The 49,481-nt window shown below is 47.5% G+C and carries 38 protein-coding genes; 17 read left to right on the plus strand and 21 right to left on the minus strand.

Translation table 11 applies throughout. From position 1 onward, the window contains the following. The first annotated feature begins 399 nt into the window (after positions 1-399). The 5 genes from B5F78_RS05210 (at position 400) to B5F78_RS05230 (ending at position 8,854) form a co-directional block, all read left to right on the plus strand. The gene (locus B5F78_RS05210) at positions 400-1,209 is read left to right on the plus strand and encodes a TrmH family RNA methyltransferase (RefSeq protein WP_087406206.1); all 810 of its coding nucleotides are present in this window, start codon (positions 400-402) and stop codon (positions 1,207-1,209) included. A gap of 225 nt (positions 1,210-1,434) precedes the next feature. Further along, complete coding sequence (locus tag B5F78_RS05215; RefSeq protein WP_022038935.1) at positions 1,435-2,664, plus strand: LL-diaminopimelate aminotransferase; 1,230 nt, start codon at positions 1,435-1,437, stop codon at positions 2,662-2,664. 51 nt (positions 2,665-2,715) lie between these two features. Next, positions 2,716-4,905, plus strand: coding sequence for a glutamine synthetase III family protein (locus tag B5F78_RS05220; protein ID WP_022038936.1), 2,190 nt, complete (start codon positions 2,716-2,718; stop codon positions 4,903-4,905). A gap of 160 nt (positions 4,906-5,065) precedes the next feature. Then, a complete protein-coding gene (locus tag B5F78_RS05225; RefSeq protein WP_087213095.1) occupies positions 5,066-6,727 on the plus strand; it encodes a putative transporter in 1,662 nt (553 codons plus the stop codon). Between the two features lie 129 nt (positions 6,728-6,856). Next, positions 6,857-8,854 carry a fructose-1,6-bisphosphatase gene (locus B5F78_RS05230; protein WP_087211328.1) on the plus strand — a complete coding sequence of 666 codons (1,998 nt, stop codon included), beginning with the start codon at positions 6,857-6,859 and terminating at the stop codon, positions 8,852-8,854. A gap of 79 nt (positions 8,855-8,933) precedes the next feature. On the opposite strand, the gene panD is transcribed toward B5F78_RS05230, so the two are convergent. Continuing rightward, positions 8,934-9,284 carry an aspartate 1-decarboxylase gene (gene panD, locus B5F78_RS05235; RefSeq protein WP_022038939.1) on the minus strand — a complete coding sequence of 117 codons (351 nt, stop codon included), beginning with the start codon at positions 9,282-9,284 and terminating at the stop codon, positions 8,934-8,936. 7 nt (positions 9,285-9,291) lie between these two features. Then, entirely contained in the window at positions 9,292-10,137 is an 846-nt protein-coding gene (gene panC / locus B5F78_RS05240) for a pantoate--beta-alanine ligase (RefSeq protein WP_022038940.1), read from the minus strand. Between the two features lie 201 nt (positions 10,138-10,338). On the opposite strand from panC, the gene B5F78_RS05245 reads away from it, so the two are divergent. The 3 genes from B5F78_RS05245 to B5F78_RS05255 all read left to right on the plus strand — a co-directional run bounded on the left by B5F78_RS05245 (position 10,339) and on the right by B5F78_RS05255 (position 13,542). Then, positions 10,339-11,160 (plus strand): glycogen/starch synthase, encoded by an 822-nt coding sequence (locus tag B5F78_RS05245; RefSeq protein WP_087406207.1) that lies wholly within the window; start codon positions 10,339-10,341, stop codon positions 11,158-11,160. A gap of 30 nt (positions 11,161-11,190) precedes the next feature. Then, positions 11,191-12,648: a DUF4270 domain-containing protein gene (locus B5F78_RS05250; protein ID WP_087211325.1), complete on the plus strand. Its 1,458-nt coding sequence runs from the start codon at positions 11,191-11,193 to the stop codon at positions 12,646-12,648. Positions 12,649-12,762: 114 nt separating this feature from the next. After that, positions 12,763-13,542 carry a DnaJ domain-containing protein gene (locus B5F78_RS05255; RefSeq protein WP_087211322.1) on the plus strand — a complete coding sequence of 260 codons (780 nt, stop codon included), beginning with the start codon at positions 12,763-12,765 and terminating at the stop codon, positions 13,540-13,542. 46 nt (positions 13,543-13,588) lie between these two features. Here the strand turns inward: B5F78_RS05255 and B5F78_RS05260 are convergent, their stop codons facing one another. The 5 genes from B5F78_RS05260 to pulA form a co-directional block, all read right to left on the minus strand. Beyond that, complete coding sequence (locus tag B5F78_RS05260; RefSeq protein WP_087211319.1) at positions 13,589-14,719, minus strand: glutathionylspermidine synthase family protein; 1,131 nt, start codon at positions 14,717-14,719, stop codon at positions 13,589-13,591. Between the two features lie 12 nt (positions 14,720-14,731). Continuing rightward, a complete protein-coding gene (locus B5F78_RS05265; protein ID WP_022038945.1) occupies positions 14,732-15,085 on the minus strand; it encodes a hypothetical protein in 354 nt (117 codons plus the stop codon). Between the two features lie 46 nt (positions 15,086-15,131). Next, the gene (locus B5F78_RS05270; protein WP_087406208.1) at positions 15,132-16,169 is read right to left on the minus strand and encodes a DHH family phosphoesterase; all 1,038 of its coding nucleotides are present in this window, start codon (positions 16,167-16,169) and stop codon (positions 15,132-15,134) included. Positions 16,170-16,243: 74 nt separating this feature from the next. Next, a complete protein-coding gene (locus B5F78_RS05275) occupies positions 16,244-16,627 on the minus strand; it encodes a VOC family protein (protein ID WP_087247486.1) in 384 nt (127 codons plus the stop codon). A gap of 121 nt (positions 16,628-16,748) precedes the next feature. Then, positions 16,749-18,743, minus strand: a complete 1,995-nt coding sequence (pulA, locus tag B5F78_RS05280; protein WP_087406209.1) for a type I pullulanase — start codon at positions 18,741-18,743, stop codon at positions 16,749-16,751. A 409-nt stretch (positions 18,744-19,152) separates the two neighbouring features. On the opposite strand from pulA, the gene B5F78_RS05285 reads away from it, so the two are divergent. After that, positions 19,153-21,825 (plus strand): 4-alpha-glucanotransferase, encoded by a 2,673-nt coding sequence (locus B5F78_RS05285; RefSeq protein ID WP_087406210.1) that lies wholly within the window; start codon positions 19,153-19,155, stop codon positions 21,823-21,825. 91 nt (positions 21,826-21,916) lie between these two features. Beyond that, entirely contained in the window at positions 21,917-23,278 is a 1,362-nt protein-coding gene (locus B5F78_RS05290; RefSeq protein ID WP_087211308.1) for an MFS transporter, read from the plus strand. Positions 23,279-23,444: 166 nt separating this feature from the next. On the opposite strand, the gene B5F78_RS05295 is transcribed toward B5F78_RS05290, so the two are convergent. The 4 genes from B5F78_RS05295 to B5F78_RS05310 all read right to left on the minus strand — a co-directional run bounded on the left by B5F78_RS05295 (position 23,445) and on the right by B5F78_RS05310 (position 28,019). Then, positions 23,445-25,397 carry a ComEC/Rec2 family competence protein gene (locus tag B5F78_RS05295; RefSeq protein WP_087406211.1) on the minus strand — a complete coding sequence of 651 codons (1,953 nt, stop codon included), beginning with the start codon at positions 25,395-25,397 and terminating at the stop codon, positions 23,445-23,447. Position 25,398: 1 nt separating this feature from the next. Next, the gene (rpe, locus tag B5F78_RS05300) at positions 25,399-26,061 is read right to left on the minus strand and encodes a ribulose-phosphate 3-epimerase (RefSeq protein WP_087211302.1); all 663 of its coding nucleotides are present in this window, start codon (positions 26,059-26,061) and stop codon (positions 25,399-25,401) included. Between the two features lie 120 nt (positions 26,062-26,181). Next, the gene (locus tag B5F78_RS05305; protein WP_087406212.1) at positions 26,182-27,468 is read right to left on the minus strand and encodes an outer membrane beta-barrel protein; all 1,287 of its coding nucleotides are present in this window, start codon (positions 27,466-27,468) and stop codon (positions 26,182-26,184) included. Next, positions 27,465-28,019, minus strand: a complete 555-nt coding sequence (locus B5F78_RS05310; protein ID WP_087212366.1) for an RNA polymerase sigma factor — start codon at positions 28,017-28,019, stop codon at positions 27,465-27,467. Before B5F78_RS05310 ends, B5F78_RS05305 begins: the two co-directional genes overlap by 4 nt. 157 nt (positions 28,020-28,176) lie before the next feature. Between B5F78_RS05310 and B5F78_RS05315 the strand changes: the two genes are divergently transcribed. Then, complete coding sequence (locus tag B5F78_RS05315; RefSeq protein WP_158100100.1) at positions 28,177-28,893, plus strand: NigD1/NigD2 family lipoprotein; 717 nt, start codon at positions 28,177-28,179, stop codon at positions 28,891-28,893. A gap of 34 nt (positions 28,894-28,927) precedes the next feature. Here the strand turns inward: B5F78_RS05315 and fmt are convergent, their stop codons facing one another. The 3 genes from fmt to B5F78_RS05330 form a co-directional block, all read right to left on the minus strand. Further along, positions 28,928-29,899 (minus strand): methionyl-tRNA formyltransferase, encoded by a 972-nt coding sequence (gene fmt / locus B5F78_RS05320; protein ID WP_087406214.1) that lies wholly within the window; start codon positions 29,897-29,899, stop codon positions 28,928-28,930. 24 nt (positions 29,900-29,923) lie between these two features. Beyond that, complete coding sequence (locus B5F78_RS05325) at positions 29,924-31,723, minus strand: chloride channel protein (protein WP_022038957.1); 1,800 nt, start codon at positions 31,721-31,723, stop codon at positions 29,924-29,926. A 128-nt stretch (positions 31,724-31,851) separates the two neighbouring features. Beyond that, entirely contained in the window at positions 31,852-32,415 is a 564-nt protein-coding gene (locus tag B5F78_RS05330; protein ID WP_164470539.1) for an L-threonylcarbamoyladenylate synthase, read from the minus strand. A 166-nt stretch (positions 32,416-32,581) separates the two neighbouring features. Here B5F78_RS05330 and dinB point away from each other — a divergent pair, with 166 nt between their 5' ends. Beyond that, the gene (gene dinB / locus B5F78_RS05335; RefSeq protein ID WP_022038959.1) at positions 32,582-33,682 is read left to right on the plus strand and encodes a DNA polymerase IV; all 1,101 of its coding nucleotides are present in this window, start codon (positions 32,582-32,584) and stop codon (positions 33,680-33,682) included. A 14-nt stretch (positions 33,683-33,696) separates the two neighbouring features. Here dinB and B5F78_RS05340 read toward each other — a convergent pair whose 3' ends face one another. The 5 genes from B5F78_RS05340 to ileS form a co-directional block, all read right to left on the minus strand. Beyond that, complete coding sequence (locus B5F78_RS05340) at positions 33,697-34,032, minus strand: hypothetical protein (RefSeq protein ID WP_022038960.1); 336 nt, start codon at positions 34,030-34,032, stop codon at positions 33,697-33,699. Then, a complete protein-coding gene (locus B5F78_RS05345) occupies positions 34,029-34,913 on the minus strand; it encodes a DUF4296 domain-containing protein (protein WP_022038961.1) in 885 nt (294 codons plus the stop codon). Before B5F78_RS05345 ends, B5F78_RS05340 begins: the two co-directional genes overlap by 4 nt. Next, entirely contained in the window at positions 34,910-35,563 is a 654-nt protein-coding gene (locus tag B5F78_RS05350) for a lipoprotein signal peptidase (RefSeq protein WP_022038962.1), read from the minus strand. The genes B5F78_RS05345 and B5F78_RS05350 overlap by 4 nt, the downstream gene beginning before the upstream one ends. Positions 35,564-35,688: 125 nt before the next feature. Then, positions 35,689-36,069 (minus strand): TraR/DksA family transcriptional regulator, encoded by a 381-nt coding sequence (locus B5F78_RS05355; protein ID WP_013619469.1) that lies wholly within the window; start codon positions 36,067-36,069, stop codon positions 35,689-35,691. Between the two features lie 25 nt (positions 36,070-36,094). Next, the gene (gene ileS, locus B5F78_RS05360; protein ID WP_087406215.1) at positions 36,095-39,580 is read right to left on the minus strand and encodes an isoleucine--tRNA ligase; all 3,486 of its coding nucleotides are present in this window, start codon (positions 39,578-39,580) and stop codon (positions 36,095-36,097) included. A gap of 325 nt (positions 39,581-39,905) precedes the next feature. On the opposite strand from ileS, the gene B5F78_RS05365 reads away from it, so the two are divergent. Then, the gene (locus B5F78_RS05365; protein WP_087406216.1) at positions 39,906-40,814 is read left to right on the plus strand and encodes an AEC family transporter; all 909 of its coding nucleotides are present in this window, start codon (positions 39,906-39,908) and stop codon (positions 40,812-40,814) included. Between the two features lie 110 nt (positions 40,815-40,924). Next, a complete protein-coding gene (locus tag B5F78_RS05370) occupies positions 40,925-42,589 on the plus strand; it encodes a tetratricopeptide repeat protein (RefSeq protein ID WP_140400042.1) in 1,665 nt (554 codons plus the stop codon). A 460-nt stretch (positions 42,590-43,049) separates the two neighbouring features. Here the strand turns inward: B5F78_RS05370 and B5F78_RS05375 are convergent, their stop codons facing one another. Further along, a complete protein-coding gene (locus B5F78_RS05375; RefSeq protein WP_087406218.1) occupies positions 43,050-43,718 on the minus strand; it encodes a bifunctional 4-hydroxy-2-oxoglutarate aldolase/2-dehydro-3-deoxy-phosphogluconate aldolase in 669 nt (222 codons plus the stop codon). Positions 43,719-43,819: 101 nt separating this feature from the next. Then, the gene (locus tag B5F78_RS05380; RefSeq protein ID WP_087211758.1) at positions 43,820-44,842 is read right to left on the minus strand and encodes a sugar kinase; all 1,023 of its coding nucleotides are present in this window, start codon (positions 44,840-44,842) and stop codon (positions 43,820-43,822) included. Positions 44,843-45,048: 206 nt separating this feature from the next. On the opposite strand from B5F78_RS05380, the gene B5F78_RS05385 reads away from it, so the two are divergent. The 3 genes from B5F78_RS05385 (at position 45,049) to B5F78_RS05395 (ending at position 49,307) form a co-directional block, all read left to right on the plus strand. Then, positions 45,049-46,131, plus strand: coding sequence for a LacI family DNA-binding transcriptional regulator (locus B5F78_RS05385; protein WP_087211761.1), 1,083 nt, complete (start codon positions 45,049-45,051; stop codon positions 46,129-46,131). 98 nt (positions 46,132-46,229) lie between these two features. Continuing rightward, a complete protein-coding gene (locus tag B5F78_RS05390; protein ID WP_022038974.1) occupies positions 46,230-47,720 on the plus strand; it encodes a UxaA family hydrolase in 1,491 nt (496 codons plus the stop codon). Between the two features lie 282 nt (positions 47,721-48,002). Further along, entirely contained in the window at positions 48,003-49,307 is a 1,305-nt protein-coding gene (locus B5F78_RS05395) for a Na+/H+ antiporter NhaC family protein (protein WP_087406219.1), read from the plus strand. Positions 49,308-49,481 lie beyond the last annotated feature (174 nt).

The following is a 49,481-nucleotide window of genomic DNA, read 5'->3' on the forward strand; positions in this document are numbered from 1 at the left end:
ATATATATATAATATAATTTAATTTACAATTCTCTTTTCTTCTTCGTGGTGCGTTACATCACTTTGTTAATTGTCATTTGTCATTTGTCATTGTCACGATAATACAAGCATAGAAATAACATTTTCACATCTTATATAATTCTCATTTTCAGCAATATAGATAGAAAAACGATAATCAGTTAACAGATTTTTACGCCCACCTGTTCCAAATCCATTGCCACATGGAAAAGATTTCTTATCTTTGCAGAGGAGAGAGGGAGGAACATTATAGGCAACAAGGCTTTTTATAGGTAACAAGGTACCAGTTGACAAGGTGACGAGGCTTTAGATACCATTAGCAAAACTATTTAAAACCTTGTCACCTTGTCAACTCGTCACCTTGTAACCTACAAAATATATATGGAAAAGGAACGAATCATCGAAATCACGTCGCTGGAGCAGCAGGGGGTGGAGCTGTTCGGCGCACTGACCGAGGCACAACTGCGCAACCGGCTGGAACCGGAGAAGGGCGTGTTCATCGCCGAAAGCCCGAAAGTAATCCGCGTGGCGCTGGACGCGGGCTACGAGCCGCTGGCGCTGCTGTGCGAGCGGAAGCACCTCGCGGGCGACGCCGCCGACATCCTTGCCCGATGCCCGGACATACCCGTCTACACCGGCGGACGCGAGCTGCTCGCCCGGCTTACGGGCTATACCCTGACACGCGGCGTGCTCTGCGCCATGCGCCGGCCGCCGGTGAAAAGCGTGGAAGAAGTATGCGGCGGGGCACGGCGCATCGTGGTGATTCACGGGGTGACCGACACGACCAACATCGGTGCCATCTTCCGCTCTGCCGCCGCATTGGGCATCGACGGGGTGCTGCTCACCCCCGACTCGTGCGACCCGCTGAACCGCCGTGCCGTGCGTGTCTCGATGGGCTCGGTGTTCCTCATTCCGTGGACGTGGGCCGACGCTCCCCTCGCCGCCCTGCACCGCCTGGGCTTCCGCACCGCCGCCCTGGCACTCTCGGACGACTCCGTCCCGCTCGACACGCCTGCCCTCAAGCAAGAGCCGCGGCTGGCACTGGTGATGGGCACCGAAGGCGACGGGCTTCCGCACGCCACCATCGCCGAAGCCGACTACACGGTGCGCATCCCGATGGCGCACGGGGTGGACTCGCTCAACGTGGCGGCAGCATCCGCCGTAGCGTTCTGGGAGCTGCGGACGATTTGAATTTACGATTTGGCGATTTACAATTTACGATTTACAATATACGATTTTGCGATTTTGAAACGCAGATTTTCGCAGCTCACACTTTAAATGACTTAGAAGCTGTTTTAAATGAAAGAGCCGTGCGGGATATAAAAAAAGAAGTCCTCTTTACCCTGCAATACCGGCAAATTTTCGTACCTTTGCACCGGAAACAGACTAACGCATAAACTTCAACACATATCGAATATGGCACTGGTAAACGAACATTTCCTGAAATTGCCGAACAACTACTTCTTCTCCGACCTGGAAAAGAAAGTCAACTTGTTCAAGGTGACCCATCCCAAAGCCGACCTTATCCGGCTGGGTACAGGAGATGTCACCCTGCCCCTTCCACAGGCGTGCACCGAGGCAATGCACCGCGCTGTCGACGAACTGGCACACGCCGCCACCTTCCGCGGCTACGGGCCCGAAGAAGGATACCCGTTCCTTATCGATGCCATCATCAAACACGATTATGCGCCACGCGGCGTGCACCTGGAACGCAGCGAAATCTTTGTGAGCGACGGGAGCAAAAGCGACACAGGACACATCGGCGACATCCTTCGCCACGACAACAGCATCGGAGTGACCGACCCTATCTATCCTGCCTACATCGACTCGAACGTATCGTGCGGACGCGCAGGCGAGCTTTTGGCGGGAGGGAAATGGAGCAATGTAATTTATATGCCCTGCCTGCCAGAAAACAATTTCATCCCTCCCATCCCCGACCATCGTGTCGATATTATTTACTTATGCTACCCGAACAACCCTACCGGTACCGTGCTGGACAAATCCGAACTGAAAAAATGGGTGAACTACGCCCTCGAAAACGATACCCTCATCATCTTCGACGGTGCCTACGAAGCCTATATCCAACACGCCGGCATCCCTCACTCCATCTATGAGATAAAGGGAGCACGCAAAGTAGCTATCGAGATGCGCAGCTTTTCGAAAACAGCCGGTTTTACAGGTGTGAGATGTGGCTACACGGTTATCCCGAAAGAAGTGACCGGAGGCACACTGGCAGGGAAACGCATCCCCCTGGGCCCCCTGTGGAAACGGCACCAGGAAACGGTATTCAACGGCACCTCCTACATCACCCAGCGTGGAGCGGAAGCCATCTATACCCCCGAAGGAAAAGAACAGGTAAAAGCCCATATCCAATATTACATGAACAACGCCCGCATCATGAAGCATGCACTTACCAGCATCGGGCTGAAAAACACCGGAGGCGAAGACGCGCCCTACCTGTGGGTCAAAGCTCCCGACGGAATGTCATCGTGGAAGTTCTTCGAAAAACTACTGTACGAAGCGCAGGTGGTGACCACTCCGGGGGTAGGTTTCGGCCCAAGCGGGGAAGGCTACCTGAGACTGACCGCCTTCGGCGAAAAAGAACGCATCCAAGAGGCGATGCAACGCCTGTGCAGATGCCTGTAACCGGAATTTCATCAAACAGAACATAAACAAGAAACAACAGAGGTAATTATTATGTCAAAACTAAGATTCAGAGTAGTAGAAAAAGCTTTTCATAAAAAGCCGGTCGAAGTGGTCCCTCCATCGGAACGCCCCAGCGAATATTTCGGCAAATACGTGTTCAACCGTGAAAAGATGTTCAAGTACCTGCCCAGCAAGGTGTATGCCAAACTGACAGACGTCATCGACAACGGTGCGGCGCTCGACCGCAGCATCGCCGACGAGGTGGCGGCAGGAATGAAGAAATGGGCCATCGAGCTGGGTGTCACCCACTACACGCACTGGTTCCAGCCCCTGACCGAAGGTACGGCGGAAAAGCACGACGCCTTCGTGGAACACGACGGCAAAGGCGGCATGCTGGAAGAATTTTCGGGCAAACTACTGGTACAGCAGGAAGCCGACGGCTCATCGTTCCCCAACGGAGGCGTGCGTAACACGTTCGAAGCCCGCGGATATAGCGCCTGGGACCCCTCGTCGCCAGTTTTCGTGGTAGGCGACACCTTGTGCATCCCCACCGTCTTCATCGCCTATACGGGCGAGTCGCTCGACTACAAGGCACCGCTTCTGAAATCTATACAGGCGGTCAACAAATCGGCACTGGATGTCATGCACTACTTCGACCCTTCGGTGAGAAAAATCATCACCTACCTGGGCTGGGAGCAAGAATACTTCCTGGTAGACGAAGGACTGTATGCCGCACGCCCTGACTTGCTGCTGACCGGCCGCACCCTGATGGGCCACGAGGCTTCGAAGAACCAGCAGCTGGAAGACCACTATTTCGGTGCCATCCCGCCCCGCGTGGCCGCTTTCATGAAAGACCTCGAAATCCAGGCACTGGAACTGGGCATCCCCGTCAAGACCCGCCACAACGAGGTGGCTCCCAACCAGTTCGAGCTGGCTCCCATCTATGAGGAATGCAACCTCGCCGTAGACCATAACATGCTCATTATGTCGCTGATGCGCAAAGTGGCACGCAACCATGGTTTCCGCGTGCTGCTCCACGAAAAACCCTTCAAGGGCATTAACGGCTCTGGCAAGCACAACAACTGGTCGCTGGGTGCCGACAACGGCACATTGCTGATGGCTCCGGGCAAAACTCCCGAAGAAAACCTGCGCTTCATCACCTTCATCGTCAATACGCTGATGGCGGTATATCACCACAACGGCTTGCTGAAAGCCTCTATCATGAGCGCTACCAACGCGCATCGCCTGGGAGCACACGAAGCACCTCCGGCAATCATCTCCTCCTTCCTCGGCACACAACTGAGCAAGGTGCTCGACCACCTGGAAGAAAGTACCAACAGCGACCTGATAGCCCTGGGCGACAAACAGAGCATGCGCCTGGATATCCCGCAAATCCCCGAACTGCTCATCGACAATACCGACCGTAACCGCACCTCGCCGTTTGCCTTCACCGGCAACCGCTTCGAATTCCGTGCACCGGGCTCGGAAGCCAACTGTGCCAGCGCAATGATTGCCCTGAACACCGCCGTGGCAGAGCAGCTCATCCAATTCAAAAAAGACGTAGACAAACTGATAGAAGACGGCGAACCGAAAATCTCCGCCATCATCGAGGTGGTGCGCCGCTACATCAAGGAGTGCAAGCCCATCCGTTTTGACGGCAACGGCTACAGCGAAGAATGGAAAGCCGAAGCGGCACGCCGCGGACTGGATTGCGAAACCAGCTGCCCGCTCATCTTCGATAATTACCTGAAACCGGAAACCATCCGGATGTTCGAATCGACCGGCGTGATGAACCGTAAGGAGCTGGCGGCACGCAACGAAGTGAAATGGGAAATGTACACCAAGAAAATACAGATTGAGGCACGCGTGTTGGGCGATCTGGTGATGAACCACGTGGTGCCCGTCGCCATCGAATACCAGACCAAACTGATAGACAATGCCTATAAGATGAAGTCGCTCTTCGATGCCGACGAAGCCACCCGCCTCTCATCCGAAAACATCGCCATCATCAAACAGATAGCCGAACACACCGGATACATCAAGGAGCACGTGGACGCAATGGTGGAAGCCCGCAAAGTAGCAAACAAAATCACCGGCGAACGCGAAAAGGCTATCGCCTATCACGATACCATCGCCCCCATGCTGGAGCAGATACGCTACCACATCGACAAGCTGGAACTGATTGTGGACGACCAGATGTGGACGCTCCCGAAATACCGTGAACTGCTATTCGTAAGATAATCTCTTTAAGGTGACTAGGTACTAGGTACTAGGTGACGAGGTACTAGGTGACGAGGTACTAGATACCATTAGCAAAACTATTCAGAACCTTGTCACCTAGTCAACTTGTCACCTAGTACCTAGTCGCCTAGTCACCTTGTCAACTATAAAACAGACCAAAATGGAATGGTTATACGATTTGTTTTTTGAGCAGACCGCCCTACAGGCGGTTATCATCATTTCCCTGATTATCTCCACAGGGCTTGCCTTGGGGAAAATACATGTTTGCGGCATCTCGTTAGGGGTGACATTCGTGTTTTTCACGGGTATCCTTGCCGGTCATTCAGGACTTGCCATCAATCCCCAGATGCTGAACTATGCCGAAAGTTTCGGACTGGTATTATTTGTTTATGCACTGGGGCTGCAGGTCGGACCGGGATTCTTCAGTTCCCTACGCCAGGGTGGATGCCAACTGAACCTGCTGGGACTGGGGGTCATCTTACTGGGCACGATAATGGCAATCGTGCTGACCTTGTTCACCCCCATCTCGATGTCGGACATGGTGGGAATCCTTTGCGGAGCCACCACAAACACACCGGCACTGGGAGCTGCACAACAAACATTGAAACAACTGGGCGAACCTACCAGCGGTGCCGCACTGAGCTGTGCCGTCACCTACCCGCTGGGAGTGGTAGGAGTGATTCTTGCCATCGTAGCGGTAAGGAAACTGTTCGTACGCCCTTCCGATATGGAAGAGCATCCGCACGACGACCCTAACCACACCTATATCGGTACCTATCAGGTACACAATCCTGCCATCTTCGGCAAAAGCATCCACGAACTGGTGCATATGGGTTATTCCAAGTTTGTCATCTCCCGCCTGTGGCGCGACGGACAGGTGTGCATTCCCACTTCCGACAAGGTGCTGCAAGAGAACGACCGCCTGCTGGTAGTGACCACCGAAAAAGACGTGGAAGCCCTGACCATCCTGTTCGGCGAACAAGAACAGAAGGACTGGAACAAGGAGGATATCGACTGGAATGCCATCGATAGCCAGCTTATCTCGAAACACATCGTTATTTCCCGTCCCGAAATAAACGGGAAAAAGCTGGGTTCGCTCCGCCTGCGCAACGTGTATGGCATCAATATCAGCCGTGTGCTGCGCAGCGGTGTACAACTGCTTGCCACCCCCGAACTGGTATTACAACTGGGCGACCGCCTGACCGTGGTGGGCGAAGCCGCAGCTATCAAGAATGTGGAAAAAGTATTGGGCAACACCGTAAAAACCCTGAAAGACCCCAATCTGGCTTCTATCTTCATCGGCATCGTGCTGGGACTGATAGTCGGCTCCATCCCCATCGCCATCCCGGGCATATCGACACCTGTCAAGCTGGGACTGGCAGGAGGACCAATCGTCGCCGGCATCCTCATCGGCTCGTATGGTCCACGCCTGCACATGCTGACCTACACCACCCGCAGCGCCAGCCTGATGCTACGTGGCATCGGACTTTCCCTGTATCTTGCCTGCCTTGGACTGGATGCCGGAGCACATTTTTTCGAAACCGTGATGCGTCCGGAGGGTGCTTTATGGGTTGGTATCGGATTTATTATTACCTTTGTACCCGTAGTGATTATGGCACTGGTGGCATTACGGTGTTTCCACCTCGACTTCGGAAACACCTGCGGCATGCTCTGTGGAAGTATGGCAAACCCAATGGCACTGAACTATGCCAATGACATCATCCCGAACGATAACCCTGCCGTGAGCTATGCCACGGTCTATCCGCTGGGGATGTTCACCCGTGTCATCATCGCCCAACTGATACTGATGTTGTTTTTATGAATATATATACAATTAATAATTAATAATTAACAATTAATAGTTAACAATTACGACCGCTTTACCCGTTCTCCTTTAATTGCCAATTATTAATTGTTAATTGCTGATTATCATTTTTAACCTGAAGAAGATATGAAATCCTACAACCAAATCACAACGGAGATGATACAACAAGACCTCCGATACCTGGAACTGCTTTCGCACAACTTCCCGACCATAGCCTCTGCCAGCACCGAAATCATCAACCTGGAGGCCATTCTGAACCTTCCCAAAGGTACGGAACACTTCCTTGCCGACTTGCACGGGGAATACGAAGCGTTCCAACACGTATTGCGGAATGCTTCGGGTGCCATCAAACGAAAAGTGAACGAAATCTTCGGCAATACGTTGCGCGAAATGGAAAAAAAAGAATTGTGCACACTTATCTATTATCCCGAACAGAAACTGCAACTGGTAAAGGAAGTGGAAACCGAACTGGAAGACTGGTACGTCATCACCCTGAACCAGCTGGTAAAGGTATGCCAGAATGTATCATCGAAATACACCCGCTCGAAAGTGCGCAAGGCCTTGCCCGAAGAATTTTCCTACATCATACAAGAATTGTTGCACGAAAGCAGCATGGACCCCAACAAGCAGGCATACATCAACGTCATCATCAGTACCATCATCGACACACACCGTGCCGATGACTTCATCGTGGCATTGAGCAACCTTATCCAACGGCTGACCATCGACTCGCTTCACATCCTGGGCGATATCTTCGACCGCGGACCAGGTCCGCACATCATCATGGATACCCTGTGCGACTATCACAACTTCGACATCCAATGGGGAAACCACGACATCTTGTGGATGGGCGCCGCATCGGGAAACGATTGCAACATCGCCAATGTACTCCGGCTCGCCATGCGTTATGGCAACCTCTCGGTGCTGGAAGACGGCTATGGCATCAACCTGTTGCCTCTCGCCACATTCGCCATGGATACTTATGCCGATGACCCTTGCTCGTTCTTCGAACCAAAGATTGACGATACCCTTAATACAGACAGTGCAAAAACCATCCGCCTGATAGCACAAATGCACAAGGCTATCAGCATCATCCAGTTCAAACTGGAAGCTGAAATCATCCGCCGCCGCCCGGAATTCAGGATGGAAGACCGCATGTTGCTGCACCACATCGACTTCGAGAAACACACCATCACACTTAACGGCAAAGAATATCTGCTACGCGATAGTTTCTTCCCTACCGTAGACCCATCAGACCCCTACCGGCTGACCGACGAGGAACGTGATGTGGTAGACAAGTTGCACAAATCATTTACAAGCAGCGAAAAACTACGCAAGCACATGAAATGCCTCTTCCGCTACGGATGCATGTACAACGTATGCAACTCGAACCTGCTGTTCCACGCTTCCATGCCGCTCAATGCCGACGGTACCTTGAAAGAAATCGACATTTTAGGTGAAAGCTACAAAGGACAGGCTCTCTTAAAACGTGTGGGACAACTGATACGTACCGCCTATTTCGATGAAAGCGAAAGCGAAGAAAAGGCATTCGCCCTGGATTACATCTGGTACCTGTGGTGCGGAAAAGACTCACCCGCCTTCGACAAAGACAAAATGGCCACCTTCGAACGATACTTTATCGAAGACAAGGAAACGCACGTGGAAACAAAAGGATATTATTACCAGTTACGCGACCGCGAAGATATCTGCGACATGATCCTGGACGAGTTCGGTGTGGAAGGCGAACACCGGCATATCATCAACGGACATGTACCGGTAAAAGCCGGAAAAGGTGAAAAACCCATCAAGGCGAACGGAAAACTGATGGTAATAGACGGAGGATTCTCGAAAGCCTACCAGCCTGAAACAGGTATTGCAGGCTATACCCTGGTGTACCACTCGCGCGGATTCCAACTGGTACAGCACGAACCGTTCACCTCCACCCAGCGAGCCATCGAAGAAGGACTTGACATCAAATCGACCACTCAAATCGTAGAAATGAGTGCCAAGCGGATGATGGTGAAAGACACCGACAAAGGAAAAGAATTAAGTATTCAGATAGAAGACCTTAAAAAGCTGCTGGTGGGATACCGCACCGGTATCATCAAAGAAAAGGCAGACTGAAACAAACAAGGGGATGCCGGAATAAAAACAAACACTATTCCGGCATCCCCCTTAATTATTAATTATTAATTGTTAATTGTCAAACAAGCTTGTTCGTCACCGTATCGGGGAAAATCACTGAGGGCTTGAAGTGTTTGGCTTCTTCAAAATCCATCAATGCATACGACATGATAATCACGGTATCGCCTACCTGGACTTTGCGGGCGGCTGCACCATTCAGACAAATGCACCCAGATCCGCGCTCACCTTTTATTATATAAGTCTCGAAACGCTCGCCGTTATTATTATCCACAATCTGCACCTTTTCGCCGGCTATCATATTGGCGGCATCCAGCAAATCCTCATCTACCGTAATACTGCCCATGTAATTCAGATTTGCCTCGGTAACACTTACACAGTGAATCTTCGACTTCAGTACTTGTATCATCATCACACGCTCACTCCTTATATTTAATGTTATCTATCAAACGTACATCCCCACAGAATACAGTAATACAACCTACAATGTAGCCGCTTTCGTCCCACGAACTTACAGGCTGCAAGGTATTCCCGTCTACAATTTCGAAATATTCCAGACGCAACCCTTCAGCATCTTCAATACCCTTTTCCACAAATGCTTTTGTTTCTGCCAGCGAATGCACCTTGGCATAATCTACACTGGCAAACAGGGTTTTCGATATCTGCAAAGCCTGCATACGCTGTTCTCCACTCAAACGGGCATTACGACTGCTCAATGCCAGCCCATCGGCCTCACGTACGATGGGACAACCCACAATCTGCAACGAAAAAGGATACTTACGTACCATTTCACGGATGATGGCAAGCTGCTGGAAATCTTTTTCACCAAAATAGGCACGCGTAGGCTCTACAATCAGGAAAAGCTTGCTCACAATCTGGCATACACCGTTAAAATGTCCCGGACGATATTTGCCCTCCATCACCGTATCCAGCGGAGCATAACTGAACGTACGTGTGTCCGGTTCGGGATAAATCTCTTCTACCGAAGGTGCGAATACGAACGTGACGCCACACGCTTCCAAAAGCCGGCAATCGGCATCCAGCGTACGCGGATACTTCGCCAAATCATTCTTATCATTAAACTGGGTGGGATTGACAAAATCGCTGACCACCACTACATCATTCTCGGCAACGGCGCGTTTCACCAATGAAGCGTGACCGGCATGCAAAGCTCCCATTGTGGGAACCAGACCAATGGTTTTCCCTTCGCCCCGAAGTACATCCAACTTCGCACGAAGCTCATGAATAGTTTGAATTAATTCCATTTTTCTGATAATTAAACCCAATGTTTTTCTAAAAACAGGTGCAAAGTAACCACATTTTTACCAAATAATAAAGCAGTTTTTACAAAAAAGCACCATCCACAGACAGATTAACAAACTATAAGGTAAATAACGTGCACAAATTAACAAAGTGGTCTGATTTTTTTGTACCTTTGCACAACCTTTATGAGCAATAGTAGAAACATGAGTGCAAAAAAAGTATTATTCATTACACAAGAAATTACTCCTTACGTACCCGAAAGTGAACTATCGTTAATCGGTCAGAATCTTCCCCAAGCTATTCAAGACAAAGGCTGGGAAATCCGGACATTCATGCCCAAATGGGGCAATGTCAACGAACGGCGTAACCAACTGCATGAAGTCATACGCCTGTCCGGCATGAACATTATCATCGATGATACAGACCATCCTTTAATCATCAAAGTAGCTTCTATACAAGCTGCACGCCGCCAGGTCTATTTCATCGACAATGACGACTATTTCCAACACCGGCTGATGACAACCGATGAAGAAGGAAAAGAATATGAAGACAATGGCGAACGAGCCATCTTCTATGCCCGGGGTGTATTGGAAACCGTAAAAAAATTACGCTGGTGTCCCGACATCATCCATTGTCACGGATGGATGAGCGCCGTGGTTCCGCTCTTCATCAAAAAAGCATACTACGACGAGCCTTCCTTTAGAGATTCAAAAGTGGTATTCTCGGTGTACGGCAACGGATTCCAGTCAAACCTGAACCCGGACTTCACCAAACAAGTAATCTACAGAGAAATCACTCCCGATGATGTTAAGATGGTACAAAATCCTGTCGATTATGAAGAGTTATGCAAACTTGCTATCACTTATTCGGACGGCGTAGTGCAAAACAGCGAAAAGGTAAACCCTGCCATCATGGATTACGCACGCAGCTTGAATCTTCCTACCATAGATTACCAAGCCGATGAAAATACGTATGCAGACGCCTGCGATGCACTCTATAAAAAGGTGCTTGGCGGCGCCGAATAAGACGAACTTATAACAATTAATCAGAAAACAATGAAACTTAAGTTCTGGGCGGCAATAGGACTACTGACAGCCGCTACACTCTACAGCTGTGATGATGAAACAACGGGAATCGGACAATTTGTCGCTGATGAAGACTTTATCCTTGCCAAATCCGATTCATATACAGTATCTACAGAATCGTATTTGCTGGACTCGGTCTATTCCCGTTCAAATACAGCCTATCTGGGCAAGTTTACCGATGAAGGATATGGCACATTTACGTCCGACTTCCTCGTACAGATAAACTGTCCCGAAAACTTCCAGCTTCCCGACCGCCTGCAAAGCATCGACGAAGCAACGCTGGGACTTTACTACACCAGCTATTTCGGTGATTCTCTGGCTACCTTACGTGTACAGGTCGACACCCTTACCACAGCCATTCAAGACAACGGACTGGACAAGAACCTCTATTATACCAACCTGGATCCCACACGTTTCTATAACCCGCAGAGTCTTCCGTTAGCTACGAAAGATTATACAGCATACGACAAAACCGTCAGTGACTCACTTTACAACACCAGCGACTATTACCCGCATGTGTCCATTGACTTGGGAAAAGCATTCTGTGACAATTTCAAAAGCAAATACGACTATAGCGTAGAAGAAAACGGCGTTACCGTACATCCTTATTTCAAAGATGCAGAATCTTTTATCAACAACGTCTTGAAAGGATTTTATGTACACGTAACAAACGGTGAAGGTTCCGTCCTTTATATTTCAGATATTTACCTGCACCTGACGGTTTCTTATCTAGGCAGGAACTCGGCCGATACCGCCGACTCTTTATATACGGGCGTTGTGCCGATGACGGCAACAAAGGAAGTCTTCATGTCTACCCGTTTCCAAAACTCAGGACTGCAAAATCTGGTGGAAGACCCTACACGCACGTATCTGAAGACACCTGCCGGGCTATGCACCAAAGTAACACTTCCTCTGGAAACAATCTACGAAGATCACAAGAGCGATACATTGAATTCTATTTCACTCTCGTTCGAGAAAATGAGAGACCAGAGCAGCAGTCCATATAAAATGGGAACCCCGACCACCCTGCTGATGATAAGGGCAAAAGACATGAAAAGCTTCTTCGAAAACAACGAAGTAAATGACAATCGTACATCGTTCCTTTCCACATATAGCAGTACAAACAATGCTTACTCTTTCTCACAACTGAACCGGTTGATAGCGAATATCTTCAGCGAAATCAGACCGGAAATAGAAAAAGGTGAAACCGAATGGGAACAGTGGAAAGCCGATAACCCGGACTGGGACAAAGTATTACTGATACCAGTAAGTACGGAAACCGATGCCAATAGCAATGTCATTGGTGTAGACAATGACTTGAGCGTCAATTCGGCCATGCTGATAGGAGGAAAAGACCTCAACGAATCGACCGATGAAGACCAGAAAATTCAAATGAACATTATCTATACACAACCCCAACAAAAGTAATTTCCCGAAAACACACAAAGACGCAAAAAACACGGAGATGCATACACAAACAAACAATAAATGACTCTCTGTGCTTTTTGCGTCTTTTGCTTTCGGCATAAAAACAACACGACTATGAAATTAGGAAAATGGATTGGCGGCATCATGGGATTCATCGCCATGGGAGGACCGCTCGGAGCTTTGGCTGGATACGTGCTGGGCTCCCTATTTGACAAGGCGACCGAGGCTCAAAACTCTTTTGACACGACAAACGGTGATACACAAACCAATACCGGACAACGGAACAGCTTCTTATTCTCTATGCTTGTCATGGCCTCGTACATCATCCGCGCAGACGGAAGAATCATGCATAGCGAAATGGAATTCGTACGCCGCTTCCTGCGTACCAATTTCGGTGAAGAAGCTGTAAACGAAGGACAACAAATCCTACTTAACCTCTTCGAGGAGCAAAAACGGATGGACGCTACAAACCCGTATGCCTTCCGCAATACAATACACGAATGTGGCGCACAAATCGCCGCCAATCTCTCCTATGGAGAACGCCTGCAACTGCTGGACTTTCTGGTGAAGATTTCACAGAGCGACGGTAAAGTATGTGAAAAAGAAATTGAAGCCCTGAAAGAAGTGGCACAAGCCATGCAACTCTCAGAAAAGGAAGTAGAATCGATGTTAAACCTGGGAGGTGACTCGCTGGCCGATGCCTACAAGGTATTGGAAATCGACCCCTCGGCAACTGATGACGAAGTGCGTACCGCCTACCGCCGTCTTGCCTTGAAGCATCATCCCGACCGTGTAGCTACCCTTGGCGAAGACATTCGTAAAGCTGCCGAAGAAAAATTCCAGAACATCAATAATGCCAAGGAACGCATCTACAAGGCAAGAGGGATGAAATAATAATTAAGGAACAGTTTTCTAATAAAGCCAACCAGGAGTTGGCCTATTAATTATTAACTATTACATGTGGCACGAACTCCGACAGGTTATCGGTTATCTCCATACGGTTTTCACGGATGCCGATACCTGCCGGCTCTCCACCCACAATCCACGAGCCGATTACCGGATAGCGCCCGCCATATACCGTAGGCCTTACATATCCCTGATAAACATACGCACCCTGATTATAATCACCCTCTGTCTCGCGAAGCAAAGGACGCTCCTCCCAGTTCCGTATCTCAACCACGCTTACATTATGCCCCTCGCGCGAAAAGACCGGCTTCTTACAATACACCCCCTCCTGGGGACGTGAAAGAAAACAAGGTAATACATAAGGCGAATCGGGAAACAACTCGAATATTTTTGTCAGAATGGCTTTGTTCGACATCACCAGTTTCCATATCGGCTCCAGCCATGTCAACGAAGCCAGACACCCGTCCGGACTTTCATCTGCCATCCACTCCCATGGGTATAACTTGAAGCAATGCTCAATGCGTTCCCCACTCGGGTCATAAAAACAACCGTCCTGCAAATCCATATCATTGATATCAAGCACACGGGTAGAATAGCCAGCCTCCATAGCCGTACTTGCCAAGTATTGCAGTGTCCCCGAATCTTCATGATTGTCGAGCACACCGGCAAAATGCAAGTTGCTTCCTGATGCGAAAATATCTTTCCACGACTGTACCAGACCTTCGTGAATGCCATTGTATTGGTCGCAATCCGGAAAAACATCTTCTTTCCATTGCCACTGGATCACGGAAGCCTCCAGCAACGAAGTAGGTGTATCAGCGTTGAATTCCAATATACGTGGTGTCCCCTTTTCATCCAGCATAAAGTCGAAACGTCCATATAAGCTCAGTTCATCCGCATTCCACGACTCCCGGATACGTTGACAAATCTCCGGCGGAAGCTGCAAGAAACGCTCCATCCATTCCGGTTCTTTTTCAATGATGTATCCTGCTGCCTCACAATACATACGATAAGCTTCTGCCGTAGCTTCCTCCAGCCGGCCGATTTCGTCCGATGTAAATTGGTAATAAGCCTCCTCACGCCAATAATCGCCGTGGAAATCAAATCCCAATGCCTCTATCTTTTCACGATAATCTGTTCGGGGGGTAACATATTTCCTTTCCATATAGCCTCATCTTTATGCATGAACACCCGAAGAACGGTGTGACGAACCGAACACACGGCCACTCGATTTCGACTTGCTTCCAGCAGGAGAGCTTACTTTCACTCCCGAAGGTGCATTGACCCGCGTACCATTAGCGTCTGTCCACGAACCCGTGTTCGGATAATAATAATGTGTCGTAGTCAACCCGTTCATCGCCGAAGGCATTAATGCCCAGCGCATCAGCATCGCGTTGTATATCCAACTGTTGCCTTGGCTGTCACGATATTCTTCCTTGTCTTTCGGGTCTTCGGGCAATTCAGTCTTTTGGGTACATGCAGCAAGCGTCATCAGACACATTGCCGCCATCAGGTAATGCCGTTTGTTCATATAGCTGCTCTTATTTAATGTTATACGGTACAAATATAACACAAATTCAATTCTTCAGCAACAAATCTTCATATTTCACCAATGCCTGCTTGAAAAGTTGGACAGCATCTGCCATCGTGCCATAAAACTCACCACCGGAAGCATTCAGGTGTCCCCCTCCATTGAAAAACTCGGCCGCCACCTTATTACAAGGGAAATTCCCTACCGAACGGAGCGAAATCTTAATCATATCTTTTTCAGTATCCTCACGGAGGAAAGCCGAAAAACAAATATTCTTTATCTGTAACGGAATATTGACGAATCCTTCCGTATCCCCCTTCACATAATAAAATTTGCCCTGCTCGCCCTTGGTCAGTGTTATCAGGGCAGAACGGAACTGAGGAAACACCTGCATCTTGTCATACAGCACATAACCCATCAGCCGCAAGCGGTCTTCAGAATAAGTGTTGAACACCTTGCGGTAGATTTCATCCTTATCAATGCCTTTCGAAAGCAACTCGCTGATGATAAAATAGATTTCCTGATTATTTGAATTGTATGTGAAACCGCCCGTGTCGGTCATCATCCCCGTGTAGATACATTCGGCACATTCCTTGGTAATGTCTTCAAAACAGCCCATCCGGCAAATCAGGCGGAACACCAGTTCAGAAGTAGAAGAGATTTCGGGATGTGAAATGACAATTTGGCAAAAGGTCTCCGGATTCAAATGATGGTCTATCAGAATTTTCTTCCCTTGCGCTGCCGCCACCGGACTTGCTAATGCATCAATACGCGAAAGAGCATTGAAATCCAGACAACAAACCACATCCGCTTCGGCAACCAACTTATCGGCAAATTCAGCATATTTATCATAACGGAGTACGTCCTTGGCTCCCGGCATCCATCTCAGAAAATCCGGAAATGCATTCGGCACAATGACCCGAACCTCCTTCCCTTGTGTCTCCAGAAAATGAAGCAATCCCAGTGAAGAACCGATAGCATCCCCATCGGGCGACACATGGGAAACAATCACTATTTTTTCAGCAGCCTCGAAACACTTGGCTACCTTATCGATATTGGCTTGAAGAATGATTTTAGATAACATACCTATATTATTTGAAATTGAGGGTACAAAGATAGGGATAAATTGAAAATATCAGGATTCCCCAAGCCAAAAATTCATTCGGTTATCTCAATCAGATTGCCTTCCGGGCCCTCAATACAACTCTCATAATAGCCGTCACCTGTAATACGCGGACCGCTTACCACCCGATAACCATTGTCATAAAGAAGTCCGGTCAACCGATCTACCTCCGATTGGCTACCCACAGCGAAAGACAAATGAATGTACCCGGTGCGGAACATATCTTTCGCCTCATCTTTCATATCGGGACGAGACATGATTTCCAGCCTTGCCCCATCACCAAACGACAAGATATACGTACGTAACCCTGTCCGCGGATTATGATACATCTCATTGGAAACCGCCCCGAAGAAGCGGACAAAAAACGTCTTCACTTCTTCCAATTCATTAACATACAAAGCAATATGGTCTATTTTCATCATACAAATCCTTATATAAAGAAATTCTGTTTTATCAAGCTGAAAATCCCCTCAGAGTGTCTTATTTTTAGAAAAGGCTGGCTCTTCTTTATGAGTCAGCCTTTCCCAAAATAAAACATTATCAACGATGCAGAATCAACGCCGAACGTGCGCCCACACTCACCTTTCCTCCTTGCAACGTGCCCAATCCGGCATCCGGAGCAATCCGTCCGTCACGGCATACTACCTGCCAAACACCTGCCGGCAATTCTACAGACGTAGCATGGTCGCGTGCATTCAGTATCATCGTTATATCCGTCCACGCATCTCCATTAGGCTGTCCTTTCAAGCGGAACGCAACCACATTGTCCTCGGTTGCAGGTAAGAATTCCAGATATTTACGTACCGAATCGGCATCTCCCATACGGAAAGCCGGATGAGCACGCCGCATCGCGATAAGCCCGCTTACATAATCGAACAAGTCCCGGTTTTGTTTTTTAAGTTCCCAATGAATGGCATTGATTTCATCCGGACTATTGAATGAATTATGAACACCCTGCTTGTTGCGCATCACTTCATCGCCCGCAAAGATAAACGGCACGCCTTGAGAAGTCAATACAGCTGTCAATGCCAACTTATGCAAATCTTTACGCACATTTACCGAAGCCTGTGGCATAGTAGCCTTCAGCCTGTCTGCCAAGCACATATCATCGTGACAACTTACATAACTGATAAATTGTGTAGGCTGTAATGCCCAGAATTTAGGCACTTTATGAGCCCCTTCGCCATTGACTTGCGGATGCTCGATGCCGCCTGCAATACCGAAACGAATACCAGCCTCATGCCCTTTCAATCCGGCAAGGAAAGCACCTTGGGCATCATTGCCGAAAGGACCACGCAAGCTATCGCGGAACTCATCGCTAAATGCGGCGATGCGGGACAAGCGGTCAATATTGTTTTTCATCGCCAACGAATCCATCGGCAATTGAGGCGCACCTGCAGCCCAACCTTCTCCATATATATAAATAGTAGGGTCTATTTCGTCTACAGCTTTACGGATGGCACGCATGGTTTCCAAATCGTGAATGCCCATCAGGTCGAAGCGGAAACCATCGACATGGTATTCGTTCACCCAGTATTTCACACTTTCCACCATATATTTACGCACCATGGCACGCTCAGACGCTGTCTCATTACCACACCCCGAAGCATTGGCAAAGTTCCCTTCCGGTGTCTGACGATAAAAATAACCGGGAACGGTACGCTCGAAATTGCTCCCTTCGGTCACTGCCGTATGATTATACACCACATCCATCACCACACGGATACCTGCCTGATGCAGCGCCATCACCATTTGTTTAAATTCACGGATACGAACCTCCGGAGCATACGGGTCGGTCGAATAAGAACCATCTGGCACATTATAATTCTTCGGGTCATATCCCCAATTGTACTGAGGAGTATCCAGCTTCGTTTCATCCACTGATGAATAATCAAACGAAGGCAAAATATGAACATGTGTTACACCCAGCTCTTTCAGATGGTCGATGCCTGTTTTCTGCCCGCGAGCCGTTTTTGTCCCATTCTCCGTCAGAGCCAAAAACTTGCCTCGGTGGTCGATTCCCGATAAAGAATCGATGGAAAAATCCCGGTGATGCATCTCATAAAGAACTATGTCGGCAAAGCTTTTCAGTTCGGGACGCACGTCTTTGTCCCAACCTTCAGGGTCAGTCGCATTCAGATCGATGACAGCTGCCCGGTCTCCATTCACGCCAACTGCCTTCGCCCATACTCCCGGCGTATCGCCCAACCATACCCCTTTTACCTTTACATCGAACGTATAAAACTGACCGTCCAAGTCTTCAGATACCTCGGCACGCCATAAACCATTTTCGGCTGCCTTCATCGCCACCGTACGCGTAGGCTGCCCTCCCTGACCTTCGGCATACAGCTTCAGGTTCACTTCTTCTGCTGTAGGCGCCCACAGTGCAAACCGGGTTTCCTGCGGTGAATAAACCATCTCTTCCCAGTCACCTTTCACGACCGGATAATCAGCAAACGATTCATAATCGTTTTTTACGGACTGGCAACCCATAGCCGCCAATACCGGCAAAATCAGCAAGTGTCTTAACTTCATGGATTATTTTTATTAAGTTAGATAATGAATTTGTAGCTAAAGATACACCTTTTCATTACATGAGAAAAACCGATAGAAAAAATATAGAACTTTAACGTAGTTTTATCAAGTTGATTATTAGGCATTTTCATCATTCCGCATGAGGTATTTATAGAAGCATTCACTTTTATTTCATACCGGTTTTCTCCCGATACAAATAAAAGAAACCACTAAAACTTACCTTGCTAAAACAGGAAAAGCAACTACAGCTTTTTTATATTTTTATTATCCAAAATCGCGTCTACAAATATCTGAGACCGCTATTTCCATTTAATTTAATTTATATTTTCATTATTCGAAGGGTGGTTTCCGTCCAGTCTCCCTATCTTTGTGAGATAATTCTTAAATCACTCTAATACCAAGATAACGTATGACAATTATTTTTCGAATTCAGTATCACACGAACTGGGGTGAAAACCTCCGCGTTCTTATAGACGAAAAGACCACTGTAGAACTGACCACTGTAGACGGTTATTGTTGGCAAGGACAAACCGATTACCTGCCCGATACTCCCGTTCCACTCGTTACTTACCGTTATGAAGTATGGCAAGACAACTGCCGCATCCGACGTGAATGGGGTATCCTGCCACACATTTTGTATATAACCGACACACAAGAACGTCATTATCTGGTGCAAGATACGTGGCGAGACCTGCCTGCCGCTTCTTATCGGTTCAGTTCTGCATTTTGTGGTGAAAATGTTTCACAACGCATCGAAACACTCCCGACACCCGGAAACGATACAGCCATCGTCATCCGTGCCTTATGCCCGTCGAATGGGAAAAGCACGCGCATATTAGGCATCACCGGTAACTGCAAGACATTAGGCAACTGGGGCGAAACAGCTCCCCTCCGCATGCACGAAGTAAAGCCTAATGAATGGCAAGTAGCAATAGATGCTACCATATTGCCCCCTGACTTCACATATAAGTATGTCACCCTCTCTCCTGAAGACGGTAGCATAACCGAATGGGAAGCACACGAAAACCGCAGTATCACACCTCCGTCGCTCCAGCCTGGTGAGACCTATGTCACTCCCGAAGAAGAAATATTCTTCGCCAGCGAAAGCTACAAGATAGCCGGATGTGCCATTCCTGTATTCTCGCTCCGCTCTGAAGGCAGCTATGGCGTGGGCGACTTTGGTGACCTGAAAAGTTTCATCCGCTGGGCTGCACACACACACCAGCGTGCCGTACAGGTTCTCCCCATCAACGACACGACAATGACCGGTACATGGACCGACTCGTATCCATACAGTAGCATTTCCATCTATGCTTTCCATCCGATGTATGTCGATTTACGGCAACTTCCAGCCTTGAATGACCAGGCATCTGCCATCACATTCGAACAGAAGCGCAACGAACTGAACGCTTTGCCACAAGTAGACTACGAAGCTGTGAACCAGTGGAAACGAGCTTACCTAAAAGCTATTTTCCAACAGGAACAAGATACAGTACTTAACTCGAACGGATTCTGCGAATTCTATCGTGAGAACGCCGAATGGCTACGCCCGTATGCAGCATTCTGTTACCTGCGCGACAAGTTCCAGACACCTGACTTCCACCAATGGCAAGATTACAGCACTTACCATCCGGAAACAGCCGAACAACTGTGCACACCTGACAACGAAGCCTATCCCGAAACCATGTTCCACTGCTACGTGCAGTACCTGCTTCATGTCCAACTGCTGGATGCCTGCAACTACGGACGTAAACTAGGCGTCATCGTCAAAGGCGACATCCCCATCGGTATCAGCCGCACCAGCGTAGAAGCATGGGTAGAACCTTATTATTTCAACATGAACGGACAGGCCGGTGCACCGCCCGATGCGTTTTCTACCAAAGGACAAAACTGGGGCATGCCAACCTATAATTGGAAGGTAATGGAAAAAGACAATTACCAGTGGTGGCAACGCCGTTTCCGTAAAATGGCAAATTACTTCACCGCTTACCGCATCGACCATATCCTGGGGTTCTTCCGCATTTGGGAAATTCCTATCCACTCTGTTCATGGACTGCTGGGACAGTTCGTTCCATCGCTCCCGATGAGCGTGGAAGAGATAGAAAGTTACGGACTGCATTTCCAGAAAGATTTCATGACCCGTCCTTTCATCAACGACCACATGCTGGACGAAATGTTCGGAACACGCAGTCAGGAAGTGCGCGACACCTTTGTGCGCCATGAACACCACGACATCTACTCGATGCGCCCCGAATTTGACACCCAACGGAAAATAGAAGCATACTTTGCCGGACGCACAGACACCGAAAGTATCAACCTGAAAGAAGGACTGTATGCACTGGTAAGCAATGTTCTGTTCATCCCCGACCGCGACAACTCCACAATGTACCATCCACGCATTGCTGTGCAGAACGATTACATCTACCGCCAACTGACCGGACAGGAACAGGATGCTTTCAACCGATTGTATAATGATTATTATTACCGCCGCCACAATGAATTCTGGTATCACGAGGCAATGAAAAAGCTACCTATCCTCACACAAGCCACTTCGATGCTGGTATGCGGCGAAGACTTGGGAATGGTGCCCGACTGCGTACCCTGGGTAATGGAACAACTGCAAATCCTTTCGCTCGAAATCCAACGCATGCCGAAAAACCCGCAAGATGAGTTCGGACACGTACACTCCTATCCGTTCCGCTCGGTATGTACCATTGGTACACATGACATGTCTACCTTCCGGGGTTGGTGGGAAGAAGACCGAAACGTGGCTGCCAGATTCTTCTATCACGAACTGGGACACTGGGGAGATTTGCCTGAACATGCTCCGGGATGGCTGTGCGAGGATGTTGTGCGCCGTCACCTATACAGCCCATCAATGCTCTGCATCCTGACATGGCAGGACTGGCTGGCAATGGATGAACAATTGCGCAACCCCGATGTAACCATCGAACGCATCAACGTGCCCGCCAACCCGAAACACTACTGGCGTTGGCGTATGCATCTCACACTGGAAAATCTGATTAAACAAGATGCCTTCAATGACAAAGTACGCCGGATGATAGACGAAAGCGGAAGATAAAAATAATTACGCGACTGCACGGACGATTGTAGTTCGTCCGTGCAGTCGCGTGCTATTCGAAACAATAAGATTATAAAAACACTCATAAACCATGAAAGAAATACCTAACCTTAGTTTCTGGAAACTGTGGAACATCAGTTTCGGCTTTTTCGGCGTACAGATAGCCTACGCCCTGCAAAGCGCCAACATTAGCCGCATCTTCTCCACGCTGGGTGCCGACCCTCACAGCCTGAGTTACTTCTGGATACTACCTCCCCTAATGGGAATCATCGTACAGCCGCTCATCGGAGTGTTCAGCGACCGTACATGGTGCCGTTTCGGCAGGCGCATCCCTTATTTGTTCATCGGAGCCATCATCGCCGTATTGGTAATGTGTATGCTACCCAATGCCGGGAGCTTCGGTATGACCGTATCGGCAGCTATGGTTTTCGGTCTGTTCTCACTGATGTTGCTCGACACCTCCATCAACATCGCCATGCAACCGTTCAAAATGATGGTAGGTGACATGGTGAACGAGAAACAAAAGGGACTTGCCTATTCCATACAAAGTTTCCTCTGCAATGCCGGAAGCCTTGCAGGCTACCTCTTTCCCTTTATTTTCGCTACTCTTGGCATCAGCAATATCGCTCCCAAAGGTGTTATCCCCGACTCGGTCATCTACTCATTCTACGTAGGCGCCACCATCTTAATCCTATGTGTTATCTACACCACCGTGAAAGTGAAAGAATATCCACCGCAACTCTATGCCGAATACCATGGCATTGCCACTAGCGGAGAAGAAGAAAAAACAAATGTGTTCCGCCTGCTGGTCAAAGCACCGAAAGCTTTCTGGACGGTAGGGCTGGTACAGTTCTTCTGCTGGGCAGCATTCATGTTCATGTGGACATACACTAACGGAACGGTAGCCGCCAACGTATTCGACACACCTTCTGTCGAAATCGTGAAAGACGGAATAACCTCACTGGTACTCGATACACAATCGAAACAATACCAAAATGCAGGCGACTGGGTGGGTATTTTATTTGCCGTACAGGCCATCGGTTCGGTTATATGGGCGGTAATCCTGCCTTCTTTCAAGAGCCGCAAGCTAGTTTATTCCTTGAGTCTGGTACTGGGAGGCATCGGCTTTGTGTCTACCTTCTTCATCCACGACCAATACCTGCTGTTTGTTGCATTCCTGCTGATAGGTTGCGCTTGGGCTGCCATGCTGGCTCTTCCGTTCACCATCCTGACCAACTCACTATCGGGCGGCCACATGGGAACATATTTGGGACTTTTCAATGGAACCATCTGCATCCCACAAATTGTAGCAGCCGCTACAGGAGGACAAATACTTCATTTATTCACCCGTGAAGGCAATGTTCCTCCCGAAGTAAATATGCTGGTACTGGCTGGCATATTGCTCTTTGCCGGTGCTTGCTGTGTGGGATTCATCAAAGAAAAGAAAGCGTGAACAAAAGATAGAATTCATAGCAAGACGCAGCCGGTTGCGGAAGCCCGCGGATATAGGTGCGTCGGCAAACTCATATAAGTCCATCCGCTGTAAGATTAATAATCTTCAGGCTGTAAGATTATTAATCTTACAAGCGGAAGATTATTAATCTTACACCAGACGAAGTTCACTTTATCAACACAGCATACGAACCCTTTTCTGTCATATCCACACAAGCTATCCCTAATGATTCACATTCGTCCCTCAATCGTTTTTTATACGATTCATTCAATGCATTATCAAACACAACCTTCCTCAACTGGAAAAGAGCAGTCAAATCCTCCATATCTCCTTTAAATCCTTTACATATATAAATATAGTCAAGCGGAAGCCGTTCCGTTACTTCTTTGTCTTTCCAGCGTGCATCATTAGCCAGTGCTACCCGTAATGTTTTTATTTGACAGATACCATTCTTTGCAAATAATTGCACGACATTGTGCTCGCGCTTTGTATAGATGCCAGAACGAGAAAAATAAAGATAATCCTCTGTCAAAGCCAGACGGTCAACAAGAAATGTAACCATTAAAACATCCAAACAACACAAAACTGCAATCAGTTTCCGAGCAGACCTACGGGAAACATACAATAAAGCTGCCACTATACACAAAGCCAACAGCCACGCCTGCAACGGAGAAAAATAAACAGACGTAATTTGAGACCCAGACAACCCCTGTACCCACTCCATTATCCCATTCAATACTTGCACTGACAAAGACAATCCTTTCACCAGCCAAGATATCGCTCCGCATACCAAACAGATTAGCGTCAATGCTAAAATAACAACAGATAAAGGAGTCACAACCAGATTGGCAAGTAAAAAATAAGCAGGGAATGTACCGAAATAACACAAGATAAAAGGAAGTGTCCCCAGCTGGGCTGCAAACGATATTGCCAAAGATTGCCAAAGATAATTGAGTACCCACCAACGACTATGCAACAGCCTTTCCACCAACGGATAAATAACCAGCAAAGACAATACAGCCACAAAAGACAACTGAAAACTGACATCAAACAGATACATCGGCTGATAAAGCAACATCAAAAAAGCAGCCAACGAAACGGATGAGACACCTGCGAACCTACTTTCTGTAAATACGGCAGCCACCACACACAAAGTATACATGACCACCGCACGAATCACCGAAGGACTTAAACCTGAAAGAAAAGCAAAGCTCCATAAAAAAATTACAATCAAAATACTTAAGAGCCATTTTCCACCACGCACATATCGCAAAGGATAAAGTATCCACGACACAATGAAAGCCAATAGAACAATATGCATTCCAGACAATGCCAATATGTGACTGGTTCCTGCAGCCGTATACGAATCTTTCAGTTCTTGTGTCAACTCGCTCTTATCCCCTACCGTAAGTGCCGAAACCACAGCAAGAACTTCTCCTTCCAACCCCCACGACTGGAAAATACGAACAATCTGCTCACGATAAAGCAGAGCACGCTGCCGGAAAGAAAGACTTGTATGGCTCTTCAGTTTCTGCCAGTCTCCGGCAAAGGCTACCGCAGTACCTGCGATACCTTGACGCTCCAGATACAATCCATAATCAAAACCGGAAAGTTCAACATCCGAAACCGGACGACTGATACGTGAACGAAAGACCAAACGATCACCGCATGACAATACACCTTGAATAGAATCCGGCATCCAGTATAACACAATTTTCCGATCCACAGCCTGCCAGCACTGTGCCGAATCGACTTTCATACATTCTACTTGCACCACTGCCTGCATGGTTTTCGGCTTATGATGAGGAACATCCACGATTGTACCGATGTAAACAACCGGTTTTTTTACCCATGCATAACGAATCGCCTCCCGCTCTGATAAAAACAAGACTGCCCCTAATAAAGCGACATTCACATAAACCACTATCCCGAAAAGCATCCGCCACCGGTAAACTTTCAAAGGATAGCATGCCAAAGCAATTACAAAAGTACATCCCCATGCTATCTCCAGCTCTGACACACATGTGATTTCCGAAAAGAAAAATCCGGAAACAAAAATTCCGGTTGCCAAAGCAAGAGTCAACCGGAACAACGGGTAAGCAGTCAAACGGTCAAGCACATCAATGAGCCAATGATTTCAGTTGATGCACCATTTCTCCAAAATCGGGTGCCTTAAACACCGTACTTCCTGTCACCAACACATCTACTCCCGCTTCTACCAGCCGGGCACCTGTTTCCAAGTTTACTCCTCCATCCACTTCTATCAACACATCAGCCTGCTTTCGGTCAATCAATGAACGTAAGGCGCGTACTTTATTTATGGTATTTTCAATAAACTTCTGTCCACCAAATCCAGGATTTACACTCATCAGCAGTACCATGTCCACATCATTGATAATGTCTTCCAACATTGATACCGGGGTGGATGGATTCAGTGTCACACCAGCCTTCATACCGGCATCTTTTATCTGTTGTATTACCCGATGCAAGTGCACACAAGCCTCGTAATGCACATTCATCATCATTGTCCCCAACTCTTTCACTTCACGGAGAAACTTCTCGGGCTGCACAATCATCAGATGTACATCCAATGGCTTCTGTGAAAGTTTCGCCACATATTTCAATACGGGAAATCCAAAAGAAATGTTCGGTACAAACACACCGTCCATGATATCAATATGCAACCAGTCGGCATCACTCTGATTTACCTTCTCAAGTTCTAGTTCCAGATTGCTGAAATCGGCAGCAAGCAGGGAAGGAGATATTTTCAAGTCTGTTTTCATACGTCTTAGTTATTAATGAATAACAAACATACGTAAATTTATTCAGATATCCTGCTGTTTTTAAGAAAAATTGTGCAAAACAAACTCACCCCCCATTTTAAGAAACTGTTCCTATGACACCTACTTCGTCAAGCTGAACCGCAAACCCACTTGAAGATTAAAATTAAGTGGATGTTCCTTCCGGATAGTTTCCACATCACTTCCATCATCAAAATAATATGCAATACCCGGCTCGGCATACAACCCTATCTGCGGTGTGATGTTCACTTGTACACCTGCAGCCGCCGTTACCGACCATTGCCATTCCTTAATATGCAACGAGTGATGTTCCGTCTCACGCGAAGTCATTCCGTTGACATAAACCACATCCTGACTGGCAGACACACATTTTTCCACCATTCCACCTGCCGAAGCATAAAGCGAAATCCACCGGCTGTCAAACAGTGAACGATGCAATTTCACCGGTACGCCGATATAATGCAACTTCTGCTCTTCTTCGAGATAGGTATCCGTCCCCGAACGAAGGTCGGACGAAAGGAGCGTATAAGTCAACCCTGTCTCAAGTGCCCATCGGGACGAGAAATTCCATTTAAACGATGCCCCCACTGTGACAGGCATCTTGTGATGTATCTCGGTCTTCGAAGTCTGGTCACGATTATTAAACAATAACTGATTATAAGCAGTACGTCCGGCATCTTCGGAAGCCATCACCATATCCGATACCGAAACTTGCGCAGCCTGTAAACTCAATCGACCTACCCCATTGAATGAGTTAGACGAACTGAAAGGCATATTTCCTGTATTGAGCCCTATTGACCAATGACGGTTTTCAGCATTTTCCTTTTTCCCTTCCCACACTTCACGGTTCCGCTGCATCTGTTCCTGATCAAATGCACGGCGATGCTTACGCACCTTTGATTCGGAAGCAGAGAGAAGATTTTCTCCTGTTTGTCGTGTACTCTCCTCACCTTCTGGCGTCGCAACCGTTTCCGAATCATCCACCTCCGACAAAGACTGCACCGGCGACTCACTTAGCGAATGTGTCATTCGGGCATCAGCCAGTAAAGGTGTTTCGACTGCCACCTTCGATAAAGGACGGGATACAGAAGGAAGCAAAGGTTTTTCATCAGGAGCAACTGGGAAGGTATTCTTTTCTGCCACCACAGCATCGGGCTGCTCAAGTTCTTCAGCCCAGAATCCTGCTAACCAAGCAGTAAGAACCGATACAGATACCACCAACGCCGCTGCAACAGCTACAGCAAAACGCCGCATCCGCCACATCGGCACAACCTTCGGCGAAGATGACATTTCTGCTTCCAGTCTTTCCCACAACCCTTCAGGCAAAGGTTCGGAATAGTCCTCCATCTTTTTCTTAAAATGTGCAGCCCATCTGTCTTTGTCCATCATTGCAACTCCTTTTTTCTATAATTATTAATTTTTTTAATCAGCAAATTCTTTGCCCGATAGAACTGGGACGATGAAGTATGCTCCGTGATTCCCAGCATCGAAGCTATTTCCTTATGACTCTTATCCTCGAACACATAAAGATTAAACACTGTGCGGTAGCCTTCAGGTAATTCCTTGACCATCTGCATCAAAACCGAGGGAGGTATGCCATTGAAATCGTCTTCGTCAGCATCGGGCATATCGGGAATCTCATCCAGCAACACTTCCTGCTGTACTTGGGCATTCCGCTTACGCAGATAGCCAAGTGCCTCATTGACCATCACCCGCGAAAGCCATGCCTTTAACGAACCTTCGCCCTGATAGGTAAACTGTTGGCTTATAGATTCAAAAATGCGCAGGAAGCCATCGTGCAAGATATCCTCGGCAACCTCTTTGTCTCCTGTATAGCGAAGACAAATAGCCAGCAAAGCACCACCATAACGCTCGTAGAGCAAACGGCGTGCCTGCATATCTTTCTGCTTACATCGAAGCACCAGTTCTTCTTCTGATATGTCTGCTTTCTGTTGCATTTTTATTGAAAATGTAATGATTGTGCAAATACTGCATCGACTCTTCCAAAAATGTGCGTTAAATTGTTTTAACAAAGGCAGATGCAGTAATTATGCCCCTCTCGCATTTATTCATAAAAATGACAAAGATACAGATTTTATGATGAAAGTAAAATACTTTTTAGTTGCCTTGACTATTGCGGGGCTTATGGGAACTCTTCCCTCTTGTACACTGACCAAGGACGATACCCTCGACAACCTGACCCAAAGCGATGCTGGCACATTCTCCACCTTGGGCACTGTAATGATGAACGGAGAACTCCTGTCCATTGAATCGGACAGATACGGCACTCTGATGCCCGAAAACCCAGAAATGATCAGCCAAATAGACGCCGACTCTACCGGACAACGCGTACTGATAGGATTCGTCTACTTAAACTATGTCACTCCACGAAGCACCCACGAAAGTTACCCTGTGCGTATTGTCGACCTGCTTTATAAAGTGGAAACCCGAAGAGCCGAAATGCTAAAAGCAGACAGTGTAGACATGTTTGGAACTGACCCGCTGCAAATCACCAATGCATCGCTCAGCAAAAATCACCTCAATATCCAATATACTTACGAAGGAAGTGCACAAACTTACCATCGGTTCAATCTGATAGTGAAAGAAGGCAGCAGTCCCGATACCGAAGGCCTGCTACCCGTAGAATTACGACACGATGCCGGAGGTGATTACGCCACCACCTCCACCGAATCGATGATTTCGTTCACACTGGAAAGCATCGACCAGTTCTACCCTTCCGGTTATAAAGGTTTCAGAATTTTCTATAACAGTGGGGCAAACAGCCGTGCCGAATGGAAAGCACTGAAAGAATAAATTCTTTCATCTGCTGGAAACTATAATTTTACCCTTACCTCACCGTTGCCGCGTCCGTATGGCGATAACCTCGCAGAAAATCGGAAACATCCATCCGTTTCTTGCCTGCCAGCTGCAACGACAGAAGATGAAGGTAACCGTCTGTAGTAGCTACCTTGAAATAAGACTTTCTGTCGGTCACAATGGTACCAGGGACCAGCGAATGGCTGGCAAATTCCTTGGTTGTCTCATATATCTTCAATGTAACAGGCAATGCATCCGGTTCACACAGTTCTGTCCACGCAGCAGGATAAGGTGACAATCCACGGATAAAGTCGTATACCGCCTTCACGCCTTTCGTCCAGTCGATGCGACACGTTTCCTTGAATATCTTTGGTGCCGGATGAAGGACGGTTCCTTCTGCCAATTTTTCCTGTGGAACAGTCTTCACATTATTATTAAGGATAGCATCGACAGTCTTCAGCACCAGATTACCCCCTAGCCTCATCAGTCGGTCATAAACCATACCTACATTGTCCGTGTCGGCTATGGGAACACGGACCTGGTCGATAATTTCCCCCGTATCGATTTCGTGCTTTAGAAAGAAGGTAGTGATACCCGTTTCTGTCTCTCCATTGATGACCGCCCAATTGATAGGAGCCGCTCCCCGATATTGAGGCAATAAGGAAGCATGAAGATTAAATGTACCCAAACGGGGCATTTGCCATACCACTTCGGGCAACATCCGGAACGCCACCACGATTTGAAGGTCAGCATGCAAGGCACGAAGTTCTTCCAGAAAATGTTCGTCTTTCAGTTTTTCTGGCTGCAACACCTTTAATCCTTGTGAAACAGCAAACTCTTTTACCGGACTGGGCTGGAGCACACTTCCGTGACGTCCCACCGGCTTGTCGGGCATCGTGATAACCCCTACTACATTGTATCCGCCCTCTACCAGACATTTCAGACTCTCCACTGCAAATTCAGGAGTACCCATATAGACGATACGTAAATCAGTCTTTTCCATATATCTTTTTCTTGTTTATGTTTCTCATTCTGCCGAAAGGTCTACCAACACCTGACGATAGGTATTCAGCATTTTCGACTTCGACACGAATCCCAAATAACGGTTAGCCTCATCTACTACCGGCAAGTTCCATGCACCCGTAGTATCAAATTTCTTCATCACCTCTTCCATCGAATCGGTTTTTACGATGCGTGCCTTAGGCTTTTCCATAAAGCCTTCCACCCAATACCGGTGATACAGCTCCTGGCGAAAGATAATGTTCCGTATGTCGTCCAGCTTCACGATGCCTATCAATTCATCGTTGACATCAACCACGGGAAACAGATTACGTTTCGACTGAGAGATAACTTTCACCATCTCGCCTAAGTCCATGTCTGGGCGAACTTTCAGAAAATCGTTCTCCACAATACTCTCGATGTTCATCAATGTCAGCACTGCCTTGTCTTTATGATGAGTTATCAGTTCGCCCTTCTTCGCCAGACGCATCGAATAGATGCTATGAGGTTCGAACACAATAATAGTAAGGTAGGCACACACCGAAACAATCATCAGCGGCAAGAACAAGGCATAACCACCTGTCAGTTCTGCAATCAGGAAAACACCTGTCAGCGGAGCATGCATTACGCCCGACATCAGGCCCGCCATTCCCATTAAAGCAAAGTTCTTTTCCGGGATATAAGTAGTGGCCAAATCACATTCATTGCATACGTACGAGAAAACGAAACCGGCAATACACCCTAGGAAAAGGCTCGGAGCAAAAATACCACCACAGCCTCCACCGCCGTTCGTAGCACTGGAAGCAAACACCTTAAACAGGATAATCAGTAACAGGTAAGGTATCAGTAAGTGCGTATCACCATAAAAAAGCGAATTATTCATTACCGTGTCCCATTCGCTCTCCTTGGTACCGTTCAGCAGCAGTGTAATAGTATCGTAGCCTTCACCGTAAAGCGGCGGGAAAAGGAAAATCAGAACACTCAACATCGCTCCTCCTATCACAAACTTCACGTACGGGTTGGGATAACGGCGAAAGATATTCTCTATCCAGTTCATTGCACGGGTAAAATACCATGCCACCAATCCGCAGAAGATACCCAGCCCGATGGCATAAGGAATACGCTCCAGCGAAAAAGGATAATCCAGATGAAACTGGAACATCGCCTCCGTACCCGTCAGCAGGTAAGACACCGAAGCAGCTGTCACGCTAGTGATAAGCAACGGAAGCAAGGATGCCATTGTCAAGTCAATCATCAGCACTTCCAGCGTAAACACCAGCCCCGCAATGGGTGCCTTGAAGATACCAGATACTGCCCCGGCTGCCCCGCATCCCACCAGAAGCATTAACGTCTTATGGTCCAGGCGAAACAGGCTTCCCAAGTTAGAACCGATAGCCGAACCAGTCAGCACAATCGGCGCCTCGGCTCCCACTGAACCACCGAAGCCGATGGTTATTGCCGAAGCACACACTGACGACCACATATTATGCCGCTTGATGTGACTCTGCTTCCGCGAGATAGCATACAAGATTTTTGTCACCCCATGACTGATGTCATCACGCACTACCTTACGGATAAACAATCCTGTAATAAAAATACCGACCACCGGATATACCAAGTACAGCCAGTTGGCACCCATCGGGTCGAAACGGTCAGTCAGGAACTCTTTGATATATTCTACCAGAAACTTCAACACGTAAGCTGCCAGTGCCGTAAACACACCTACCAGCAAGCTCAGTATCAGAATGAACTGTTTGTCTTTAATGTGCTTCTCGCGCCACTTGATGAAACGCTGAAGCACATCCCATTTCTCTTCAGAAGTCCTCATTATTTTCAGTTATTTAATTCACCCGGAAGAAACACGGATACATGCAGATTTTCATGAATTATCATTCCATAAATAAAAAATCGCCTCATCGTGTTAACCCCCGTTTCTTTCCTCGCATGGAGTTCATTTCATTCACGGATAATCTTCACTTCGCCCCCTTTACCCAACTTAATGATGCTGGATGGTTTGGGATGACCGGTTTCTTCCCGACGATAGTCTACCACATAATCCACAGCCTGCTTGATTTCCTCACTTATTTCGCTGAATACTGCCGGTGACGGCTGCCCGCTGATATTTGCCGAAGTGGAAACGATAGCCTTGCGGAAACGAAAACAAAGTTCTTTCGAAAAAGCCTCATTGGTCACACGGATACCTACACTCCCGTCTTCGGCAAGCAGGTTAGGTGCCAAATTTCTCGCGCCATCGTAAATGATGGTCAAGGGTTTGGTGGTCATCTCTATCAGATCCCATGCTACAGGAGGAACCTCACGTACATAAAAGTCGACCTTTACCGGACTATCTACCAGCACAAGCATCGCCTTACTGTCTGCCCTCCGCTTGATTTCATACACCCGTTTCACTGCTTCCTCGTTGGTAGCATCACACCCGATGCCCCATACCGTATCAGTGGGATAGAGAATCACTCCTCCTTTATACATCACTTCACATGCTTTCCTGATTTCTTCTTTCATCATATCATACCTATTTATATAAGGAATACAGAAGCGTCGAGACACAAAAACACAAAAAAATCTTCAAGAAAACGCTTTGCGCCTCCGCATCCTTGTGTTCCAAAAACCACAAGTCGCACAAAAGTACAAAACTTTCATTAAATTTGCACGAAGAAAGCCTTACTTTATGACAACCGAACGAAAAATCATCCATATTGACATGGATGCCTTCTATGCATCTATCGAGCAACGCGACCATCCCGAGTTGAAAGGAAAACCCGTTGCCGTAGGCCACGCCGACAAACGCGGCGTAGTGGCTGCTGCCAGCTACGAAGCCCGCAAGTACGGTGTACGTTCTGCTATGTCGTCGGTCAAAGCGCGTAAACTCTGCCCTCATCTTCATTTCATCGAAGGCAGAATGGACGTGTACAAAGAAGTATCAGCACAGATACACGAAATCTTCCACCGCTACACCGACCTCATCGAACCCATCTCGCTGGACGAAGCCTTTCTCGATGTGACCGAGAATAAGAAAGGCATGGAACTGGCGGTAGATATAGCCCGTGAAATCAAACGAAGCATCCGCGATGAACTGCACCTCATAGCTTCGGCAGGTATATCCTACAACAAATTCCTCGCCAAAGTAGCTTCCGACCTCCGCAAGCCTGACGGCTTATGCACCATCCATCCGGCACAGGCACAAGACTTTATCGATCACTTACCTATTGAGGCTTTTTGGGGTGTAGGCCCCGTCACGGCACAAAAAATGCATATTCTAGGTATCTATAACGGACGGACATTGCGCGAATGTTCGCTGGAAATGCTTGTGCGCCAATTCGGTAAAGCTGGACAGATTTACTACGATTTCGCCCGCGGTATTGACAACCGGCCTGTAGAACCAACCCGTATCCGTAAATCCATCGGGTGCGAGCATACCCTGGAAAAAGACATATCTGTACGTTCTGCGGTCATCATCGAATTATACCACGTGGCCTGCGAACTGTGCGAACGCTTAGAACGGAAAAACTTCCAAGGCTCTACCCTGACCCTTAAGGTGAAATTCCATGATTTCACCCAAATCACCCGTAGCTTGAGTACAGACAAACCGCTCCGCACCCTGAAAGAAATCCTCCCTCTCGCCAAGCAATTACTGAATGGAGTAGATTACGAAACTCACCCTGTGCGCCTGCTGGGACTTTCCGTATCCAATCCCAAAGAAAATTCGTTTACCTCTCGCAACAGCGAGAAAAAAGAATGGATTCAACTCCGGCTAAACTTTGACGAATAAGTATTAACAGACAACTATAATGCAATGATACGGCTTTCCGAAGTAAATTCTAATGCAGAAAGATTGAAAGAAGTAAGCCAATAGGCACGGCAAGACAAAGAACTGACAGGCAAGCATGCCACTTCCTGATTCAGCCGATGAAAAAAAACAGAAAACGGCTCGCTACCTTTTCTTTCTATAAAAAAAGGAGACACGAAAATCATGCCAGGCAACCATTCTGTATGACTGATTTCCTCTGCCAACGGATATATCCGGACAACATTCCCAGCTTCATCCAATTCAAGCACCGGAAAAGACAGCCAATCCCCTGTATTCACTTGGTAAACACGGTGCGTAGCCACACGTCTCATTTTCTGTTCTCTATTTTCCTGACAGGTTGTATTTGACTACGGCCTACCACTCTTTCTTTCCGCTCCAGCCTTGATGTATCTCTGACTGCAACAGTATCCGGCACAGAAACAGCTTCTTTCTCTTTTACGTGATAACGGGTCAAATGGATATCATTTACCAATAACGATGTTCCCGTAGACTCTTCATCCATAAAATAAACAAAACCACTGATGCTTTGAATGGCAAAAGCCGAATCGGGACGCAGATACAAACGCTGCATCCCCGAATGTGTAACCATGCGGGTCAAGCCTTGCACACTGTCGTTATCGAAATAAAAATTAAGTGCCATGACAGCCTTGCCCGATTGTTTCGCCGAAGAAGGGATAAAGTGGAAATCAGCCTTCAGCTCCATAGCATCATAAGGCTTGAATGTCGTATCCGTCTTCAAATCAAAAACCACCTTGTTGGTCAACGGAGAAGCAGAGAGCCAATACAACGGACGGTCTTGCCATACATCTACCGTATCGCCCGACATCGAGACATCAATCTGATTGTCCCGCTTTGCCACTACTTCCTTCATCTGCTTTTCCTCTTTCTCCAACCGTTCCTGCAAGCTGCGGTAAATTGTTGCCAGTTCCTCTGCATGACGGGTATACCATACCATCGACGAGTCAAACTCGGCCTCGGTCACCTGATGCTTTTGGAAAACATAATCCAAATAAGCGTCTTTCTTGTACGATTCGGCATACGGCAACGAGGTGCTCATGGTAGAAGCCAGATGATAATCATACAGCAGACTCTCCATGGCATCCGGCTGGATAATGTCATCGGGAATCTTCTTCCCGCAACTTGCCAGCAAGCCTAAAGCCAATACTACATACAATCCAGTCGTTGTTCTCATGATTGTTTTTCTTCCTTGGTATTCTCCATTTTCTGAAACTCTTGTCCCAATGTCCGACTATAAAACAAAAATGCTGCAATCACTCCACAACTGATTGAAGCGTCTGCAAAATTAAAAATGGGACTGAAGAAAATAAAGCGGTCACCGCCACAGAAAGGCATCCAGTCGGGCCAATAAGTATCAATAATAGGGAAATAGAACATATCCACCACCTTGCCATGCAGCCAAGAGCCATATCCTTCACCTACCGGCACCCAATGGGCCAGTGTATAAGAAGTACTCTCGCTGAAAATTTCACCATAGCACACACAATCAATGATGTTGCCTATGGCTCCAGCCAGCATACAAGCCAAACAAACGATATACCCTGTTTTCAACTTTTCTGCCCGATGCGTAGCCTTATACAAATACCACGTAATGAATATGACTGCCACAATACGGAACATCGTAAGAAGTAGCTTCGGAAGGATTTCCATTCCAAAAGCCATTCCTTTATTTTCCACAAAAACAAGATAAAACCAATCTGTAATATGAATGCTTTCGTGTAAGTACATTCCTGTCTTCACACAAATCTTGATTACCTGGTCTATTACCAATACCACGAAAACTATCAAAGCCGCCAGACGCCCTTGCGTCAGAATCTTCTTCATCTATCCACTTTATTATAGGTGACAAGCTAACGAGTTGACAAGTTGACAAGGTTCTTTCGGACATTTTATCTTTCTATCTTACAGCCCTGTCACCTTGTCAACCGATACCTTGCCGACTCAATCATTTATTTTACTCCATGCTGCTTTGCCTCAATGCTCAGCGTGGCATGAGGCACGGCACGCAACCTTTCTTTCGGAATCAGTTTCCCCGTCTCGCGGCAAATGCCGTACGTCTTGTTCTCAATACGTACCAATGCGGCACGCAAGTTCTGGATGAACTTCAGCTGACGGGCTGCCAGGCGGGTTGTCTCTTCTTTCGACAACGTGTTGGCACCTTCCTCCAATACTTTATAAGTAGGGGAAGTATCGTCCGTATCGTTGCCGTCCGTATTCATGATACTGCTTTTCAATTTTTCATAGTCGCGCTCGGCGAGCTGAAGTTTCTCCATGATAATAGCGCGGAATTCTTCGAGTTCTGCGTCAGAATATCTTGTCTTTTCAGCCATAAAATAATAATTTTAAAGTTAATAATTAGAGTTTCGACACTTTCACATACAACGTGAAATCATCAAAGTTCAGTTCAACACCACCCGGCACCTCATCAGACAGTTCCAATGAGTTTGCCAGCACTTGGTTGCAAATATACGTATTATATTCTTTTACCGCATCATCTGTATTCGGATTTTTTGACAATACCAAATGAATCTTGTCGGTTATCTCAAAACCACTGTTCTTACGGATATTCTGAATGCGGTTCACCAGTTCACGTGCTATACCTTCACGGCGCAAGGATTCAGTGATGGTCACCTCAAGTGCTACCGTCAGCTTGCCTTCGTTAGCAACCAGCCAGCCGGGGATATCTTCGCTGTAGATTTCCACATCCGATGCTTCTATTACCGCTTCTCCATCCGCAAGCTGAAGCGCATATTTCCCGTTCCGTTCCAGTTCGGCAATGGCTTCCTGCGACAATTCTGCCACAGCTGCTGCTACGGCTTTCATCTGCTTACCGAACTTCGGCCCCAGCTTCTTGAAGTCACATTTCACCTTCTTCACCAGCACACCGGCTTCTTCTACAAACTGAAGCTCTTTCACATTCACCTCACTTAAAATCAAATCCTTCACTGCCTCGATGTGACGTTTCTGTTCCTCATCCACTACGGGAACCATGATGCATTGAAGCGGCTGGCGCACCTTGATATTCACCTTGCGGCGCAAAGCCAGTACCATCGAAGTCACATCCTGCGCCATCTGCATACGCGCTTCCAGTTCCTTGTCTATCAGGCTTTCATCCGCTACGGGGAAGTTTGCCAAGTGTACCGATACCACATGGTCACGCTCCGTCACCTTTATCAGGTCGATATACAGGCGGTCGGCATAGAACGGAGCAATCGGAGCCATCAGTTTCGCCACCGTTTCCAGACAAGTGTATAAGGTCTGGTAAGCCGACAATTTGTCTTGCGACATCGCGCTTCCCCAGAAACGTTTCCGGTTCAGGCGCACATACCAGTTACTCAGGTTATCGTTTACGAAATCCGTTATCAAGCGTCCTGCCTTTGTAGGCTCGTAATCATTGAAGCAAGCATCTACATCTTTTATCAACGAATTGAGCAAAGACAGAATCCAGCGGTCGATTTCCGGACGTTCTGATACCGGCACTTCTTTCTCGGCATAGGTAAAGCCGTCTACATTGGCATAAAGAGCAAAGAACGAATAGGTATTATATAAGGTGCCGAAGAACTTGCGGCGCACTTCGTCCACTCCGTCCGTATCAAACTTCAGGTTATCCCACGGAGCCGAGTTCGTAATCATGTACCAGCGCAAGGGGTCGGAACCGAACTTCTCGATGGTACTGAACGGGTCTACCGCATTGCCCAAACGTTTCGACATCTTGTTTCCGTTCTTATCCAACACCAATCCGTTGGAAATGACATTCTTGTAAGCCACGCTATCGAATACCATCGTAGCTATCGCATGGAGGGTAAAGAACCATCCGCGGGTCTGGTCTACACCTTCGGCGATGAAATCTGCCGGATAATATGAACGGCTATCCACCAGTTCCTTGTTCTCGAACGGATAGTGCAATTGCGCGTAAGGCATCGAACCCGAATCAAACCATACGTCTATCAGGTCCGCCTCGCGCTTCATCGGTTTGCCCGCAGGCGAAACCAAGATGATATCGTCCACATACGGACGGTGCAAGTCTATCTTGTCGTAATTCTCTTTCGTATATTTTCCCGGAACGAAGCCCAGTTTCTTGTACGGATTCTCCGCCATGAAACCAGCCTCAACCGCTTTCTCGATTTCATTATATAATTCTTCTACCGAACCGATGCAGATTTCGGCACCGTCTTCGTCGCGCCAGATAGGAAGCGGAGTCCCCCAATAGCGCGAACGGCTCAGGTTCCAGTCGTTCAGGTTCTCCAGCCATTTGCCGAAACGTCCCGAACCGGTCGATTCCGGTTTCCAGTTGATGGTCTTGTTCAGCTCAATCATCCGTTCCTTGCAAGCCGTAGAGCGGATAAACCAGCTATCAAGCGGATAGTAAAGCACCGGCTTGTCGGTACGCCAGCAGTGCGGATAGTTGTGCACGTGCTTTTCCATCTTGAACGCTTGGTTCGCCTGCTTCATCTTCATGCAGATATATACATCGAGCGATTCAGCTGCTTGCGCCGCCTTCTCATCATATTTGCCATCGACGGTGAACTGAGGGTCGTATGCATTCTTCACCCATCTGCCCTGATACTCCTTATAAATATCTACGTCCACACACTCGGCAACGAACTTCTCGTCCAGTTCGTCCAGCAGGTAGAACTTTCCGGTCAGGTCGACCATCGGACGTGTCTCGCCTTTCTTGTTAATCATGAAGAGCGAAGGGATGCCAGCGGCTTTTGCCACGAAAGCATCGTCAGCACCGAAGGTCGGAGCAATGTGTACGATACCCGTACCGTCTTCTACGGTCACATAGTCACCCGCAATGACACGGAAAGCCTTGGCAGAAGCGTCACGCCAGTTTCCGTTTTCGTCCAACTCTACGGGTTTCACCCACGGGAAAAGCTGTTCGTATTCCATGCCTACCAAGTCCGGTCCCTTGTATTCGCCTACCACCTTAAACGGTACCAGCTTGTCGCCCGGCTTGTAGTCTTCCAGCGCCATGCCTTCCGCCTTCTTGTTGAAGTGTGTATAAAGCAAAGCCTTTGCCAGAACTACCGTAATCTTCTCGCCGGTATAAGGATTGTAAGTCTGCACAGCTACATAGTCTATCTTCGGACCAACGCAGAGCGCGGTATTCGAAGGCAATGTCCACGGTGTAGTGGTCCATGCCAGGAAATAAGGAGTTCCCCACTCCGCCATTTCGGGTTTCGGGTTCTTTATCTTGAACTGGCCTACTACAGTAAGGTCTTTTACGTCCCGGTAACATCCCGGCTGGTTCAGTTCGTGCGAGCTAAGTCCCGTGCCTGCCGCGGGAGAATAAGGCTGGATGGTATATCCTTTGTAGAGCAAGCCTTTCTTATAAAGTTGTTGCAAAAGCCACCACAAGGTTTCGATGTAGCGGTTGTCATACGTAATATACGGATTATCCAAGTCTACCCAATAGCCCATCTTGTGGGTCAGGTCGGTCCATTCCTTGGTGAACTTCATCACGTCCGTGCGGCAATGCTGATTGTATTCAGCCACCGAAATGGTCTTGCCGATGTCTTCCTTCGTAATGCCCAACGCTTTCTCTACACCCAGTTCCACCGGAAGCCCGTGCGTATCCCAGCCAGCCTTGCGCTTTACCTGAAAACCTTTCATCGTCTTATAACGGCAGAAAGTATCCTTAATCGTACGCGCCATTACGTGGTGGATGCCCGGCATACCGTTTGCCGAAGGAGGCCCTTCATAGAATACAAAAGAAGGATGCCCTTCACGTTCTGTCATACTGCGGGAGAACACGTCGTTCTCGTCCCATTTCTTCAGCACTTCCTTATTGATGTCAGAAAGGTTCAGTTGTGAATATTCGGTAAATTTCTTACTCATATAGAATGCATTTAGCTTTTTCGTCTTTTCCTATCGGGAATACCCTCCCCGAATTTAGGCTGCAAATTTATAAGAAAAAAGAATAAGCAAAAAACTTTTCAGCTAATATTCACATAAACAAGCGTTAATTTGTTTCGGCACATGGTAAAGACGATGTGCACATCGTCTCTACGGAAACGGTGCGAAACGTATAGGAAGATTCTAAGCCGTTCCATCATACATTAGTTCATACCCTGCCCAACAAACTTATCGGAGAAAATAAGGTGAAGAGTTTCACACTATCAAAACTCTTTTCTATCTTTGCAACGACAATAAACAAAGACTTATGAACGCTATTGTGACGCAGATGGTTATTCTGTTCATCATCGTAATCATCGGCTACTTCCTGAGCAAAAAGAAAATGATGGACGCGGATTTCGACCGCAAACTATCTGTTTTAGTGATTAACGTAACCTGCCCCAGCCTGATTCTGTCTTCCGTAATGGGCGACACGCTTCCCGACAAAGGCTTTATCCTGCCCTTGCTCGTCGTGGGATTCGCTACCTATATCGTTCTTATCGGCGGAGCTTTCCTGCTTCCACGGATCCTGCCCGTAAAGGCTGCCGACCGGGGTATCTATAGTTTCATGCTGGCTTTCGGCAATGTAGGCTTTATCGGCTACCCTATCGTAGCTTCTATCTTCGGGGCAAACGCGGTGTTTTATGCCTGCATCCTCAACTTCCCCAGCACCTTGCTGATATTCGTGTTCGGCACCCTCTTCGTTTCGGGAGGAGAAGGCAAGGTACGCTTCGATTGGCGCACGCTCTATTGTCCGGCGATGATAGCTTCTTACCTTTCCATTCTGATTGTAGTGACCGGCTGGATACCTCCCAAAGTGCTCAGCACGCCTTTCGTCCTCTTGGGAAACATCACCGTGCCCGCCGCCCTGCTCATCGTAGGCTCTTCCATTGCCCAGGTCCCTATCTGGCGCATGTTCAGCAATACGGCTATCTACCTCATGTCTGCCCTCCGCCTGATGCTGGTTCCCCTCCTGATATTATACCTCTCGCGCCTGTGCCGGGTAGAGGAAACCATCGCCAACATCAACGTGGTATTGGCAGCAATGCCCGTAGCTTCCTACGGCACTCTGTTCTGCATCCAGTATGGGAAAGGGGAAGTCATCATGGCGGAAGGCACGTTTATCACCACCCTGCTTTCGGTGATTAGCATTCCTTTGCTAACGATGTTTTTATAAAATGAATATCCGCAAACATCCCATGTAGGGGCGTATGCGATACGCCCCTACAAGCAAATTGGGTAAAATGCGGATATTCATTAACTATTTTTATTAACCCATTTTTTGTCTTGATTATTGCAACCATTTTAGGTGGATGCAATAACCATCCGGCAAGCCCTACTTTATTAAATAAGGTAGAAAACCTGATGCCAGCACAACCGGACAGTGCCTACGCTTTATTGGCTTCCATCGATACGGATACACTAAATGCCGGAAGCTTTGCGCGCTGGTGCATGCTGAAAGCAGAGCTTTCGCACCGCACCTCTCATGTTTCCGTTCCTTCTATCGAAGACATGGAAAGGACACTCAATTGGTACAAGAAACAAGGCACGGAAGAAGAATGCCTGAAAGCCGGATTCTATTTAGGCATGGCACATGCCCATGAAGGTGAAAGCGATAAAGCTATGAATATATACGCACGCATATATACTATCGCAGAGGAAAAGGAGGATTACCAATTAATGGGATATACCTGTTCGTATATGGCAGACCTCTATTTTGATTATGAATATACCTCCAAATCACTTGAGAAAAAGACAGAAGCTGCTTTTTGGTTTAAAAAAGCAAATAATCCAAGAAGCTATGTGTGTGCATTAAGAGATATTTGCATGAATTATGCAGCTATGGATTCTTTATCATTAGCATTAACCTATCTACAAAAGGCTGACTCTCTTTGCCAAACACTGAACGATAAAAATGTTTACCGTTCCATTCTGAATGCGTATGGCAATATCTATCAAATGAAAGGTGAATACAAATCTGCAGAAAACTATTTTTACCAAGCTTTAAACAAGGATGCCAACCCAGTTCCCGATTACTTTGCTTTAGCCAGCCTATATATAGAAACCAACCAACTACAAAAGGCAAAAGACATCTTGCAAAAGATACCTATCGATGAAGGAATAAACCGCTATGTTGTATATTGGAATTTATACGAAATAGCCAAGTTGGAAGGAAAATTTGAGCAAGCCCTCAACTACTTGGAACAATACACAGAAATCAATGATTCCTTATCTATTGCTTCCAACGAATCGAAAATACTCGAAATAGAAAACCGCTACAAGCACCAGAAGCTGATGACCGAAAACGCAGAGCTTCGGCTCAAGCAAACGGGCTATCTGCTGGCTTTCGCCGTATGCCTGATAGTGGTATTGGCCATGCTGTGGACATACTTCGGCTACCGCAAGCGGACAGAAAAGAAACTCCTGCTGCAACAAGCCGACCTGCGCGATACACGCAACCGCCTGCTGGAACTGTCCATCGAGATGGAGCGGAAAAACGCCCTGCTGAAACATTCGGAAGAAGAGGAAAAGGCACTGGAGCGGATGCGCGAAGAAATGGAAACACTGACCGCCCGCTACCGCACCCTGCGGGAAAACATGCTGGAAAGCTCGCCTGTATATAAGAAACTGCACCAGCTGGCAAAGCAGAAGAAGCCGCAAAACATCCGGACGCTCATCGGCGAAGAGCTATGGGAACAAATCAAACAACAAGCGCAAAAGGTATATCCCGGCCTGCGCCGTTACGTCATCAACCGCTGTCCCGACCTGAACGAATCGGAGTGGGCATACTGCTGCCTCTACCTGTTCGGATTCGACACCAACGACGAGGCTTCGCTGCTGGGCATCAACCCGACATCAGTCCGCACCAAAACCTTGCGCTTACGCATGCGGCTGAACATCGACCTGCCCGCACAAATGTCACTTTATGAATATATTACCATGCAGATATAAGCTGCTTCTGCACATTTTTTTACCGCACTGGGTATAACGCAAATAGCCAATGTAGGGGCGTATCGCATACGCCCGGATGCACCAACTTACCCACGTGGACGCTTTCGGGCGTATGCGATACGCCCCTACAAGCAATTTGGCAAAATGAGGACATTCATTTAACAATTTATTTTCGAAAGGAAGACAATCGGTTTTCAGATGTCTCCTTTTTACGTTCTCCAATTGGAAACCGTACGTTTTTGATATCAAAACCGTATGTTCTCCAATTGAAAACCGTACGGTTTCCAATTGGAGAACGTAAAAGGGAGATGCCCGAAACAACAATAGGAGGCTTCCGCAAAGGCAATGGCATCCTTCCGAATATGCTTTGCACAAAAAGAAAGCGTCGCAAAACATGCTTCCGCATGCCTGCGACGCCTCTCGCTTTATACACCTTTAAACAAAATGAACTTTCGTTCCTTTATTTGCGCGCTTCGGCAATATAGCCTAACGCTTCCTTACACTTATCGGTAATGTAAGCCCAGTCTTCTGCCGCTACCCTATCTTTCGGGAAGAGCTTCGAACCCATGCCTACGCAGAACACACCAGCCTTGATCCATGAAGTCAGGTTTTCCTGGGTAGGCTCTACACCGCCGGTCACCATCAGTTTCGACCACGGCATCGGTGCCAACATGCCTTTTACCAATTTCGGACCTAATACATCACCCGGGAATATCTTACACAGGTCGCAGCCTACTTCTTGTGCAAAACCTACTTCGGACACGCTTCCGCATCCCGGAGTGTAAGCTACCAAACGGCGGTTGCATACCTTAGCGATTTCGGGATTGAACAACGGACCTACCACGAAGTTGGCTCCCAACTGGATATAAAGCGCAGCCGTAGCAGGGTCTACTACAGAGCCTACGCCCATCGCCATTTCAGGACATTCCTTAGCGGCGAACTTCACTACTTCGGCAAATACCTCGTGAGCGAAGTCACCACGGTTTGTAAACTCGAAAGCACGCACGCCGCCATCATAGCAAGCCTTAACCACTTTCTTTGCCACTTCTGCGTCTTTATGGTAGAACACAGGCACCATGCCGGTTGAACCGATTTTGTTCAACACAGCTATCTTATCAAATTTTGCCACAATTTAAAGTTTTAAGTTTATGAAATTTCTCACCACAGATTACACAGATTATTTTAAAATCAAATGAACCTATCTGTGTAATCTGTGGTGAATAAAAAGATTTAGCGTTGTACGCGACCGCTTGCATCACCGCCAGCCAGTGCTTCTACCTCTTCTACCGAAACAAGGTTGAAGTCACCGTTGATGGTATGTTTCAATGCAGAAGCAGCTACGGCAAATTCCAATGCTTCGCCTTGATTCGGCTTCGTCAGCAGACCGTGGATGATACCGCCTGAGAACGAGTCGCCGCCACCTACACGGTCGATAATGGGGTTGATGTCGTAACGCTTCGATGTATAGAACTCTTCGCCGTTATAAATCATTGCTTTCCAGCCATTGTGAGTAGCCGAGAACGATTCACGCAAGGTAGAGATAACATACTTGAATCCGAATTCTTTCGCCATGGCAGTAAAAATGCCTTTGTAACCTTCCGCATCGGTCTTTCCGCCTTCTACATCAGCATCGGGCTTGAATCCCAGGCAGAGTTCCGCATCTTCTTCGTTTCCGATGCAAACATCCACGTATTGCATCAACGGGCGCATGATAGACTGGGCTTTTTCCTTGGTCCACAATTTCTTACGGAAGTTCAAGTCTACAGATACCGTTACTCCGTGACGCTTGGCAGCCTCGCAAGCCAATTTGGTCAGTTCTGCAGCTTTATCGGAAATAGCCGGCGTGATGCCCGACCAGTGGAACCAGTCAGCACCTTCCATGATAGCGTCAAAGTCGAAGTCAGAAGGCTCAGCTTCAGCGATAGCTGAGTGTGCACGGTCGTAAATCACTTTACTCGGGCGCATAGAAGCACCTGTTTCAAGATAATAAATACCCAGACGGTCACCGCCACGGGCAATATAATCGGTCTTGACACCATATTTGCGCAAAGCGTTGAGGGCACATTGTCCGATTTCATGCTTCGGCAATTTGGTTACAAAATAAGCATCATGTCCATAATTGGCACAGCTGACAGCTACATTCGCTTCGCCGCCACCATACACTACATCGAAACTATCCGACTGTACGAACCGCGTATTGCCCGGCGTAGACAGCCGCAACATAATCTCGCCTAAAGTAACAATTTTTCCCATTGCTAATAATTTTTATATCGTTTATACTTCTTGTTTGATTAAATTCCATACTTTCCATAAAGGAAAACATTTATCCGCTCTGTGTACGCACACAAAGGTACGATTTATTTTTTAAATACCAAAAAAAGTAATATATTTGTATCGATATTTTTTCAACACACACATTAAACCATCTTTTAAAACACATTTTATTAAGGTATAGAGACATGGACAAACAAGCAGAACGAATCCGAATCAAAGACATAGCCCATCTGGCAGGGGTATCAGTAGGCACGGTCGACCGTGTGCTTCACGGACGCAGCGGAGTATCTGAAGCCAGCCGGAAAAAAGTAGAAAATATCCTGAAACAACTAGACTACCAGCCGAATATGTATGCCAGCGCACTGGCATCGAACAAGAAATACGTCTTTGCCTGCCTGCTGCCCCAACATACAGCAGGAGAATACTGGACGTATGTAGAAAACGGGATGAAACGTGCTATCAAGGCATTCTCGGATTTCAATATATCACTGGTAAGCGGATACTACGACCAATATATGCCAGGCGACTTCAGGCGGGCAGGAGAAAAACTGCTGGAAGAGGCTCCCGACGGACTGGTCATCTCTCCTACCATCGAATCGGAAACTACCGGATTTGCCGGCGAGCTGCAGGCACGTTCTATACCTTATATATTTATAGACTCGAACATCCCAAGCCTCAAACCGCTTGCCTTTTACGGGCAACATGCCAAACAAAGCGGATACTTTGCCGCACGCATCATGAAAATGCTGATGCAAGACCAAACCGAACTGGTAATATTCCGCCAGATAAACGAAGGCAGGCTGGGTTCGAACCAGCAGCTGCATCGCGAAGAAGGATTTTACAGCTATATGAAAGAACATCATCCCAACCTGACAATGCTGGAACTGAACCTGTATGCCAAACGACCGGGCGAGGATGAAACGTTGCTGAATGACTTCTTCCGGGAACATCCGGAACTGTCCTATGGCATTACATTCAACTCGAAAGCATATATCATTGGCGAATACATGGAAAAGCAGCACCGGAAAAACTTTCACCTGATGGGATATGACCTGTTGGAGCGTAATGTCAACTGCCTGAGAAAAGGCAGTATCGACTTTATTATCGCCCAGCAACCCTCACTTCAAGGCTATAACAGCATTGCAAGCCTGTGCGACCATTTAATCCTGAAGAAAACTATCAAAGAATGCAACTATATGCCCATCAATTTCCTTTCGATAGAAAACATCGACTTCTATCTGGACATGCACCGGAACAATCATAACTAACCTTTAGTTCTTGAGTCTGTGACTTCTTACGTTCTTCATAACAGAAACCCACAAACTCAAAAACCCAAAAAACTTAAAAACTCAAAAACCAATTATTTATGGAAACAACTTATTTGAAAATCAACCCTGCCGACAATGTAGCCGTTGCAATCACCCCGTTGAAATCAGGCGAAACCATTACCGTAGACGGTCAGGACATCGTGCTGAAAACAGACATTCCCGCCGGACACAAGGTGACACTGACGGACTTTAATGAAGGCGACAACATCATCAAATACGGATATCCCATCGGACACGCCACAAAGCACGTACCGCAAGGAAGCTGGATTTCGGAAAAGGAAATCAAGACCAACCTTGCCGGATTGCTGGAATACACGTACCAGCCGGCCGAAGTAGCACTAGACATCCCCTACGAAAACCGTACATTCAAAGGTTACCGGCGTAAAAACGGTGACGTGGGCATCCGCAACGAGATATGGATTATTCCGACCGTGGGCTGCGTGAACGGCATCGTAAACCAACTTGCCGAAACCTTGCGCCGGGAAACAAACGAGGAAGGCATTGATGCCATCGTAGCTTTCCCCCACAACTATGGCTGCTCGCAACTGGGAGATGACCACGAAAACACCAAGAAAATCTTGCGCGACATGGTGCTTCACCCCAATGCCGGAGCCGTACTGGTAGTAGGACTGGGATGTGAAAACAACCAGCCGGACATCTTCCGTGAATTTATCGGTACGTATGATGAAGAGCGCATCAAATTTATGGTAGCACAGAAAGTGGACGACGAACTGGAAGAAGGCATGAAGATTCTGCGGGACCTGTATGCCAAATGCAAGCAGGATGTCCGCACCGATGTCCCACTCTCGGAACTGCGCGTAGGACTAAAATGTGGAGGCTCGGACGGATTCTCGGGCATTACAGCCAATCCGCTGCTGGGCATGTTCTCTGACTACCTCATCGCACAAGGCGGCACTTCTGTCCTGACCGAAGTACCGGAAATGTTCGGCGCCGAAACCATCCTGATGAACCGCTGTAAAACTCCGGAACTGTTCGAACAGACCGTACACCTGATAAATGACTTCAAAGAATACTTTTTGTCACACGGCGAACCTGTAGGCGAAAATCCATCTCCAGGAAACAAGGCTGGAGGCATTTCCACTCTGGAAGAAAAAGCTTTGGGATGCACACAAAAGTGCGGAAAGAGTTATGTGTCGGGGGTATTGCCTTACGGCGAACGCTTGCAGACGAAAGGCTTAAGCCTACTGTCGGCACCAGGCAACGACTTAGTAGCAGCTACAGCTCTGGCTTCATGCGGCTGCCACCTCGTACTCTTTACTACTGGACGCGGTACACCTTTCGGCACTTACGTCCCCACAATGAAAATATCCACCAATTCCCGCCTTGCTGCCCACAAGCCCGGATGGATTGACTTTAATGCTGGAGTAATCGTAGAAAACGAACCGATGGAAGTAACTTGCCGCCGTTTTACCGACTATGTCATCCAAGTGGCAAGCGGAGAATGGGTAAACAATGAAAAGAAAAACTACCGCGAAATAGCCATCTTCAAGACTGGAGTTACGCTATAAGGAATGAAAAATAAAGCAATGAAACAAATAACGGAGGGTGCAGAAGCATTGCTCCGTTATTTGTTTTGAATATCCGCAAACATCCCAATGGATGAAAAGGAGTTATGCCCGCTTCGCTCACAGGAGTTAAACGCCAATAGTCCTGCTATGGTTTCCATTAGTAAAAGTATTGGCTTCTAACTCCCTTTAACTCCCTGAAATAACTCCTTATTGGTGAAATGCGGACATTCATATAAAAATATTATCTTTGCACCAGCTTTCATTTTACAGATTTTTCGACTCATGGACTATAACAAACTGACTCCCATTGTAAACAAGCCGAACGGATGGGCACTGATGCCGCTCGTCGTTTTTCTGTGCCTGTACCTGATAACCTCCATCATCGTCAACGACTTTTACAAAGTTCCCATAACCGTGGCGTTCCTGGTAGCTTCGGTTTATGCCGTCGCCACAACCAAAGGGCTTTCGCTGAACGACCGCATCCTGCAATACTCTTCGGGAGCCGCCAATACCAACATCATGCTGATGATTTGGATATTTATCCTTGCCGGAGCCTTTGCCCAGTCGGCAAAAGCCATGGGAGCCATTGATGCTACCGTCAATCTTACCCTCTGGCTCCTTCCGGAAAACCTGTTGCTTGCCGGCGTATTTCTCGCCTCGTGCTTTATCTCGCTCTCCATCGGCACCTCGGTAGGCACCATTGTCGCCCTTGCTCCGGTAGCTGCAGGCATTGCCGCCAAGACCGACATCAGCATGGCGTTTATGACGGCCATCGTCGTTGGAGGGGCTTTCTTTGGTGACAATCTTTCTTTTATTTCCGATACCACCATTGCCGCGACACGCACCCAAGGCTGCGTGATGCGCGACAAGTTCCGTGTCAATTTTCTGATTGCTCTCCCGGCAGCCCTGCTGGTATTGATATACTACATTGTATACGGAATGCAAACCGAAGCCCATCCCGACATCTCTCCCATCGAATGGGTGAAAATCATCCCCTACCTTATCGTGCTGGGGACTTCCATCGCCGGAATGAATGTCACACTGGTATTGCTCTTAGGCTTGCTGTCGACCGGCATCATCGGATGGGGATACGGCACATTCGACCTTTTCGGATGGTTTGGCGCAATGGGAGAAGGTGTACTGGGAATGGGGGAACTGATTATCATCACGCTGATGGCAGGCGGTATGCTGGAACTCATCCGGTTCAATGGAGGCATCGACTATATCCTGCACCGGCTGACCGAACGCATCAACAACAACCGGGGAGCCGAATTCAGCATTGCCGCCCTCGTCAGCCTTGCCAATTTCTGTACCGCCAACAATACGATTGCCATCATCACAGTGGGTCCACTCGCCAGCCGCATAGCGGAAGAATACCGGGTAGACAAGCGGAAAAGTGCCAGCATACTCGACACATTCTCGTGCGTAATACAGGGCATTATCCCCTATGGGGCACAGATGCTGATTGCAGCCGGACTGACCCAATTGTCTCCACTCGACATTATTCCCTACCTTTATTATCCGATGGCATTAGGAATATTCGCCATCCTAAGCATCGCATTCCGTTTCCCACGACGGTACTCCTGATGGAATATTATAAAAAGCACCACAGATTACACGGATATTCAATTTTTCGATTTACGAAGTACGATTTTAGAAGCTGTTTTGAATTTCTCCAAAAAGTTTTTCTTGGCTTGATGTATCCGTTTTCGTGTGTGCTTTGGGCGATTTTTTGGTCCTTTCCGCTCCTGTTCTTCGTCA

The organism is Bacteroides sp. An279 (assembly GCF_002159615.1).
GTDB lineage: Bacteria > Bacteroidota > Bacteroidia > Bacteroidales > Bacteroidaceae > Phocaeicola > Phocaeicola intestinalis.

What these genes read in the sequence shown, in the direction of transcription:
- B5F78_RS05210 (WP_087406206.1), top strand. Translation starts at nt 400, where the DNA reads ATGGAAAAGGAACGAATCATCGAAATCACGTCGCTGGAGCAGCAGGGG.
- B5F78_RS05215 (WP_022038935.1), top strand. Translation starts at nt 1,435, where the DNA reads ATGGCACTGGTAAACGAACATTTCCTGAAATTGCCGAACAACTACTTC.
- B5F78_RS05220 (WP_022038936.1), top strand. Translation starts at nt 2,716, where the DNA reads ATGTCAAAACTAAGATTCAGAGTAGTAGAAAAAGCTTTTCATAAAAAG.
- B5F78_RS05225 (WP_087213095.1), top strand. Translation starts at nt 5,066, where the DNA reads ATGGAATGGTTATACGATTTGTTTTTTGAGCAGACCGCCCTACAGGCG.
- B5F78_RS05230 (WP_087211328.1), top strand. Translation starts at nt 6,857, where the DNA reads ATGAAATCCTACAACCAAATCACAACGGAGATGATACAACAAGACCTC.
- panD (WP_022038939.1), bottom strand. Translation starts at nt 9,284, where the DNA reads ATGATGATACAAGTACTGAAGTCGAAGATTCACTGTGTAAGTGTTACC.
- panC (WP_022038940.1), bottom strand. Translation starts at nt 10,137, where the DNA reads ATGGAATTAATTCAAACTATTCATGAGCTTCGTGCGAAGTTGGATGTA.
- B5F78_RS05245 (WP_087406207.1), top strand. Translation starts at nt 10,339, where the DNA reads ATGAGTGCAAAAAAAGTATTATTCATTACACAAGAAATTACTCCTTAC.
- B5F78_RS05250 (WP_087211325.1), top strand. Translation starts at nt 11,191, where the DNA reads ATGAAACTTAAGTTCTGGGCGGCAATAGGACTACTGACAGCCGCTACA.
- B5F78_RS05255 (WP_087211322.1), top strand. Translation starts at nt 12,763, where the DNA reads ATGAAATTAGGAAAATGGATTGGCGGCATCATGGGATTCATCGCCATG.
- B5F78_RS05260 (WP_087211319.1), bottom strand. Translation starts at nt 14,719, where the DNA reads ATGGAAAGGAAATATGTTACCCCCCGAACAGATTATCGTGAAAAGATA.
- B5F78_RS05265 (WP_022038945.1), bottom strand. Translation starts at nt 15,085, where the DNA reads ATGAACAAACGGCATTACCTGATGGCGGCAATGTGTCTGATGACGCTT.
- B5F78_RS05270 (WP_087406208.1), bottom strand. Translation starts at nt 16,169, where the DNA reads ATGTTATCTAAAATCATTCTTCAAGCCAATATCGATAAGGTAGCCAAG.
- B5F78_RS05275 (WP_087247486.1), bottom strand. Translation starts at nt 16,627, where the DNA reads ATGAAAATAGACCATATTGCTTTGTATGTTAATGAATTGGAAGAAGTG.
- pulA (WP_087406209.1), bottom strand. Translation starts at nt 18,743, where the DNA reads ATGAAGTTAAGACACTTGCTGATTTTGCCGGTATTGGCGGCTATGGGT.
- B5F78_RS05285 (WP_087406210.1), top strand. Translation starts at nt 19,153, where the DNA reads ATGACAATTATTTTTCGAATTCAGTATCACACGAACTGGGGTGAAAAC.
- B5F78_RS05290 (WP_087211308.1), top strand. Translation starts at nt 21,917, where the DNA reads ATGAAAGAAATACCTAACCTTAGTTTCTGGAAACTGTGGAACATCAGT.
- rpe (WP_087211302.1), bottom strand. Translation starts at nt 26,061, where the DNA reads ATGAAAACAGACTTGAAAATATCTCCTTCCCTGCTTGCTGCCGATTTC.
- B5F78_RS05305 (WP_087406212.1), bottom strand. Translation starts at nt 27,468, where the DNA reads ATGATGGACAAAGACAGATGGGCTGCACATTTTAAGAAAAAGATGGAG.
- B5F78_RS05315 (WP_158100100.1), top strand. Translation starts at nt 28,177, where the DNA reads ATGATGAAAGTAAAATACTTTTTAGTTGCCTTGACTATTGCGGGGCTT.
- fmt (WP_087406214.1), bottom strand. Translation starts at nt 29,899, where the DNA reads ATGGAAAAGACTGATTTACGTATCGTCTATATGGGTACTCCTGAATTT.
- B5F78_RS05325 (WP_022038957.1), bottom strand. Translation starts at nt 31,723, where the DNA reads ATGAGGACTTCTGAAGAGAAATGGGATGTGCTTCAGCGTTTCATCAAG.
- B5F78_RS05330 (WP_164470539.1), bottom strand. Translation starts at nt 32,415, where the DNA reads ATGAAAGAAGAAATCAGGAAAGCATGTGAAGTGATGTATAAAGGAGGA.
- dinB (WP_022038959.1), top strand. Translation starts at nt 32,582, where the DNA reads ATGACAACCGAACGAAAAATCATCCATATTGACATGGATGCCTTCTAT.
- B5F78_RS05340 (WP_022038960.1), bottom strand. Translation starts at nt 34,032, where the DNA reads ATGAGACGTGTGGCTACGCACCGTGTTTACCAAGTGAATACAGGGGAT.
- B5F78_RS05345 (WP_022038961.1), bottom strand. Translation starts at nt 34,913, where the DNA reads ATGAGAACAACGACTGGATTGTATGTAGTATTGGCTTTAGGCTTGCTG.
- B5F78_RS05350 (WP_022038962.1), bottom strand. Translation starts at nt 35,563, where the DNA reads ATGAAGAAGATTCTGACGCAAGGGCGTCTGGCGGCTTTGATAGTTTTC.
- B5F78_RS05355 (WP_013619469.1), bottom strand. Translation starts at nt 36,069, where the DNA reads ATGGCTGAAAAGACAAGATATTCTGACGCAGAACTCGAAGAATTCCGC.
- ileS (WP_087406215.1), bottom strand. Translation starts at nt 39,580, where the DNA reads ATGAGTAAGAAATTTACCGAATATTCACAACTGAACCTTTCTGACATC.
- B5F78_RS05365 (WP_087406216.1), top strand. Translation starts at nt 39,906, where the DNA reads ATGAACGCTATTGTGACGCAGATGGTTATTCTGTTCATCATCGTAATC.
- B5F78_RS05380 (WP_087211758.1), bottom strand. Translation starts at nt 44,842, where the DNA reads ATGGGAAAAATTGTTACTTTAGGCGAGATTATGTTGCGGCTGTCTACG.
- B5F78_RS05385 (WP_087211761.1), top strand. Translation starts at nt 45,049, where the DNA reads ATGGACAAACAAGCAGAACGAATCCGAATCAAAGACATAGCCCATCTG.
- B5F78_RS05390 (WP_022038974.1), top strand. Translation starts at nt 46,230, where the DNA reads ATGGAAACAACTTATTTGAAAATCAACCCTGCCGACAATGTAGCCGTT.
- B5F78_RS05395 (WP_087406219.1), top strand. Translation starts at nt 48,003, where the DNA reads ATGGACTATAACAAACTGACTCCCATTGTAAACAAGCCGAACGGATGG.